Annotated in this window: 52 protein-coding genes, 2 tRNA genes, 1 other RNA gene and 2 pseudogenes (1 of these 57 only partly in view); 38 read left to right on the top strand and 19 right to left on the bottom strand. The window is 32.5% G+C overall.

Going from position 1 to position 57,671, the window contains the following annotated elements:
* Positions 1–213 precede the first annotated feature (213 nt).
* The 7 genes from AAGD20_RS00565 (at position 214) to AAGD20_RS00535 (ending at position 9,532) form a co-directional block, all read left to right on the top strand.
* Positions 214–540, top strand: coding sequence for a DUF167 family protein (locus AAGD20_RS00565; RefSeq protein ID WP_341749012.1), 327 nt, complete (start codon positions 214–216; stop codon positions 538–540).
* 17 nt (positions 541–557) lie between these two features.
* A complete protein-coding gene (gene htpG, locus AAGD20_RS00560; RefSeq protein WP_341749011.1) occupies positions 558–2,417 on the top strand; it encodes a molecular chaperone HtpG in 1,860 nt (619 codons plus the stop codon).
* Between the two features lie 303 nt (positions 2,418–2,720).
* Entirely contained in the window at positions 2,721–5,006 is a 2,286-nt protein-coding gene (locus tag AAGD20_RS00555) for a tetratricopeptide repeat protein (protein WP_341749010.1), read from the top strand.
* On the top strand, positions 4,988–7,387 hold the full coding sequence (locus AAGD20_RS00550) for a tetratricopeptide repeat protein (RefSeq protein ID WP_341749009.1): 2,400 nt from the start codon (positions 4,988–4,990) through the stop codon (positions 7,385–7,387). The genes AAGD20_RS00555 and AAGD20_RS00550 overlap by 19 nt, the downstream gene beginning before the upstream one ends.
* Before the next feature lie 429 nt (positions 7,388–7,816).
* Positions 7,817–8,140, top strand: coding sequence for a helix-turn-helix transcriptional regulator (locus tag AAGD20_RS00545; protein ID WP_341749008.1), 324 nt, complete (start codon positions 7,817–7,819; stop codon positions 8,138–8,140).
* Positions 8,106–8,360, top strand: coding sequence for a hypothetical protein (locus AAGD20_RS00540; RefSeq protein ID WP_341749007.1), 255 nt, complete (start codon positions 8,106–8,108; stop codon positions 8,358–8,360). Before AAGD20_RS00545 ends, AAGD20_RS00540 begins: the two co-directional genes overlap by 35 nt.
* A 263-nt stretch (positions 8,361–8,623) precedes the next feature.
* Entirely contained in the window at positions 8,624–9,532 is a 909-nt protein-coding gene (locus tag AAGD20_RS00535) for an Rpn family recombination-promoting nuclease/putative transposase (RefSeq protein ID WP_341749006.1), read from the top strand.
* Positions 9,533–9,571: 39 nt separating this feature from the next.
* Here the strand turns inward: AAGD20_RS00535 and AAGD20_RS00530 are convergent, their stop codons facing one another.
* Together AAGD20_RS00530 and AAGD20_RS00525 are read right to left on the bottom strand one after the other, a co-directional pair.
* The gene (locus AAGD20_RS00530; protein ID WP_341749005.1) at positions 9,572–9,823 is read right to left on the bottom strand and encodes a hypothetical protein; all 252 of its coding nucleotides are present in this window, start codon (positions 9,821–9,823) and stop codon (positions 9,572–9,574) included.
* A gap of 76 nt (positions 9,824–9,899) precedes the next feature.
* Complete coding sequence (locus AAGD20_RS00525; protein WP_341748631.1) at positions 9,900–11,591, bottom strand: IS1634 family transposase; 1,692 nt, start codon at positions 11,589–11,591, stop codon at positions 9,900–9,902.
* 412 nt (positions 11,592–12,003) lie between these two features.
* Between AAGD20_RS00525 and AAGD20_RS00520 the strand changes: the two genes are divergently transcribed.
* From AAGD20_RS00520 to AAGD20_RS00510, 3 genes are all read left to right on the top strand, one after another.
* Positions 12,004–12,879 carry a tyrosine-type recombinase/integrase gene (locus AAGD20_RS00520; RefSeq protein ID WP_341749004.1) on the top strand — a complete coding sequence of 292 codons (876 nt, stop codon included), beginning with the start codon at positions 12,004–12,006 and terminating at the stop codon, positions 12,877–12,879.
* Positions 12,879–15,923, top strand: a complete 3,045-nt coding sequence (locus tag AAGD20_RS00515; RefSeq protein WP_341749003.1) for a Tn3 family transposase — start codon at positions 12,879–12,881, stop codon at positions 15,921–15,923. The genes AAGD20_RS00520 and AAGD20_RS00515 overlap by 1 nt, the downstream gene beginning before the upstream one ends.
* Before the next feature lie 150 nt (positions 15,924–16,073).
* Positions 16,074–17,126 carry a ComEC/Rec2 family competence protein gene (locus tag AAGD20_RS00510; protein ID WP_341749002.1) on the top strand — a complete coding sequence of 351 codons (1,053 nt, stop codon included), beginning with the start codon at positions 16,074–16,076 and terminating at the stop codon, positions 17,124–17,126.
* A 184-nt stretch (positions 17,127–17,310) separates the two neighbouring features.
* Here the strand turns inward: AAGD20_RS00510 and AAGD20_RS00505 are convergent, their stop codons facing one another.
* Positions 17,311–17,439, bottom strand: coding sequence for a palindromic element RPE2 domain-containing protein (locus tag AAGD20_RS00505; protein ID WP_341749001.1), 129 nt, complete (start codon positions 17,437–17,439; stop codon positions 17,311–17,313).
* Positions 17,440–17,456: 17 nt separating this feature from the next.
* Between AAGD20_RS00505 and AAGD20_RS00500 the strand changes: the two genes are divergently transcribed.
* Positions 17,457–18,314 (top strand): hypothetical protein, encoded by an 858-nt coding sequence (locus tag AAGD20_RS00500; RefSeq protein WP_341749000.1) that lies wholly within the window; start codon positions 17,457–17,459, stop codon positions 18,312–18,314.
* A gap of 45 nt (positions 18,315–18,359) precedes the next feature.
* Here AAGD20_RS00500 and dnaE read toward each other — a convergent pair whose 3' ends face one another.
* The gene (gene dnaE / locus AAGD20_RS00495; RefSeq protein ID WP_341748999.1) at positions 18,360–21,842 is read right to left on the bottom strand and encodes a DNA polymerase III subunit alpha; all 3,483 of its coding nucleotides are present in this window, start codon (positions 21,840–21,842) and stop codon (positions 18,360–18,362) included.
* Positions 21,832–23,136, bottom strand: a complete 1,305-nt coding sequence (locus tag AAGD20_RS00490) for a UDP-glucose dehydrogenase family protein (RefSeq protein ID WP_410520909.1) — start codon at positions 23,134–23,136, stop codon at positions 21,832–21,834. Before AAGD20_RS00490 ends, dnaE begins: the two co-directional genes overlap by 11 nt.
* 337 nt (positions 23,137–23,473) lie before the next feature.
* Here AAGD20_RS00490 and AAGD20_RS00485 point away from each other — a divergent pair, with 337 nt between their 5' ends.
* A complete protein-coding gene (locus AAGD20_RS00485) occupies positions 23,474–26,143 on the top strand; it encodes a palindromic element RPE1 domain-containing protein (protein ID WP_341748997.1) in 2,670 nt (889 codons plus the stop codon).
* Between the two features lie 425 nt (positions 26,144–26,568).
* Here the strand turns inward: AAGD20_RS00485 and AAGD20_RS00480 are convergent, their stop codons facing one another.
* Genes AAGD20_RS00480 through AAGD20_RS00470 form a run of 3 tightly spaced genes read right to left on the bottom strand, consistent with a single transcriptional unit; the run spans position 26,569 to position 27,844 of the window.
* Positions 26,569–26,718, bottom strand: coding sequence for a hypothetical protein (locus AAGD20_RS00480; RefSeq protein WP_157905647.1), 150 nt, complete (start codon positions 26,716–26,718; stop codon positions 26,569–26,571).
* A gap of 3 nt (positions 26,719–26,721) precedes the next feature.
* Positions 26,722–27,576: an Rpn family recombination-promoting nuclease/putative transposase gene (locus tag AAGD20_RS00475; RefSeq protein ID WP_341748996.1), complete on the bottom strand. Its 855-nt coding sequence runs from the start codon at positions 27,574–27,576 to the stop codon at positions 26,722–26,724.
* Position 27,577: 1 nt separating this feature from the next.
* On the bottom strand, positions 27,578–27,844 hold the full coding sequence (locus tag AAGD20_RS00470; RefSeq protein ID WP_094648952.1) for a hypothetical protein: 267 nt from the start codon (positions 27,842–27,844) through the stop codon (positions 27,578–27,580).
* Between the two features lie 410 nt (positions 27,845–28,254).
* On the opposite strand from AAGD20_RS00470, the gene recA reads away from it, so the two are divergent.
* The 16 genes and pseudogenes from recA (at position 28,255) to AAGD20_RS00390 (ending at position 39,228) form a co-directional block, all read left to right on the top strand.
* Entirely contained in the window at positions 28,255–29,289 is a 1,035-nt protein-coding gene (gene recA, locus AAGD20_RS00465) for a recombinase RecA (protein ID WP_341748995.1), read from the top strand.
* A gap of 65 nt (positions 29,290–29,354) precedes the next feature.
* A complete protein-coding gene (gene fabG, locus AAGD20_RS00460; RefSeq protein ID WP_094648950.1) occupies positions 29,355–30,080 on the top strand; it encodes a 3-oxoacyl-ACP reductase FabG in 726 nt (241 codons plus the stop codon).
* Between the two features lie 490 nt (positions 30,081–30,570).
* Positions 30,571–30,798 (top strand): CopG family transcriptional regulator, encoded by a 228-nt coding sequence (locus AAGD20_RS00455; protein ID WP_341748994.1) that lies wholly within the window; start codon positions 30,571–30,573, stop codon positions 30,796–30,798.
* Positions 30,795–31,157 (top strand): type II toxin-antitoxin system VapC family toxin, encoded by a 363-nt coding sequence (locus tag AAGD20_RS00450; RefSeq protein ID WP_094648949.1) that lies wholly within the window; start codon positions 30,795–30,797, stop codon positions 31,155–31,157. The genes AAGD20_RS00455 and AAGD20_RS00450 overlap by 4 nt, the downstream gene beginning before the upstream one ends.
* Before the next feature lie 84 nt (positions 31,158–31,241).
* On the top strand, positions 31,242–31,955 hold the full coding sequence (locus AAGD20_RS00445; RefSeq protein WP_410520902.1) for an SURF1 family protein: 714 nt from the start codon (positions 31,242–31,244) through the stop codon (positions 31,953–31,955).
* Between the two features lie 49 nt (positions 31,956–32,004).
* Complete coding sequence (gene bcp / locus AAGD20_RS00440; protein WP_094648947.1) at positions 32,005–32,472, top strand: thioredoxin-dependent thiol peroxidase; 468 nt, start codon at positions 32,005–32,007, stop codon at positions 32,470–32,472.
* A gap of 157 nt (positions 32,473–32,629) precedes the next feature.
* Positions 32,630–33,229, top strand: a complete 600-nt coding sequence (locus AAGD20_RS00435; protein ID WP_341749406.1) for an outer-membrane lipoprotein carrier protein LolA — start codon at positions 32,630–32,632, stop codon at positions 33,227–33,229.
* 37 nt (positions 33,230–33,266) lie between these two features.
* Positions 33,267–33,360: signal recognition particle sRNA small type (gene ffs, locus AAGD20_RS00430), an RNA gene on the top strand.
* A 151-nt stretch (positions 33,361–33,511) separates the two neighbouring features.
* Positions 33,512–33,955, top strand: a complete 444-nt coding sequence (locus AAGD20_RS00425; RefSeq protein ID WP_341748993.1) for an NUDIX domain-containing protein — start codon at positions 33,512–33,514, stop codon at positions 33,953–33,955.
* Between the two features lie 307 nt (positions 33,956–34,262).
* Positions 34,263–35,192 (top strand): annotated as a pseudogene (locus AAGD20_RS00420) (Rpn family recombination-promoting nuclease/putative transposase).
* Between the two features lie 299 nt (positions 35,193–35,491).
* Complete coding sequence (gene dnaX / locus AAGD20_RS00415) at positions 35,492–37,033, top strand: DNA polymerase III subunit gamma/tau (protein WP_341748992.1); 1,542 nt, start codon at positions 35,492–35,494, stop codon at positions 37,031–37,033.
* An 11-nt stretch (positions 37,034–37,044) separates the two neighbouring features.
* Positions 37,045–37,368 (top strand): YbaB/EbfC family nucleoid-associated protein, encoded by a 324-nt coding sequence (locus AAGD20_RS00410; protein ID WP_094648943.1) that lies wholly within the window; start codon positions 37,045–37,047, stop codon positions 37,366–37,368.
* Positions 37,369–37,456: 88 nt separating this feature from the next.
* Positions 37,457–37,660, top strand: coding sequence for a hypothetical protein (locus AAGD20_RS00405; protein ID WP_094648942.1), 204 nt, complete (start codon positions 37,457–37,459; stop codon positions 37,658–37,660).
* 84 nt (positions 37,661–37,744) lie between these two features.
* A tRNA-Ala gene (locus AAGD20_RS00400) sits at positions 37,745–37,819 on the top strand.
* A gap of 124 nt (positions 37,820–37,943) precedes the next feature.
* A complete protein-coding gene (locus AAGD20_RS00395) occupies positions 37,944–38,105 on the top strand; it encodes a hypothetical protein (RefSeq protein ID WP_341748991.1) in 162 nt (53 codons plus the stop codon).
* A gap of 16 nt (positions 38,106–38,121) precedes the next feature.
* The gene (locus tag AAGD20_RS00390; RefSeq protein ID WP_341748990.1) at positions 38,122–39,228 is read left to right on the top strand and encodes an IS256 family transposase; all 1,107 of its coding nucleotides are present in this window, start codon (positions 38,122–38,124) and stop codon (positions 39,226–39,228) included.
* Between the two features lie 73 nt (positions 39,229–39,301).
* Here the strand turns inward: AAGD20_RS00390 and AAGD20_RS00385 are convergent, their stop codons facing one another.
* Both AAGD20_RS00385 and AAGD20_RS00380 read right to left on the bottom strand, forming a co-directional pair.
* Positions 39,302–40,357 carry an IS256 family transposase gene (locus AAGD20_RS00385; protein ID WP_341748989.1) on the bottom strand — a complete coding sequence of 352 codons (1,056 nt, stop codon included), beginning with the start codon at positions 40,355–40,357 and terminating at the stop codon, positions 39,302–39,304.
* 38 nt (positions 40,358–40,395) lie between these two features.
* The gene (locus AAGD20_RS00380) at positions 40,396–43,101 is read right to left on the bottom strand and encodes a hypothetical protein (protein ID WP_341748988.1); all 2,706 of its coding nucleotides are present in this window, start codon (positions 43,099–43,101) and stop codon (positions 40,396–40,398) included.
* Between the two features lie 315 nt (positions 43,102–43,416).
* Here AAGD20_RS00380 and AAGD20_RS07060 point away from each other — a divergent pair, with 315 nt between their 5' ends.
* The gene (locus AAGD20_RS07060; protein WP_410520921.1) at positions 43,417–43,815 is read left to right on the top strand and encodes an ATP-binding protein; all 399 of its coding nucleotides are present in this window, start codon (positions 43,417–43,419) and stop codon (positions 43,813–43,815) included.
* Here the strand turns inward: AAGD20_RS07060 and AAGD20_RS00375 are convergent.
* The 3 genes and pseudogenes from AAGD20_RS00375 to AAGD20_RS00365 form a co-directional block, all read right to left on the bottom strand.
* Positions 43,745–44,134, bottom strand: a pseudogene (locus AAGD20_RS00375) (IS5 family transposase); the annotation flags it as partial. The gene AAGD20_RS07060 and the pseudogene AAGD20_RS00375 overlap by 71 nt on opposite strands.
* Positions 44,135–44,222: 88 nt before the next feature.
* Positions 44,223–44,537, bottom strand: coding sequence for a PIN domain-containing protein (locus tag AAGD20_RS00370; RefSeq protein ID WP_341748987.1), 315 nt, complete (start codon positions 44,535–44,537; stop codon positions 44,223–44,225).
* Positions 44,534–44,800: a type II toxin-antitoxin system prevent-host-death family antitoxin gene (locus AAGD20_RS00365; RefSeq protein ID WP_094649825.1), complete on the bottom strand. Its 267-nt coding sequence runs from the start codon at positions 44,798–44,800 to the stop codon at positions 44,534–44,536. The genes AAGD20_RS00370 and AAGD20_RS00365 overlap by 4 nt, the downstream gene beginning before the upstream one ends.
* Before the next feature lie 213 nt (positions 44,801–45,013).
* Between AAGD20_RS00365 and AAGD20_RS00360 the strand changes: the two genes are divergently transcribed.
* The 3 genes from AAGD20_RS00360 to AAGD20_RS00350 all read left to right on the top strand — a co-directional run bounded on the left by AAGD20_RS00360 (position 45,014) and on the right by AAGD20_RS00350 (position 47,294).
* Positions 45,014–45,517, top strand: a complete 504-nt coding sequence (locus AAGD20_RS00360; RefSeq protein ID WP_341748510.1) for a helix-turn-helix domain-containing protein — start codon at positions 45,014–45,016, stop codon at positions 45,515–45,517.
* Positions 45,518–45,582: 65 nt separating this feature from the next.
* On the top strand, positions 45,583–46,071 hold the full coding sequence (locus AAGD20_RS00355) for an IS630 family transposase (protein WP_341749487.1): 489 nt from the start codon (positions 45,583–45,585) through the stop codon (positions 46,069–46,071).
* A gap of 59 nt (positions 46,072–46,130) precedes the next feature.
* Complete coding sequence (locus tag AAGD20_RS00350; RefSeq protein ID WP_341748986.1) at positions 46,131–47,294, top strand: recombinase family protein; 1,164 nt, start codon at positions 46,131–46,133, stop codon at positions 47,292–47,294.
* Here AAGD20_RS00350 and AAGD20_RS00345 read toward each other — a convergent pair.
* Positions 47,265–47,341, bottom strand: a tRNA-Arg gene (locus AAGD20_RS00345). The two genes, AAGD20_RS00350 and AAGD20_RS00345, sit on opposite strands and share 30 nt — an antisense overlap.
* A 243-nt stretch (positions 47,342–47,584) precedes the next feature.
* On the bottom strand, positions 47,585–49,981 hold the full coding sequence (locus AAGD20_RS00340) for a Sca4 family protein (protein WP_341748985.1): 2,397 nt from the start codon (positions 49,979–49,981) through the stop codon (positions 47,585–47,587).
* A 220-nt stretch (positions 49,982–50,201) separates the two neighbouring features.
* Here AAGD20_RS00340 and AAGD20_RS00335 point away from each other — a divergent pair, with 220 nt between their 5' ends.
* The 4 genes from AAGD20_RS00335 (at position 50,202) to AAGD20_RS07055 (ending at position 51,194) form a co-directional block, all read left to right on the top strand.
* Positions 50,202–50,474: a hypothetical protein gene (locus AAGD20_RS00335; RefSeq protein ID WP_341748984.1), complete on the top strand. Its 273-nt coding sequence runs from the start codon at positions 50,202–50,204 to the stop codon at positions 50,472–50,474.
* A 101-nt stretch (positions 50,475–50,575) separates the two neighbouring features.
* On the top strand, positions 50,576–50,815 hold the full coding sequence (locus AAGD20_RS00330; protein ID WP_094648777.1) for a type II toxin-antitoxin system Phd/YefM family antitoxin: 240 nt from the start codon (positions 50,576–50,578) through the stop codon (positions 50,813–50,815).
* A gap of 2 nt (positions 50,816–50,817) precedes the next feature.
* On the top strand, positions 50,818–50,958 hold the full coding sequence (locus AAGD20_RS00325) for a hypothetical protein (protein ID WP_341748983.1): 141 nt from the start codon (positions 50,818–50,820) through the stop codon (positions 50,956–50,958).
* Entirely contained in the window at positions 50,955–51,194 is a 240-nt protein-coding gene (locus tag AAGD20_RS07055; RefSeq protein WP_410520920.1) for a type II toxin-antitoxin system VapC family toxin, read from the top strand. The genes AAGD20_RS00325 and AAGD20_RS07055 overlap by 4 nt, the downstream gene beginning before the upstream one ends.
* 197 nt (positions 51,195–51,391) lie before the next feature.
* Here AAGD20_RS07055 and AAGD20_RS00320 read toward each other — a convergent pair whose 3' ends face one another.
* The 3 genes from AAGD20_RS00320 to AAGD20_RS00310 all read right to left on the bottom strand — a co-directional run bounded on the left by AAGD20_RS00320 (position 51,392) and on the right by AAGD20_RS00310 (position 54,741).
* On the bottom strand, positions 51,392–52,198 hold the full coding sequence (locus AAGD20_RS00320) for a division plane positioning ATPase MipZ (RefSeq protein ID WP_094648779.1): 807 nt from the start codon (positions 52,196–52,198) through the stop codon (positions 51,392–51,394).
* On the bottom strand, positions 52,188–53,699 hold the full coding sequence (locus AAGD20_RS00315) for a leucyl aminopeptidase (RefSeq protein WP_341748982.1): 1,512 nt from the start codon (positions 53,697–53,699) through the stop codon (positions 52,188–52,190). Before AAGD20_RS00315 ends, AAGD20_RS00320 begins: the two co-directional genes overlap by 11 nt.
* Positions 53,700–54,192: 493 nt before the next feature.
* On the bottom strand, positions 54,193–54,741 hold the full coding sequence (locus AAGD20_RS00310; RefSeq protein WP_094648781.1) for a disulfide bond formation protein B: 549 nt from the start codon (positions 54,739–54,741) through the stop codon (positions 54,193–54,195).
* A gap of 134 nt (positions 54,742–54,875) precedes the next feature.
* Between AAGD20_RS00310 and AAGD20_RS00305 the strand changes: the two genes are divergently transcribed.
* Together AAGD20_RS00305 and AAGD20_RS00300 are read left to right on the top strand one after the other, a co-directional pair.
* The gene (locus tag AAGD20_RS00305) at positions 54,876–56,456 is read left to right on the top strand and encodes a lysine--tRNA ligase (RefSeq protein WP_341748981.1); all 1,581 of its coding nucleotides are present in this window, start codon (positions 54,876–54,878) and stop codon (positions 56,454–56,456) included.
* Positions 56,437–57,204 carry a TlyA family RNA methyltransferase gene (locus tag AAGD20_RS00300; protein WP_094648782.1) on the top strand — a complete coding sequence of 256 codons (768 nt, stop codon included), beginning with the start codon at positions 56,437–56,439 and terminating at the stop codon, positions 57,202–57,204. The genes AAGD20_RS00305 and AAGD20_RS00300 overlap by 20 nt, the downstream gene beginning before the upstream one ends.
* A 186-nt stretch (positions 57,205–57,390) precedes the next feature.
* On the opposite strand, the gene AAGD20_RS00290 is transcribed toward AAGD20_RS00300, so the two are convergent.
* A protein-coding gene (locus AAGD20_RS00290) for a uracil-DNA glycosylase family protein (protein ID WP_341748980.1) crosses the window boundary here: on the bottom strand, positions 57,391–57,671 show its end. The gene runs 568 nt beyond the window's last position; the window shows 281 of its 849 coding nt (coding positions 569–849); its start codon lies beyond the right edge, outside the window — the gene reads right to left on this strand; the stop codon is at positions 57,391–57,393.

Raw genomic sequence — 57,671 nt, 5'->3', positions numbered from 1 at the left:
GTGAGCGTGGCAATCCATGAAGTCATATATTGCTTCGTTGACTTACGGTCTTCCTCGCAAATAGACGTTGACCACATACAACTTTTAAACTGCCATGATTACCTCTAAAAGCTCTTCCAACGAAGTATGTAAAAAATACCTGAATAAAAATATTTTTTATAAAACACTTAGTGTACATTATAATTAGTATATACTCAAATCATTAGAGTAAACATGACCCAATTTTTTAACTATAACCCAGATAATAAGGTAGCCGTTCTTGCTCTTAAGGTTAAAGCTAATGCAAAGGCAGATAAGATAGGTGAGTTTATGATAATTAATGATAAACATTATCTAAAATTATTTATAAAATCAGTTCCAGAGGATGGTAAGGCTAACCATTCTATTATCAATTTTCTATCTAAAAAATGGAAAATTAATAAAAATAATTTTGAGATAATATTAGGTTGGACTAATAGCTTAAAATTATTAGCAATAAAAAATATTGAATTAGACTATTTAAATTTGTATTTAAAACACTATATTAATAACATTAAATAGTATTATAGGACTTGACTATGACCCAAGAAAAAAAGAAGTTTGACGCTGAAGTTGGTAAGATTTTGAACTTAATGATCCATTCTCTTTATACTAATAAAGAGATTTTTATGCGTGAGTTAATATCGAATGCTTCTGATGCTTGTGATAAATTAAGGTATTTAGCACAAAGTGACGCAAAACTTATTGCAGATGATCCTACCTTTAAAATTACTGTGAGAATTGATAAAGATAAAAAGCAGATTATTATTAGAGATAATGGTATTGGTATGAACCGAGAAGATTTGATCGATAATCTAGGAACTATTGCAAAATCTGGTACAGGAAATTTCTTAAACAACATGTCTGGAGATGCTAAAAAAGATAGTATGTTGATAGGGCAATTTGGCGTTGGGTTTTATTCAGCTTTTATGGTTGCTGATAATATTACTGTTACCTCAAGAAAAGCAGGAGAAGAGAAATCTTATGTTTGGCAGTCAGATGGTCTTGGAGAATATATGGTTGATGATTTTGACCATGATTTTACCAGGGGAACTGAGGTGGTTATTCACGTTAAGCCAGAAGAAGATAGTTACATTGATCACTTTAGATTGAAGCATATAGTTAAAAGCTATTCTGATCATATAGCCATACCTATCAATTTTATTGATGAATCTACTAATAATGAAATACAACTTAACTCAGCTTCAGCATTATGGACAAGACCTAAATCTGATTTGACTTTTGAGCAATATAAAGAATTTTATAAAGCTTTGTCTTATTCGATGGATGATCCTTGGTTAACTATTCATAATAAAAATGAAGGTACGGTTGAATTTACTAATTTGTTATTTATTCCATCAACTAAGACTTTCGATTTATTTCACCCTGATCGTAAGAGGAGAGTGAAATTATACATCAAGAGAGTTTTTATTTCTGATGAGAATGTAGATTTAATACCTTCTTACCTAAGATTCCTAAGAGGGGTAGTAGATTCAGAGGATTTACCTCTTAATATTAGTCGTGAATCTTTGCAGCATAATAGTACTTTAGAGAAGATTAAGTCAGCAATAACCAAAAGAGTTTTAGGTGAACTCAAAAAGAAAAAAGATGAGTCTATAGAGGAATATAGCAATTTTTGGAGCAATTTTGGTGCTGCTTTAAAAGAAGGATTGTGTGAGGCAACTAGTGATCATGATAAATTGCTTGAGACCTGTATATTTAAAAGTAGTCTTTTAAGTAAAATGATTAGCCTTGACGATTATATTAGTAACTTTAAAGAAGGACAGAATACTATATATTATCTTAGCGGCGATGATTCAGCAAAATTACTTTCTAGCCCCCAAATAGAAGGATTTTTAAGTAAAAATATAGATGTACTTCTGTTTACTGATACAGTTGATGATTTTTGGGTTAATGTTAATAGTAGCTATAAGGGTTATGCAATTAAATCAGTTACTAGGAGTGATATTGATTTAGAAAAATCTGAGCAAAAAACTGAAGAGACAAAAGAAGACCAGGATGAGTACACTAAATTAACAGAATATTTTAAAGAAATATTAGGTAATTTAGTAAAAGATGTAAGGATTTCTAAAAAACTTACTCTAAGCCCTGCTTGTCTGGTAGTTGGTGATGGAGCTATGGATATTCGTATGGAAAGATTTTTAATTGAGCAAAAACAGTTAATGGCATCATCGGCTAAAATACTTGAGTTAAATCCTAAGCATAAAATTATTGAGAAAATTAACGCTGGTATAATCTCAAATAGTAGAGACTATGCTAACGAGGAGTTGGTGAAATTAATGTATGATCAAGCATGTATTCTAGAAGGTGAGCCAGTCAATGATACTGGTGAATTTGCAAAAAGACTCAATGATATTGTACAAAAAGCTATATTATAAACCACCTTATGCACGGCATTTAAAAGTCATATAGAAAATAGCTTGGCGTCATTGCGAGAAGCTACTTTAGTAGCGACGAAGCAATCTAATGAATGTGGATTGCCACGACCACTACGTGGTCTCGCAACGACGTCTTGTACTTTTTTGGAATTTTTAAATTGTTATGGGGTTTATGCGTAAGGTAAGTTATAAACTATGCGGAGGCTTTTCTATTTTTAATAGTAATAATTTTGATTGTAATCTAGGTAATGAATATGTTAATATTAATTAAATTTTCCTGAAACCTTTTATTAGCAAAATATAATGAATAAATATTTGATACTATTAATATTATTAATAATGCCTCTTAATTCATTTGCCCAGAATCAAATAGCTAACCAGCTATCTAATTTTGTTGCACCAGTTACTTACTTTGTTAATCATGTCAAACAATTAAATCTACTTAAGAATAATTTAATTAAATATCGACAAGCAAGTATTATAGGCACCAGCGGCATGGGAAAAACCCAACTTGCTAGAATGTATTGTTATGAAAATCAAAATAACTATAAACTTATTTGGTTTATTGACTGTAATTTAGATATTAATCAAGAACTACTAAAGCTAGCAAAAGCTATTAATAGTACGGCTAATAACTCTACTAAATCTAATCTAATATCAGAAGATGTAATATTAGTCCGGAAAGAACTAATGAATTATTTATCAAATCAAGATAAATGGTTATTGATATTTGATAATCTAAAGGTAGGTCAAAATAAGAAAGTTCAAGAGTTTGTTGAGTGGGAAAATAATGGACATGTTATATTTTGTTCCCAAGATAGTGAAATATTACCGAATATAGTCCAAATGACTGCCTTTACAAAAAGTGACGTTAGTATTCTGGTTAACAATATTTTAGAACATAACGATCCCCAATCAGCAGAATTTTTGAGCAAAGAATTTGCTGGTTATCCTATCATGATAGTACAAGGGGTACAATTATTAAATAATGTAAAAGGTTTAGATAAAGCCGAATATAAGAAAAAAATTCAACTATCAACAGATAGAATTAAATTGAACATTATATTAACTATCAATGAATTAAAACCAAATGCTAGAAAATTATTAAATAAAATAGCTTTAATAAATAATCAAAGTTTTTCAAAAGACTTATTAAGTTTTATTACGGATGATAAGAGTACCATAAATGATGATATTTATCAATTGTCTAAATTTGCCTTAATATCTAATATTGATCCACAGGAAACTAACCCGATCTTTGAAATGCACGATGTTGTTGCTCAAAAAATAACTGAAATTAATGGTAATCAGAATAATAAAATTTATTTAGAGGATATCGTTACTAAATTAGTCGGATCTGTGCCAAAAAGGAACTCGGTAAAAGCTCAGCTTTTTAGAAAAGCGAGAACTATACTTGAAAATTTTGAAATTCTTACTAGGAATGCGGTAAAATATAATTCAAGTATATATAAACTTCTGCAATTGAATGCACAGCTAATGATGCAATATGTGAATTCTGTCGATTACCTTAATGTAGAAAAAGTAATGAATTGGTTCAATGAGAATGATCAAAATGGGGCTGGTAAATTTAATTTATGGTCGATGAATGATGATGAAAAATATGCATATGCATTGTGTTTACAAGTAATAGCATGGCAATATGCTGTTAATTGGTCTAATTATAGGGTAGCAATAAATTATTGTACAAGAGCAAAAGAAATATTAGACACTATAAAAGGTTATGAATCTTTATGGAGTTTATATTATTCTTTAGCAATGTATAATATCCCATTAGGACAGGTTGAAGAAGCAGAAAAAAACATTCAAATTATAGAACAAATGCTTAATCAAGGTTTAATGGATAAATATGATATATCTTATATACATAGCGTTAAAACAGAGTTATTATTGCTACAAGGGAAGTATAATGAAGCATTAGAGCAAAATAATAAAACTATAGAACTAGACACTAAAAGTGGATTAAGTCTTGAAGACCTATTTCTTATAGAGCTTTATGTACGAAAAGTAGAGATATTAAATCATCTTAAAGAATACCAAGAAGCATATACTCAAGTTAAACAACTATATGATTTGTGTCAATCCACCGAGAAAGATGTTCATGAAATATTAGGTCGTATTTATAGTCAAATGGCAAAAAGTGAATTAGGGCTGGGTAAACTAGACCAAGCCTTAGAGCATGTTAACCAATCTATCCCCATATTTTTAGCTGATGAACGTAGGAATCCCAAAGATGCAGATTATTCAGAAGATCCAAATTTAGCTGCTAGTTATGTAATACAAGGTGATATTTTATTTGCTCAAGATAACATAAAAGAAGCAATAGAGTCCTATAATAAAGCTTATACCATATATTATTACTTATATAGGGATAATCGTAAAAATGTAGCTCAGGTTAGTTATTTATATAGCCAAGGAGCTAAAGCTGCATGTAAAGCAAAAAATTTATTTAGTTATAAATTTTTTGGTAAACCGCAAGTCAAGGAGTTTGGCATAAATCATCCTAATACTGTATCTATGTTTGAGTATTGTAAACAATATGATATGGATTTATGGGCAAAAGGAAACTAGATTTTATATCTATAGTCAATTCAGGAGAATTTGGGGCTAGGAGAGATGGAGCGACGCCTATAATTAATAGGCGAGCATTGATCGACAACGTCCCCAATTTCTCATCAATTGACTATAGATATTTAATAATATTAATATTATTAATAATGCCTCTTAATTCATTTGCCCAGAATCAAATAGCTAACCAGCTATCTAATTTTGTTGCACCAGTTACTTATTTTGTCGATCATGTCAAACAACTAGCTTTGCTTACAAACAACTTAACTAAATATCGACAAGCAAGTATTATAGGCACCAGCGGCATGGGAAAAACCCAACTTGCTAGAATGTATTGTTATGAAAATCAAAATAACTATAAACTTATTTGGTTTATTGATTGTAATTTAGATATTAATCAAGAACTACTAAAGCTAGCCAAAGCTATTAATAGTACAGTTAATAACTCTACTAAATCTACTCTAATACCAGAAGATATTGTATTAGTACGAAAAGAAATAATGAACTATTTATCGAGTCAAGATAAATGGTTAATAATATTTGATAATCTGAAGGTAAGTGAAAATAAGAAAGTTCAGGAATTTGTTGATTGGGAAAATAATGGGCATGTTATATTTTGTTCCCAAGATAGTGAAATATTACCGAATATAGTCAAAATGACTGTCCTTGCAAAAAACGACGTCAGTATTCTTGCTAACAATATTTTAGAAAATAATGATCCAAAGGTAGTAGAATTCTTGAGCGAAGAATTTGCTGGTTATCCTATCATGACAGTACAAGGGATACAATTATTAAATAATGTAAAAGGTTTAGATAAAGCCGAATATAAGAAAAAAATTCAACAATCAACAGATAGAATTAAATCGAACATTATATTAACTATCAATCAATTAAAACCAAGTGCTAGAAATTTACTAAATAAAATCGCCTTAATAAATAATCAAGGTTTTTCAAAAGACTTACTAAGTTTTATTACTGATGATCAACGTACATTGAATAATGATATTTATGAATTGTCTAAATTTGCCTTAATATCTAATATTGACCCACAGGAAGCTAATCCGATCTTTGAAACGCATGATATTATAGTCCAAAAAATAGCAGAGATTAATGGTAGCAGGAATAATAAATCTTATTTAGAGGATATTATTACCAAATTAATGAATTATATACCAAAGAATGCAGTAAAAGCTCGTATTTTTAGAAATGCTAAAACTATACAAGAAAATTTTGAAATAATTTTAAGAAATTCAGAAAAGTATAATATAAATATATATAAAATTATGGCTCTTAATTTGCAAATAATGGTTCAACATCATAATTCTCTTAATTATTCTATTGTAGCAAAGAAGGCTATTTGGTTTAATAAAGCCGATCAGGAAGGAAAATTTAAATTATGGTTAATGAATAATGATGAAAAATATGCATATATAAGGTATATGCAGACAATAGGTCTTTATCATATAAGTTATTCTAATTATAGGGCGGCAAGAGAATGTTTTATAAGAGGACAAGAAATATTTGAGAATGTTGCAGGTTATGAATCTTACAAATGGACTTTATTCTATAATTTAGCAATATGTAATATTATTTTAGGGCAGGTTCAAGAAGCCGAAAAAAACATTCAAATTATGGAAAAAATGTCTAATCAAGGTTTAATGGATCAAAGTGAACTAAGCTATATACATATACTTAAAGCACAGTTATTATTTATACAAGGAAAGTATACTGAGTCATTAGAACAAAATAGTAAAACTATAGAAAATTTCATTAAAAATGGTCTAAGTCCTGATGATCTATTTTTTATACCTCTTTATACACTTAAAATAGAAATATTAAATTATCTTGGAAAATACCAAGAAGCATATGAGCAAGCTAAGAAATTGTATAATTTATGTAAACATTGCAAAGATACTGAAGCACTTGGTTGTATTTATAGTGTAATGGCAAGAAGTGAATTAGGATTAGGCATGCTAAATCAAGCCTCAGAACATGTTAACAAGGCTATCTCGATATTTTTAGTCGATGAGCGTAGAAACCCCAAAAATGCAGATTATTTGGAAGATCCAGATTTAGCTGCTATGTATGTAGTGCAAGGTGATATTCTATTTACCCAAGATAATATAAAATCAGCAATAGAATCCTATAATAAAGCTTATACTATATATTATTACTTATATAGAGATAATCGTAAAAATATGGCATATGTTAGTTATTTATATAGTCAAGGAGCAAAAGCTGCATGTAAAGCAAAAAACTTATTTAGTTATAAATTTTTTGGTAAACCGCAAGTCAAGGAGTTTGGCATAAATCATCCTAATACTGTATCTATGTTTGAGTATTGTAAACAATATGATATGGATTTATGGGCAAAAAGAAACTAAGAGGTTGACTGCGATAACTAATTAAACCTGCAAAGAAATAATGGGGTTTGACTAGTTGAAAAAATTGGTATATGCTGATAGTTAACACCTCAATAAAGGTTGCAATTTAATAGCAATACTGTTGAATTAATTGCTCTAGTAAGTACTTTCGAGTTCGGAAAATTTCTAAGTACTTACTAGTTTATAACTCCAAATGTGACATTCAAGCTCTAGCCTGATTAATAAGCTCGATACTTAAGTGTTACACTGGCTTTTTTAGTATGAGATTTACCAAAATGTCTTTTTGGTTTTAAAAAATTAGTCAGTAAGTACTGATTTCTTTTTATAATTTCATTCTATTTTTGTAGTTTAATATAGTTTTTTTGAGGTGTCAAGAAAAAACTACCTGTTTTTTGGGTATTTTGTTAAAATAATTTATTATGAGAATACATGGCTCTTGTTCACCAAATACAAGGATTTTTAAAGAAAAAATTAGAAGAAACGAAGTTAAAAAGAAAAGATTTAGCATATAAAACTGACATTCCGTATTCTACTATATCTAAGATTATTAATGCTGTAAGAGATAATCCAGAGTTAATAAATATATTAAAAATTGCAAATTATTTTAAATGCTCTATGGATGAAATTGTAGGAAGGGATGATTATGCATTATCTCATCAAGAAACACAAGAATTTCTCAACGTATCTCCTAAGGATGTTAGTACCAACTTAAGGGAATTTGTCAAAAAAAAAATTGGAGCAGCAAAAACTTAACCTATATGTCTTATCTAAGAATATTGGGTCTAGTGAAGAAACTCTACCTCAATTTATGAAAGATAATGGTAAACAAAAAACTTTAGGTAGTGCAGTTACCGTAGCCCTAGCAGATTATTTTCAAGTGTCATTGGATGAAATTGTAGGCAGAATTAACCCTAATTCTTGTAATGATCAATCTTCTCAACAAAACTCCAATTGTGATGTTGAACCAAGATAATGATATACTAAAAACCTAAAGCGTCATTATAAATTAACAAGATTTAAGGGGGCATTATTAAAAATTACCTTTGTGTTCCAGCTACTCCTTCCATAACAGAACTTTCACCTGTAAGATTAATACCTCTATGGGTAATGGCAATCTACAAATCAGGGAATAAAAAAATATCGCAAAAATAATGAAAACAGCTATTAGTGGAGCATAAAAATCTGCTATATTTATAGATATAACCATTTGTAAAAAATAAATATAGAGTTAGATTTATGTCAAATATTAGTCCTAGGGTTGATATTGCCTTTAAAAAAATCTTCGGAGTTGAAGAGAATAAGGATTTGCTTATTTCGCTGATCAATTCGATTGTATCTAGAGAAGACCAAGTAACAGAAGTACAACTTCTCAATCCATATAATCCAAAAAATTTCAAGAGCGATAAATTGTCAATTTTAGATATTAAAGCTCAAGGAAAAGATGGCAAAAGATTTAATATCGAAATGCAAATTACTGATGCGGATGATTATGACAAAAGAGCTCTGTATTATTGGGCAAAGTTATATACTGAGCAATTAAAGAATGCAGAGGATTATGCTACTTTATCGAAAGCCATTGGTATTCATATATTAAACTTTACCTCTATTTTACATGAAAATAAATATCATAATGTGTTTCATATAGTAGAAAAAGATAGTGGTTTGTTATATTTTAAAGATTTAGAATTGCATACTATTGAGCTAAATAAGTTTACTAATAATCCGAAGGAGCAGTTGACGGACATAGTAAAAAAGGTAAAAACCTCTCTTGATAGATGGAGTACTTTTTTAACGAGACATGATTTGCTGAACAAAGATAATTTACCTAAAGAATTAAATGATGCTAGCCTAAAAAAAGCCCTGACAGTTCTAGATGTGATGAATTTCACTGAAGAAGAACGTGATTCATATGAAGAACACCTGAAATGGTTACGTATTGAAGCTAACACTCTCAAGAAAGCACGGAGGGAAGGTAGAGAAGAAGGTAGAGTAGAAGGTAGAGAAGAAGGTAAAGCTGAATTAATAAAAATGATGATAGAAAATGGCAGTTCTATTGAGGAAGTAGCGAAAATAACCAAACTATCTGTCGCTAAGATCACTGAACTACTGAAAACCCTAAATGGCGGATTATCAGATAAGTTATGATTACTAATTAAAATAAATTCAATTGACTATACTGTTTCCTCAGTGGATATTTCCCCAATACGACTTAAAAATCGTATGATTCCATAATTTTGTTAAAAATTCTTCTATTGGCAATATGTTAATTTGTTGATTACCCCAAATTATCTTCCTAGAAGTATCTTCTAAACAAACTAAATAACCTTTATCTATTTGATGTTCTTCCATAAAAGATTTTATACCTTTCCCGACTTCAGTGTTGTTGTGCCAAAAAGTGGCTGACAGCTCAGGAAATGATAAAATTTCCAGGCACAACAAATTATTTGTTCGAATATAAAAATTTCAAAATAATCCTATAATAATTATTACCTTTACTACTTGATTATTTCTTTTACTCTCCTGATGATATTAAATAAGGAATAGTGCTAATCGGTAAATTCATTGCCTTATAAATAATCTTTGCCTCATCTGATACCGGGGATGGAATGCCAAATACTCTTTTATCTTTAATGTGTACTACACTGGTAATTTCCACCCCAATTAGTGCTTTACGTAATCGTTCCGGTGATAGTTTAATTGACTGTAAATTTACCCGATATTCTAAATGCCTGATACATACTAACGCCATAAAACATAAAGCAATATGTGCCTTGATTCTACTAGGACTCCAATGATAAATTGGTCTAATCTTAATATCGTGTTTACTAACTCTAAATGTTTCTTCAATTTGCCACAATCCTTTATAACGAGACAATATATACGCTATATCAACATTTTCTAGGTTACTAATAACTCCATGCAAACCGTCCCATTTGCTATCTTCCTCTATCTTTTGCTCGTTTACTGCAAACTTATCATTATTATTAATTATTAAATATTTTTTATAACCACTAGCAGAAATTAACGACTTAACTCCTTTACTTCTGTTCATTTTTTTCATTAATTTCTTCAATGCTTGCTCTCTATCTTGAGCATCTTTATAAGCCCTTTTGCTACTATAGCTCATAATCAGTTTGCGACCCTTTTCAGCTAGTTCAATTATTTTTCCCTTATATTCTTCTGCATCAACGGTTAATGGCTGATAATCATCACTATTTAAGATTTTAGCTGTAATATCCTTAGTCATATTCTTAATTTTGGCACCTACTATATATTGATAGCCAGCTTGTTCTAATAGAGCTAAATTTTCATTATTCAACATACCGCTGTCTGCTACAAACACTACTTTATCAATAGCAAACCTGCCTTTCAAGCTATCTAAAGCTTTCAATAAAGTATGACCTTCATAGGTCGCTCCAGGAAATATCTCATAACCGATTGGAATACCATTATTAGTAACAAAAATGCTCAGCATTACCTGTACTTCATTGAATTTATGATCTTTACTAAACCCCTTACTCTTCAACTCATCTTCAGTAAATGATTCAAAATAAAGAGTAGTTGCATCATAAAATAGTACATCGATTTTTTCTTTAAACAACTTTTGACTGCTAAGTAAAGCACACTGCTCGATTTTCTCAACCACCTTATCATCTATTTTATCCATAGTTTTGTATACCGAATCAAGCTTTAAATCTACTCCATAATTATTGACCAATAAATTGACTGTTTCACGCTTACTAGTTGGGTTAGCAATACGAGCTAAAACAACATTGCGTATTATGTTTATGCTCGACACTTCCCTGGCAGGATTGGGTAAGATTTTATTAAAACCAAGTTGGTCATAAATTTTTCCATACACCTCATGAATGCCAATGATAGTGCTTCCTTGACTACGTAAATTGCTGATATCATCAATAGGTTGTGGTTGTATTTGTTCTTTCTCGCACCGCTGTCTAGATGACATCGCCATCGATACTATATCCTTGTCTGGGATAAGATTAGGTTGAGTGCTACTAGTGATTTCAACCTTAATGAATTCAGCAAGCTCTATTAATTTAGTTATTTCTTCTTGGTCTGATGCACTGCCAATATGTCGAACAACCCGTTGTTTTACTTTATTAGTTATGGGATCGCGTATCCCTTCTACTAGTTGAACAGCGTTAACATTACGGGTAGCAGATTTTTTGACTCTAACGAACATATCAGTAGCATATTTAAAACTAATTGTTGGTTAGTATATCTACTAAAATATTGTATGTCAATAATAAAAATATATGGAGGCACAACAAACGCCCTCTAATTAACAAAACCTTTTTTCTCCTGCTTTTTCTATACACTTATCTTTAACTATTTTCCGAAGTCAGGAAACGGGGCAAAAGCGAACTAGGAGTCGGAATTGCTGTTAATTTCTTCTCTGTTATAGAAAAATATCCTGCAATAATTTATCTTACTCAAATGCCTTATCCCTGCAGGATGATCATGTTTTACGCATTTATATTTTGGTATATCTAATCGTATAATAAGCATTATACGTTGCAAACAACCTTAAGTCATCGTATAATAGCATTATTTGTAATAGGTTATCCTATCAAAATCTAATCGCATAATTATTTATGACTAAAATTACTCAAATTAAGCAATATATTGCTTATCAAAAATCGACAGATAAATCACCTGCAACATTGGTAAGCTATCGCAGCGATCTGATTCAGTTTGCCATTTGGTTTGAAAAGGTTAATAATACCGATATGGATTTGCTTCATATTACTCCAACTGATGTTCGTCAATATAAACAATGTTTGATTGATTCCAATTTTAGACCGCAAACGATAAATCGTCGATTATTATCATTAAAATATTTTTTAGAATGGGGGTGGGATAGTAAAAAGATCAAGTATCGTTTTCCATTACCTCAGACTGTTAAGCAATCACAGCCGATACCCAAGTGGTTGAGTAGAATTGAGCAAAATCAGCTATTACGTTGTGTGGAGCGTTGCGGTAAAGTTAGGGATATTGCTATTGTAAGGGTTTTAATGAACACGGGATTACGAGTTAGTGAATTATGTAATCTCAAATGGATACATGTTGTAATGAGTGATCGTAAGGGCAGGTTATTGGTAAATGCCGGAAAAGGTTCTAAATATCGTGAAGTCCCCTTAAATAAAGATGCAAGACAGTCTTTTTTTGATTTGGGATATAAAGATTATGCTGGTAATGATTCTTTCATATTTATTGGTCAACGTGGAACTTTGTCTCCTCGCGGCATTCAGCTTATGTTAAAAAGCTTGAATCTTCCAGGTGAACTTGCGATAATATCACCGCATCAACTTAGACACACTTTTTGTAAGAATTTGGTGGATGCAGGAGTTAATTTGGAAAAGGTTGCAGTACTTGCAGGACACGAACGATTAGATACCACCAAGTTATATTGTCATCCATCTTTTACGGATCTTAGTGATGCTGTGGAACGAATAGGGGAATTTGACTGATGCGTTTGATAGAGATACTGCCCTCTTATGAGATTAGATTATTTGATAATCCATCAATATTATCAACAGACGATCAGAAATACTATTTCAAAGTAGATGAGACGGTAATGAGCTTGCTAAAAGGCATTAAGGAAAATCATAACAAAGTTGGCTTGTTATTGCAGTATGGATATTTTAAAGCTAGTGGTAAATTTTACACGCAAAGCCTATTTAAATCCGGTGATATTAAATTTGTTGAGAAAGTTATCGGTGTTAGTGTCTCCAAAGATTTTAGTAACCGATACATCGATAGAACACGTCAAAAACACAGATTATTAATTCTTGAAACTTGTGGTTACATAGAATTTACCGGTGCTGAAACGTTATTTTCACAAAGGGTAGAAAATTTAGTTGCACAACAAATGCATCCACGCAAATTATTCTACTTGCTGATAGAAGAATTGCGTAACAAACGAATTGAAATACCAAGTTACGATAAGGTTACCAGAATTGTCACAGAAAAATTTGGTGTTTTTGAAAAATCAGTTTTGCAAGCAATAGTAGATATAATCACATCAACACAGCGTGAAGCACTTGATCAACTTGTTTGTACTACAGGAGAATATTATCAACGTCCATTACTTACTCGACTCAAAAGCATTAATCAGTCATTAAGACCTGGGCAAATTAGACATGGGATACACAATTTTCTTATAATTAAGAAATTATTTCAGGAATTGCAGTCAGTGATAAAAAAACTAGATTTATCAGTAGATGCGACCAAATATTATGCTGGGTGGATAGTTAAAGCAAAAGTAACACAAATCACCGATATTGTAGAGCCAAATAAGAGGTATTTGTATCTTGTTGCATTTATTGATCATTATTACAAAATTTGGCAAGATACGCTTGTTGATATGTTACTAAGAAATGTGCAACAGCAGTTAAATAATGCCGACAGGAAACTAAACAATGTAGTAAAAGAAAAAATTCCCGATAAAAATAAATTGACCTACTCTGTTTTGTTGGGCTTTGATAATACCAAATCAACGGTTGATTTGGTAAGAAAAATACTACACGATAATGCTCTTACTAATGATCAAAAAGTCGAGAAACTATGTCAAGTTGTGCCTTTGGAAAATACTAATACAGACTTAAAACATGCTATATCAGATGCTAAAAAACTAGAGGATCAGCTTAATAATGAGAAGGCACAAAGTGATAAATTGGATATTTTGTCTACTCTTTCCAGAAAGTTACAAAATCGTGTTGCTGATATTATAAAACATCTGCAGTTTGAAGTTTGTAAAGATAATAATGTGCTTTATTCAGCCTTAATTTATTATCAGTCGGAGAAGAATATTACCGCCGCTGCTCCTGATAAATTCCTAGAAGATCATGAGTATAAAGCAGTTTACAGAAATGGTGAATTTAATGTGTCGCTATATAAAGCTATTCTTTTTTGTAAGGTAGCCAACGCAATCAAGGCAGGTCAAATTAGTCTTTTGTACTCTTATCGCTATTTATCAATCGATGAATATTTAATTGATGAAAATTATTGGACAAAAAATAAACATACTATTATACCAAATCTTGATTTACCCGAGAATATTGATCGTTTACTAACAACACTTCGTGGCTCTTTAGATAAACAATATATCGATGTTAATCAACGAATTATCAATAAAGAAAATAAACATGTCTCTGTTAAAAAGGACGGAACATACTCTATACACACACCGGCTATCGATAAACTGGACTACGACTCCATTTCAATGATTATCGGTAAAGAAAAATATATACCCATTTTACAAATGATGGCTGAAATGAATAACTTGTCTAATTTTACCGCCAATTTTAAACACCATAAAATAAAGGGGGCAAAAACAAAACCAAACAATGAAATATTTTTTGCCGGAATATTTGCTTTAGGTAGTAACATAGGCTTACATAAGCTTGCAAGCACCGCAATAGGAGTTAATTACAACACTTTGTCCAATGCCGTTAATTGGTACTTTTCATTGGAAAATTTATATATGGTAAACCAAACCTTAATAGACATAATGACAAAATTGTGGTTACCAAGCAAATTTAAACGTGAGAAAAGACTATTACATACATCAAGCGACGGTCAAAAACAATGCGTATCAGTAGAATCATTGAATGCCAATTACTCATATAAATATCACGGTAATAGCAAAGGTGTTAATGTCTATCGATTTATTGATGAACGGGGAATCCTATTTTACACCGATGTATTTAGCAGTTCTGAAAGAGATGCGGCTTATGTGATTGACGGTTTGCTACACAATGAAATCATTAAGAGTGACCTACACTCGACAGATACTCACGGCTATACCGAGATGATTTTTGCCGTATCACATCTAATCGGTGTAACATTTGCACCTCGCATAAAAGATGTTACTTCACTAAATTTAGTAAGTTTTGATAAGATTAAATCTAAATTGGCTAATGACAATTATCCTGTTAGACCTGCATATTATGTCAAGGAAGATAAAATAATAAGAAACTGGGACGATATATTACGACTGGTTGCAACCATTATGCTTAGAAAACACCGAGCGTCAGTAATATTAAAAAGATTAAGTAACTATGCTAACCAACATCCTCTCCAAGAAGCACTAAAAGAATTTGGTAGGATTATTAAATCTATCTTTGTACTAAAATATATCGATGATATTACTTGGCGACAAACCATTGAGAAACAACTAAACAAAGGCGAGTTAGCTAACAAATTTGCTACTGCTGTTTCATTTGCAGGCGAAGAAATCACTGCAGCCTATCGAGAAGATCAGGAAATATCGGCTATGTGTAAAACCATTATTCAGAATATAATTATTTTATGGAATTATATAGCACTTACAAAAATAATTATGCGATCAGATAGCATCACCAGACAAACCTTATTAGAGAATATTCCTAATGCTTCAATATTAAGCTGGAGACACGTCAACCTACATGGAATTTACGATTTTAGCAATTTATTAGCAACAAATGATCAAGATTATTCTTTTAATGAAGTGGTTAATTTTAAAGCGGCATAATGCTTATTATACGATTAGATATACCAAAATATAAATGCGTAAAACATGATCATCCTGCAGGGATAAGGCATTTGAGTAAGATAAATTATTGCAGGATATTTTTCTATAACAGAGAAGAAATTAACAGCAATTCCGACTCCTAGTTCGCTTTTGCCCCGTTTCTGTAATTTAACCCTATTATCACTAACTGCTGGTTATGAATTTTACATAAGGAATCAATGGATATTAGGTGAAAGCAAGGGCATATTTTCTTCAATCAAATTTTATATTGCCTCTAATATTTATTCAAGCTTCCTTGCCGGTATAGTTACTGCTCCCGTTGTAATAAACCAATTTTATACATTTCCTACTTATTCTATTCCGATGAACCTTATTGCTATACCAATAATGTCTTTCTTTTTGATGCCATTATCTATTATCTCGGTATTTTTAATGATCTTCGGTATAGACCAGTACTGTCTAAAATTAATAGGTTTTTTCATTAATATAATTATTGAAGCGGTGAAATTTACTAACACGTTACCATTATCAGTATGGTATTTTGGCTATATAAGCCAAGTTAGCTTAATTACTTTCTTATTTGGCTTTTTATGGCTTTGTTTGTGGAGAACTAAATGGCATTTTCTTGGGCTAATTATAATTATTATATCAGTAATTTTAATGCTGAACTCTCCTAAACCTAATGTCATATTTGATATAAATTTAAACGCTATTGGTATAAAAAATAGCAATGGTGAACTTGACATTTATGCTATAGTCAATTCAGGAGAATTTGGGGCTAGGAGCGATGGAGCGACGCCTATAAGTAATAGGCGAGCGACGAGTGACACCGTCCCCAATTTCTCATCAATTGACTATAATGAAATGCCAGAATTTAAACGTATATATTGGGCTAACTGGTTTGGTCAAAAGGATGCTAAAATATTTCCCTTAAAATTTCCCTTAGAAAAAAATATTTTTACTTCCCATGGGTACACAATTTTGATAGATTCTAGTTTGATAGATTTGAAACAAGTTACTCCGAATGAAATATGTAAAAATGTCGATATATATATTAATCTGCTAGGTAACAACCAATGTAAAGGCAATAAGATTACTGTTAGTAGAGAATTTTTAAAAGAATTTGAAGTAATAATGATATTTTGTAATCAGCATCAATGTACCATTAAAACCAATAGTAACAAAAGATTTAGTTTTAGGTAAAAATATATAGTACCCTACATAAGAGTCATTGCGGTATCATGTAAGTAGGTCGTGCAATCTATTGTTTTTGGATTGCTTAGGAGGCTTACGCCTTCTCGCAATGACGCTTGAATTGCATTCCTGTCATTGCGAGGATTACACAAACCTCAGGCGTCATTGCGAGACCATGTAATGGTCGAAGCAATCAATTACTCAAGCTGTAGTCAATTGATGAGAAGTTGGGGGCGTTGTCACTCGTCGCTTGCCTATTACTTATAGGCGTCGCTCCATCGCTCCTAGCCCCAAATTCTCCTGAATTGACTATAAATAACATTAATTAAAGATATTTTTATGCCATTAGAAAAATTTAAATCAGATATAGCTGATATTGTTGGTGAATCAAAGGAAGGATTTGTAGAGGAAGTAAATCGCTTAAAAAGTCTGCTCAATTTTAGCTTTGATTCGCGATATGGTTCTGAACTTGCCAAAGCTGTAAAAAAGATGGGCATAGAACAAGAAACAGTAATACAGGTATCTTTGGATGATGATACCACAAATGTACTGTCACCAACTGAAAAAGATATTGGACAAAATTTTGGTGAGTTTAAAGGCAATATTGGTACCACTCTCAATTCTCATGGAGAACTTGCTAAAGGATATGCTGCTGAATATGATCAAGGACAACCTCACTTAGATAAATTCGGTCAGCAAGCTAAAAAAATGAATGTGTTAATAGATGAATTACCACATAATTCTTTGCAGGAAGCAACTGAACAAATTGAAACCATTGCCACTATTGAGGCTGGTACAAACAAAATATATTCGAAATTACAATCTTCTCCAAATGATCTAAAGCATACTATCCATCCAGAACATATTGTAACTATCAATAAGTTAGGGGCAGGACTTAGGAAATATATTGAATCATTTGTTAAATCGCCTGAAGAACAAAAAGAAGCTTTTATGCAAAATGGGGTTGAGACGATTCAAGCTATTGATAAAGCTAATAAAACTGATGGATTGCAAAATAGTAAGACTGCATTAGAGAAAATATTAAGCAAATTTCATAGCACAGAAACAGTGGGTTCTAAACTATATCACCGTCTAATAAAAGTTCTAAAGAAAGATGATATATCTGTATGCAACACTATTAAACCCGATACTACCCCTTATAACACAAAACACTCTAATAAAGATAAGGGGCGGTAGAGTTTTGGCAATGGAATCATACTGTTTGGCAAAGATCTCCTTAAATTAATTTGCAGAACATGACGTAAATTGATTGAGAAATTCAAAATCTTCAGTTTCTAGAGACAAAATCTCTGGTAAACATATTTTAGCTGTAAAGTTATTATCTATACTAACCTTAAGCAATAAAATTATTCTGATATTATTACGTTCAGGGTTAATACGCTTTTTCAGCAAATCGACTATTTGACATAATTCAGAATGATTTTGTGGGTACAGTTTTATCTCTAATCGTTCTTCATTTATTATATCATCAATAGTTGCGAAACTTTTAGCAATTAGTCTTATTCCTCCAGCGTCTTTAAACAAATCACAACTCACTACTACTAAACTTTGAACATCGAGTAAATGAACGAAATTCTTTAATATTTCTTCACTATAAATAGTTAGTTCAAAAATGCCAAATTGATCAGATAGTTGTAAAATGACAAACCTGCCGCGAGATGACATACGTGAATCCTTTTTTTGTATTACACCAGCTATCTTTATCTGACTTGAACCATCTAGAAAGTCATTTTGTAGATTAATTGAAGTCGAAATATTAAGCCGGGATAGCAAATCTTGATGTTTTGATAATGGATGTAATGTAATAAACAGCCCTAATACCTCAAATTCATAGCAAGATGCAGTATTATTATCCAGTGGTTCTGCGTCAATTAAAATTTGCTGATTTATGGAACTTACCTTAATCAGACTAAATTGATCAGAAATTTTTTCGGCATGATAGGAAGAAGCATAAGCTAGAAGTTTAGAGATACTTAATAATAACTGATTACGATTAGAATGTAGTGTATCAAAACATCCAGCTTTAATAAGATTTTCTAATAATTTTCGATTAATTGATTTAAGCGGTAGCCTTTCAATAACATCTATAATATTTTTAAATTTACCATTTTTAACTCGTTCTTCTACTAATATTCTACCAAAATCAACCGTAACGCTTTTAATAGCAGCTAGGGCATAAATTATCGATTTAGGTTTTTTGTCATACTCTTCAGCTTCTTGTGATGTAGCTATAGTACTAAAATAACCAGAGGAAAGATTGATATTAGGAGGGATAATAGCAATGTTATTATTTTTGGCTTCTTGAATGAATAGATTGATTTTATCATGGTTATTTAGTTCAAGATTTAAGCACACTACCAAGAATTCAGCTGGGAAATTAGCTTTCAGATAGGCTGTTTGATAAGATATTACTCCATAAGCTGATGCGTGGGCTTTATTAAAACCATAGCTAGCAAATTTAGCGACCGTTGCAAAAATGGATTGGGCTTGCTGACGTGAGATACCTTTGGCTATTGCCCCTTTCACAAAACTTTCTTCTTGTTCTGCCATTTCGGATTTTATTTTTTTTCCCATAGCTTTACGAAGTATATCTGCTCCACCTAAACTATAGCCTGCCATTTCTTTGGCAATTTCTAAGACCTGTTCTTGATAGATAATAACTCCATAAGTTTCTTCTAGAATTGGTTTAAGCATCTCATGCAGGTAATCCGGTTGTTGCAAACCATGTTTACAAGCAATATAAGTTGGGATGTTCTCCATCGGACCAGGACGGTATAACGCTCCTAACGCTATTATATCTTGAATGGAGTCAGGTTTAAGACGCCTTAAACTATCCTGCATTCCGTTGCTTTCAAATTGGAATACCCCAATAGTTCGACCACTACATAGCATTTCATAAGTTTTTTGATCATCAAATAGCATATTAGTAAAATCAATATTTATGTTCTGCTCTTTTAGCAGTTCTAAACATTTAGTAATGACAGTTAGAGTTTGCAGTCCTAAAAAATCAAATTTAATTAAACCAGCAATCTCAGCATATTTCATCGAATATTGTACTACCAACATTTCCGAGTTTAGGTCTTTATAAACCGGTAATATTTCTACTAAATCTTTGCCAGCTATCACAATTCCTGCTGCATGAGTAGAAGCATGTCTATTAAGCCCCTCAAGTACTAAAGATGTGTCCAGAACTTGTTTGATCAGCTCCTCTTGCCCATCTAAATTATACAAACCTTCACCACGTGCTGCTATGCTTAACTCCTTTATTTCCTTAATAGCCTGATTTAGTGTAACAGGAGAAACAGCATTAAATGGTACAAGATCAGTTAAATATTCAGCATATTTATAAGGTAAACCAAGAACTCGTGAGACATCTTTGATCACAGCTTTTGCTTGCATCTTACCAAAAGTGATGATTTGTCCAACTTTGTTATCCCCATATTTAGAACATACGTAATTTATAACTTCCCCTCGTCGCTCTTGACAAAAGTCAATATCAAAATCTGGCATTGATATACGTTCTGGGTTAAGAAAACGCTCAAATAATAGACCGAACTTAAGAGGATCAAGATCAGTGATTAAAAGACTCCACGCAACTACTGATCCTACCCCAGAACCTCTACCAGAACCTACCATAATACCTTGTTGCTTGCTCCATTTTATAAAATCAGAAACTATCAGGAAATAGCCAGAAAAATCCATTCGACAAATAATATCTAGTTCATAATTAAGACGAGTTAAATATTGCTGTTTAACATCTTCCTGCTCATCTATGGCAATATTTTCTCGTTTAAATTTTGTAGCAAGTCTTAATAGTAATCCGGCTGTCGATTCTTTTTTAATTATGTCTACTTCATTAATATTTAGACTAGAGAAATTTGGTAACATTGGTGGATTAGCATGTGCCATAAAATAGCATCTTTGGGCTAAATGTACCGTATTCTGTACAGCATTAGGTAAATCACTAAAAAGTTCTAGCATTTCTTTTGGTGATTTAAAATAACATTCGTTACTTACCTTTTTACGATCCTCCACTTCTTTGCTAACCCCAGTAGATATACATAATAATACGTCATGGGCATCATGCATATTAACATCACTAAACAATACTTTATTGGTAGCAACTAGTGGAATACCAAGATTACTGGCTATTTTTATATAACTTTCTTCTATAGATTGTTCTACTGCTAGATTATGTCGCATAATCTCAAAATAGAAACGATCAGCAAAAATGCTTTGTAGCTTAGTTGCCCAAAAAATGGCTAATTCCTCATCCTTGGCAATAAGACTTTTACCAATTATACCATCAGTATAACCGGATAAAATAATCAGCCCTTCCTGGTACTTAACTAAATCATCAAAAGTAATATGATTGCAAATTTTACGATCATTTTTAGTAAAACTATCACTAACCGCCTTTAGCAGATTCTTGTAACCAATTTCATCCTTGGCAATAAGCATAATTTCACAAAAACTATTCTCGGTAAAAGCAATATTTACAATTGCCGCATTTATAGGTTGTATTCCTGCTTTACAGCTAGCTAGAGCAAATTCTAACGAGCCAAATAAATTCCCCCTATCGGCTAAACAAATTGCTGGTATTTTATGCAATTTAGCTAATTCCACTATACGATCAATTGTTAAAGCACTCTCAAGAAATGAATATGAACTTTGTACTCTTAAGTGAATGAAATCAAACTGCATCTTTTATACCAATAAGATAATATTTAAATCCAAGAGCCTTTAGCATATCTCCATCAAGAATATGCCTGAGATCAAGAATTATAGGAGATTTAACTTGATGGCGAATAAGCGACCAATCTAAATCTTTAAACTCCGACCATTCGGTAGCCACTATAATTATATCACTATTTTTGCATGCACTAAGTGCTGAATCAGCAAAAAATACATTTTTTACTTCTTTTTTAGCATTATTCATACCTACCGGATCGAAGACTCTAATATTTGCTCCTTTATCAACTAAGATTTTGACGATCTTAATAGCTGGACTCTCTCTAACATCATCCGTACCAGCTTTAAAAGTCAGGCCCAATACACTAATAACTCTATTATGTAAATCGTTGCCTATGATATCATGAATTTTATCTACCATATCATATGGTCTCTGATAATTACTATTTATAACAGAATTAACTATTTGAAAATTACATTGATAATGTTTAGCTATTTGTCCAAGTGCTAACATATCCTTAGGAAAACATGAGCCACCAAATCCGGGTCCAACATTTAAAAATTCTTTACCTATTCTCTTATCTAGTCCAACCCCACAAGACAGATCCTTAGTATTTGCCCCCATTTTCTCGCATAAATTTGCCATCTCATTAATAAAAGCAATTTTGGTCGCTAAGAAAGCGTTTGAGACATATTTAGTAAGTTCTGCAGTAACCAAATCAGTACTTACCATAGGTATATTCTTGGTAATCAAAGGTCGATATATCTCTTTTAGTAAATCTTCTGCCTGTTTATTATTGGTGCCAATTAATATTCTATCAGGGTTTAAAAAATCCTCTATAGCAGTACCTTCTCTAAGAAATTCAGGATTTGAAGCAACGGAAAATTTAAAATTCTTGTTATTTAAATAATCAATAATTTGGTTACATGTTGTTGGAGGTACAGTCGATTTTATAATAATCAAACAATCATCTTTAATCCATGGGCATAAATTATCGATAGCAGTAAATATATATTGTAAATCAGCTTTTCCTGAAGGTAGAGACGGTGTTCCTACCGTAATAAATACCGCTTGTGAATTTTGTAATTCAGCCGAATAGCTAGCTGTAAATCGTAACTTACCAGATTTTACTAATGGCGGTAAATATTCAGCTAGTTTTGGTTCATAAATTGGTAAAATATTTTTTTTTAATTGGTCGATCTTAGAAATATCACTATCTAAACAAGTAACGTCGTGTCCTAGGTAACTCATCATTACGCCAGATACTAGCCCAACGTAACCAGTACCTATAACATGAAGTTTAATATTCATTAATTATCCTTATATACTTAGTGCAACAACTTTGTTATGCTATAATGCTATATTTAGGAGGTTGCCTCCTAACCCGATGTCATTGCGAGCGAACGTATGTGAGCGTGGCAATCCATGAAGTTTGTCATATGGATTGCTTCGTTGCCGCAAGGCGGCTCCTCGCAATGACGTTTGGGTAATTAGTATACGTCATTGCGAGAGGGCATAAGCCTCCGAAGCAATCCATTTCTGATCACTTTTTTGGGTTGTTTTATCACTACTAAAGTAGCTCTTCGCAATGACGTTTGGCTAAAAGTATACATTAATTGACCAAATACTAAATAATAAAATGATGCTCATTAAAAGATTTTTCATCAGCCTAAGCGTAATAGTTTGTATAGTTGTAGTAACTTTAAGTTTATTAATATTAAGCGGGAGTAAAGGGTATTTAGATAAGCCTATTAAGAGGGCAATAGAATTTTACCTCGATAAAAAAAATACCAAAATACGAATTGGTAATTTACAGATAAGAAATAACATTTTGTCAATCGATAAAATCTTTATGGATTTAGCACATAACACCAAAAGTGAGATTAACGATTTCAAAATCAGTTTTTTTATTGATGATATAAGAAGCAAACCATTGCTTGTTAGTATTGTTGATATAGATAGTTTTTCCTTAATTTCTAAAGATAATCAACCTATAATAGATACTAAAATATCTGCTAAGTATATTGTAGATTTTTTTGAAAATAAGATTGAAACACAGTTAAACCTAAGTCCTATAAAAAATATTACTTTGCTCGATAGTTATGGTAAGAAATTACCGAAGGGGGAAGGGCTTTGTTCTTATGAAAGTAAAATTTCTACAGCTTCGAAGAAGTTAATCAATTGCAAATTAACATTTGGTGAACAAGCATATCTATCATTCAATAGTATCTTGGATGGTAGCATAATTCAAGCTAATGGTAATGTTGAAAATATTCCTATAATGATTTATCAAATTGCTGAGAAAATTATCCCTGATAATCAAGTAATTTTATTTTTACAGGAATATATTAAAGATGGTTATATTAGAAATGGAGAATTTGATATTAATTTTGATAAAAATTCTTTAGAAAACAATAGACCTCTTGCAAAACTCGCTTATGCTGAGGAATTTGAAGGAGACGCGGAACGCAGAACCGCAGCGTACTCTAGTGTACGTGAGGATTCGAGTACCGCATCGACGTCCAAATTACCAGCAGAAGTAGAGTTAGGCAAGAGGTCTAATATTGCTCTAGTAAAAGCCAAGCTGCATGTCGTAGATCTTGAATATAAATACGATGCAGATTTTCCATCTTTAAGAAAAGTTGATACAGATATTACTATATCTGGAACCTCGGTTAAGTTTATACTGAATCGTGCATATAGCGGTAACAGCCTTATTTCCAATGGAGTAATAACCTTTGATTGGCAAGGGATGGATAAATCTAATTTTGTTATCAGTGCCATAGCTAAGGGACCGGGTATCGACCTAATTGATTTTATGTCAAATGAGGATTATAACCAAGTAAAAAAACAAGGAATTGACCTTAGAAAAATTACTGGCACCGCTAATTCAAAAATTGGCATAATAATACCGATTAGTCCAGTTATAAAAAATACCTATGACATCTCTACGATAATAACTGGAGTAAATGCTAAAGCATTTAGTGACAATATCATACTAAAGAATGCAAAAATAACCGGAACATTTAATGGTGATAAGCTAAACTTAATAGGTACAGGTAAAATTAATGACTATGACAGTAATTTTACCTATCAATATAATATCGATAATAATAACCATGATGATTACCAGCATCTATTAAAAGTAAAAACTACTATTGTCGGTAATAACCAGAAATTTGGTATATTCAAGTTAATTTCAGGTAGTAGTATCCTAGATTTTGAATATAAAGAGCAACGAAATAACAGAGGTCAATCTAATACCGGCTTCATTAAAGCTAATGCTAATCTCAAAAATTTGGAATTTTATATTGATAAAATATCTATACATAAAAAGCTTTCTGATGAAGCTAAACTTGTGTTAACTGGTAAGTTATATGATGGTCTAAAAGGTGATATTAATTTTGACCTTTCAGGAGCAAATAACTTAAAAATAGTTGGCAAGGCTAAAGTGCAAGATATTAAGTATGATGTTACTTTACCGATTATTGCTTATGGTACAACTGATCTAGTAGGAAAATTACTTGTAGGTAAAGATAGCTTAAATGCTGAAATTCAGGGGAAACGACTAGATCTGTCTGGGTCTAATATGATGCAATTTTTAGAAAAAGAAGGGGAACCACAAAATATTCATCTAAGAGTTGATATAGATAGGGTAAGGTTAAAAAATAATATAATGCTTGATAAGCTTAATTTACAAATTGATTGTGATAAAATAAAATGCTTTTCTGGTTCTTTAAATTCAAAAATTGGCACTAGATCTTTTAAAATGCTACTTACAGAAAAAAAAGATATGGAACAATGGATAGTTACCTGTGATAATGCTGGAGCTCTATTTAGAGGTATTGGCATGTATAATAACATGAAGTCTGGTATTATAAATCTAACACTTGATACAAAAAGACATGAGGTTAAGAAGGGCGAAATAATACCAATCTTAGATGGGACATTTGACATAAAACGTTTTGTTGTTACTGATATGTCTTTTCTAACTAGAATAGTATCATTTGTTTCGTTTCCAGGTTTTATGAGTTTTATATTAAATAATAAGGATATCTTGTTTAATAATATGACAGGTAGCTTTAGTTATATAGGTAATACCGTAAGTATTGCTAAGACATCAGCTACTGGACCATTTTTTGATTTTACCATGAAAGGTACAATTGATACTAATAAACACCAAATAAAGCTTAAAGGTAATGTAATACCTTCTTTCTTTTTTGCTAGTACCATTATCACTAAAATACCAATAATTGGTAAAGTATTTTCAAAGGTTGCTCCTTATTCTGTAGAGTTAAAATATAAGGACTAATAAAAATCGTATAGGATCAACGTCTATTAGCGAGGAACATAGGGTGAAAATTGCATTTTTGCAATGCTACTATCCCAGTTATTGGGTTGTGTTCTTAAAACTTTAGTACTCCATTAGTAACTCACCTTACTCATGATTTTCTTCCCAATTCAAGCTATGATAGTCAAAGTATATATTGGCTGTTAGACATGCTGAAAGTTTTGTGGTACTTACTAGTACTACAGTTGTAGATTGAATGTGAGTGTTCACGGAAAAAAGGTTAAAGTATAAGATGTCATTGCGAGGAGGTTGCCAGACCGACGAAGCAATCCAGGAAAGTGATTAGAAATGGATTGCTTCGTTGACCTTACGGTCTCCATAAATCAATTAAAGCTGGTGAGTAATTGGAACCTTCAATTAATTCAGCCAATTCTTTACTACCAAACTTAGACAAGGCTGCCTGCATCACTTGATACATCTTTGAATTTACCCAGTGACTCAGATTTACGTATTTCCTCAGGCATGTTAACTAGCCAGTCATTACCAGAGGAAGTATTGTTAGCTTCATAGTTATTAGCAATTACTTCTTTACTCATAGGTTATTCTTCTTTTAACTTCTCTATTTCTTCAAGGGTTAGTTTTGTATATTTAACTATTTTTTCTATTGGTTCATTATCAATTAACATTTCTTTTGCTACAATTATAGCTTTTCTTTCTTCGCCTCTAGCTTCCCCTCTAGCTTCGCCTTCCTGGAAACTTTCTGCTAAAGCAATGTCTTCTGCATCTTCCTGCAATTTACACCTTATATATAAGTCATATTCTTCTGGCGTTAGTCCATACATATCGATAACTTGGTAAGCCTCTAATACCTTACTACTCTTAATTCCCTTAGGTGGACTATCCTCTTCTGTCGCGTGTTTGAATAGGTGTAACCACTCATCGGCTACAGTCAATAATTCGGTCTTATTAAATTTTCCAAGCTCTATAAAAACATACGATATATCAAAAAAATGTTGTGTATTGGTAGTTGTCTCAATAATTTTATGAGAACTTATATAAGGTATGTCTTCACCAGCTTTACCAAATATTTTGTTTTTTATTAATGAAACCACTAATATTGGTAACAAATTATTATGGGTCATTCCTTGTTTAAGTTGTTGTACATATGAATGAGCAGAATAATATTGTACTCTTTTTAAATAATCAGTTTCATTTTTTTTCTGCATCTCAATAATGTACTGGTTGCCTGATTCATCTTCAACTTTCAAATCAAATGCACTCCTCTTACCTTTATTAATTTTAGGTAATTGCTCTGATGGAATAAATTTGATTTTCTTAATTAAGTATTTTCCATGTAAATCAAGAACACTGTTAAGAAATTCTTTTAGCCTCTCTAGATCACTAAAGATTTTCTTAAATAGACTATCATTTGTTGGGTCTAAATATTTTTGCATATCAACTACTCCCTTCTATGTTATTAACTCCATCATCTTCTGAAGCCTGTGAGCATATATATAGGAACAATGCTCGATGCCCTTCAAGAAAGGCAGTGTACTCACTTTCCTGCCGAACGAAATTGCTACGATGTATGCCGCTCATTTGAGCTAAATCCTCTAATATTATTTTACCATCTTCTCCACTAAAAAGCTTGCAATAAATTGATTTTAATTGCTCTTTTTTTAATAAAGGTGATGGGGATGAGGAGTTAATTGATAGTTTCATTTGATCATTGCCCTTGTATCTGTTGCTGTTGTAACTGTTGCATTTGCATCATCTTACGTTGTTGCCTTATTTGTAGTACTTCTTGCTCGTTCTTGAGGATTGAGCCTGCGGGCTAACTATGTGCAATATTTCTACTATTTCATCAGCTAATTCCATATAAGGCAGGCATCTAGAGATTCCCGCCTACGCGGAATGACAATAGTGGGTGGAAATGGCAACTTAACTTATATTTCTATTTTCAGTTGCGATTTATAAATCGTCGTGATACTATAGTTAATTTAGGAGAATTTAGGGCTAGGAGCGACGAGTAACAACATCCCCAATTTTTCATCAATTGACTATATTTTACTGGATTTCTCTCGTATGTTACTTTATAAATTTAACTTGATTTTATTTAGCAGATTCTAAAAATGAATGTTATAGACAAAGAAAAAGCACTACTTGCTGCACTTAGCCAAATTGAAAAAAGTTATGGCAAAGGTTCGGTTATGAAACTTGGGCAACGTCGAGCTGTAGATGTTGAGGCAATACCAACAGGATCGCTAGGACTTGACCTAGCACTTGGTATAGGCGGTCTCCCTAAGGGAAGGATTATTGAAATTTTTGGACCAGAGAGTTCGGGAAAAACTACCTTAACTTTACATGTAATTGCTGAAGCACAGAAGAAAGGTGGCACTTGTGCTTTTATTGACGCAGAACATGCTTTAGACCCAGCATATGCCAAAAAATTAGGAGTAAATATTGACGAGCTTATTATTTCTCAACCAGATACTGGTGAACAGGCTCTTGAAATAACTGATACTCTAGTACGCTCTGGAGCTATTGATATGGTCGTTGTTGATAGTGTTGCTGCCCTTGTGCCTAAAGCAGAAATTGAAGGAGAAATGGGTGACTCCCATATGGGGTTACAAGCTAGATTAATGAGCCAAGCACTTAGGAAACTCACCGCATCAATTTCCAGAACTAATTGTGTAATTATTTTCATTAATCAAATTAGAATGAAAATAGGCGTCATGTTTGGCAGTCCAGAAACTACCACAGGTGGCAATGCTTTAAAATTTTATGCCTCAGTAAGGCTAGATATCAGAAGAATTTCATCAATCAAGGATAAAGATGAAGTAGTAGGTAGTCAAACTAAGGTCAAGGTTGTTAAGAATAAAGTCTCACCACCATTCAAAACTGCAGAATTTGATATAATGTATGGTAGTGGTATTTCTAAAGAAAGCGAGATAATAGACCTTGGCGTTAAATTGGAAATAATAGAAAAGTCTGGTTCTTGGTTTTCCTATAAAGACATTCGTATAGGACAAGGTAGAGAAAATGTTAAACATTACCTGAAAGAACACCCTGCTATCTGCTGTGAAATAGAACAGCTAATTCGTCAAAAATCTTCTCATAATATTAGCTTTGATAGTGAAACAGTAATTATGGAAGAGGATGAATAACAAATATCTGCTAAGTGCTATTCTGGTTAACTAATATACTTAAATAACTACAAATTGGAGCTAAAATGATAAACTTGACTGATAAAAAATCTCTAATTACTGGAGCATCTGGAGCAATTGGTGGTAGCATTGCTAAGCTATTACACTCTCTTGGTAGCCATGTAATAATTAGTGGTAGCAACCAAGAAAAACTACAAGAATTGGGTAATAACTTAAAAAATAATTATACGATAGCACCATGCAATTTAGCCAATAGCGAGGAATGTAATAACTTGGTAGCTAATCTTGAACAAATAGATATTTTAGTTTGTAATGCTGGAATTACTAACGATATGCTAGCAATAAGAATGTCCGATGAGATATTTGAGCAAGTTATAAATATAAACTTAAAAGCTAGTTTTATTCTAAATCGTGAAGCGATAAAAAAAATGATGAAAACTCGTTATGGTAGAATAATTAATATAGCCTCTGTGGTTGCAGTTTCTGGTAATCCAGGGCAAGCAAATTATTGTGCTTCCAAAGCTGGGATGATAGGTATGACAAAGTCTCTAGCCCTTGAGGTGGCAAGTAGAGGGATCACAGTTAATGCAGTTGCTCCTGGTTTTATTAAATCAAATATGACCGATAAATTAAATGAAACTCAAAAAGAAGCGATAATGCAAAAAATCCCTCTAAAAACTTTGGGAAACCCCGAAGATGTTGCAAATGTAGTAGCTTTTTTAGCAAGTGACAAAGCTTCTTATATCACTGGTCAAACTATCCATGTTAATGGTGGATTGGTGCTGGTATAGTCAATTACCCTGAATTAGTGCCGAAAAACATCCATCGTGCTGTTTATTACTTGATAATCAAGTTTTTTGCAGAGCTTATAAATAGTAGGTTATTTGAAGGAAATTTGAATATATCAGAGTTACAACATCTATCTTTAAACGCAGAATCTGTCATTCCCGCTTCGGTGCGGAATCTATAATACCTCAGGGCATTTTTAGATACCTCACTGAAGCAAAGATGACAACCATTGTCCTATATTTTATTCAAATCTGCAAAAAAACTTGATTATCGAGTATAAGTAATAGGCGAGCGACGAGTGACGACGTCACCAAATTCCCCTGAATTGACTATAACGAAGAAATTATGATGTCCAAGACTTTAAAATGTTATTTTGTTTTAAAACTAATATTTTTGAATTTATAATTGTTGCCCGAATAACAGCAGTCTTGAAAAAATTAATAAAGTACATTATTATATATCAGATAATGATAACTAATATAGTAGCATAGTATGAGAACTATTATTGATATACCTGACATGCAAGTAAAAATTTTGAATCAACTATCAAAGAAAAAAAAAGTGTCGAGGGCAGAAATTATAAGACAAGCTTTGGCTGACTACATAACCAATTATACTAAAAGTAAAAAAGGCTATAAATCAGCATTTGGTATATGGAAAGATCAAAAATTGGATGGCTTATTATATCAACAAAAATTACGTGGTGAGTGGGGTGAATGAAAGTATTATTTGATACTAATATATTGATAGATTATTTGTTAGGACATACAGTGGCTAGTAAAGAACTTGAGCAATATAAAGATTGTCAAATTAGTATAATAACTAAAATGGAAATATTAGTTGGAGCGTCAGAGGATAACGACGAAACCACCAGAGAGTTCTTAGATAATTTTACCATAATTGACTTAAATAAAGAAATAGCTGAAATTGCCATCTCTATTAGAAAAGAGCATAAAATCAAACTACCTGATGCAATAATATGGGCAACAGCTAAATATTGCAATGGTTTGTTAATAACTAGAAATACCAAAGATTTTCCTATCCATGCCTCTGACATAAAAGTTCCGTACAATATATAATTGATAGAATGGGAATACTATGAGATTATTTGGTTGTACATGAGTATCAACTTTCCAGTAATCGACCTCAGTTTAATAGGAATTATGATGTCCAAGACTTTAAAAATCGGTAAGTGTCAAGTACAGTTACTACCTTTATTGCTTACTATATTAGCATTTGTCATCCTCTTATCACTGGGGTTTTGGCAAATTGCTAGATTACAGGAAAAAGAACTATTTTTAAGTTCAATAAAAAATAACCTTAATAATTCTCCTCTTGATATAAAAACACTTAGTGTAGATAAATTATATGCTAAAGTAAAAATGAAGGGGCATTTTTTGGTTGGTAAGAATTTGCATCTTTATGGACGTAAATCAATGGCCACGGAAAAAGATGGTTATTATTTAGTCAGACCTTTTCAAACTGATGATAACAAGATAATCTTAGTTGCCCTAGGGTGGTTTGCTGCGAGGTATAAGAAAGATATTGATAATATAACAGATGATTCGACGGAAATTACTGGTGTGATTCTCCCTGGGGAGAAAACCAAGCTGTTTGTCTTAGATAATGATGTTAAAAATAATGTTTGGTTTACTTTAGACTTAACTCAAGCATCTGATATTCTTGGTTTAACATTAGAGAATTTTTATTTAATTATGGAAGGTAAAGGTAATCACTCTGATGTTCTTAAAGCTCTATCGATTAAAAATTTGCTGAATGTCAGAAATGATCATTCAGAATATGCCATTACTTGGTTTGCCTTGGCAATTTCATTAATAGTGATTTTTGTAATTTATCATTTGCCTAAAAAAAATTAGAGTGTAAACTGGACTATGAGACGCAAAAAAGTACAAAAAAGGAGTGGTTATGATATTAAAAGTAGGCGATATTGCACCAAATTTTACTATGCCAATAGGCGAAGATAGTAAAATCAATTTATCAGATTTATCAGGTAAGTTTGTTGTATTATATTTTTATCCGAAAGATGATACACCAGGCTGTACTATTGAAGCAGGTGATTTTAATAGGCTAAAGCCAGAATTTAAAAAAATGAATACCGTAATTGTTGGTGTATCAAAGGACAGTTTAGATTCTCATGATAAATTCAAGAAAAAATATTGTTTGGATTTTGATCTTGCGTCAGATTCTAACTCTGATACTTGTGAAAAATATGGAGTTTGGGTAGAAAAATCGATGTTTGGTAAAAAATATATGGGGGTCGAGAGAACTACCTTTTTAATAGACAAAAAAGGTACGATAGCTCACATTTGGTCAAAAGTGCAAGTGGCTAAACATGCTGAAGATGTGTTGAACCAGCTGCGGAAAATAAATTGAAATAATAATATCTTCATGTAGTATACAAAACAAATGTAACTTTATGTAGGTATAAATGACTAACTGGTTTTGTAAAGGTATTATTGTTGTTTATTTTCTTCTAACTATAACCCATGCAGCCCATGCTGGAAGTCTTGAAATCTATTCGGTTGTTAAAATGTTAAAGGCTATCGAGGAACGAAAACAACAGGCTATTGACCAGCTCAAAATATATTTACGGGAAATAAAATCTATTGCTGTGGATTTTACCCAAGAAGATTCGGCGGGAAATCAGACTGAAGGGAAGCTGTTAATTAATAAACCTGCGAAAAAATTTCGCTGTAATTATTATCTACCATTTCCTTTGGTGGTTATTGGTAATGCTAACTATGTGTCGGTATATGACTATGATATGAAACATGTAAGTCGTATTAAGGCAGAGGAGAACGTATTTAATTTTTTGTTAGAAGACAGCATAGATTTTGATAAATATTTTAAAATTGAGTCGACGATAGATCGAGATAATATGTTTGAAATTACTATTTATCATACTTTATCAGAGCGACGTAGTCAAATTACCTTTGACAAAGAGACTAAACAGATGAAAATGTTAAAAATACTTGAGGATGACAATGTTATTACCATAAAATTTAATCATATTGCAAAAGTACAGAATTTTGATGATGATTTGTTCAAGCTCAAACATCCAGACATATTTGGAGTACCAAAGAGACTGAACAAAAGCGATATAGAAAAAAAATATAATTTAGCTAGTTAAATAGCTTGCCTATAGATGAAAAAAGCACTATTTTATCACATGCTAGTAGTGGGCATTGGCTCTGTTCAGTTGGTCAGGTTCGAAAGGAAGCAGCCAAAATAGTCTCTGGTGGGTCATTACTAGCATATATATATTAGACCTCTTGCATAACCTAAAGATAATTGAGGAATTTTTAGGAAAAACGAAGTCGAGTACCGCAGCATACTAAGATGTACGTGAGGAACGGAGACGAGTTTTGACAACAAAATTACCAATTAGATTAGGTTATGCAAGAGGTCTATTATGAAAATAAACAAAATTCATGCTATTGCACGGGCTTATATAAGAGATGAAGATTCTGTGTTAGTTGCTGACAATGGAAAAAATCTATTTTTGCCTGGTGGTCACATAAAGTATCAAGAGCCAATTTATACCGCATTATCAAGAGAACTAAGAGAAGAAATTGGTCTAATTAATTTTGAATTAGGCAACTTTGTTGGCATGATAGAAAATATATGGGATTATAATGGCAAAGCTGTTCATGAGCATTGCATAATTTTTAAAGTTATTTCAAAAGATTTATCTATAAATAGAGAAGTTAAATCAAAGGAAGATCACTTAAAATTCCATTGGATAAAATTTAATGAACTGATAAATCTTAACTTTTTACCTGATGGTTTACATAATTTATTATCTAGATACGAAAAAGATGGTTTATCTCACTTTAAATCATTAATTAACCAATAAATGTGGATTGCCACGACCACTACGTGGTCTCGCAATGACAGATAACGTCATTGCGAGAAGGCGTAAGCCGACGAAGCAATCCAATAAATGTGGGTTGCCACACCACTACCTGTTCTTGCTAATGCACTAGTTATGGAATAATAAAATAAGCAATATCGCAAAAATAATGAAAACAGCTATTAGTGGAGCAAAAATATCTGCTATATTATAGATATAACAGATTTTGCCATAACTTAGTATACAAAATATTAAAGGAAGAACGGCACAAGTTTGGCTAAATGACAAATTAATCAGTTAAGTTAGTCAAATGACAAAAAAGTTAAAGCATGATTCATTAGTCAAAACAATAATGGCTTATCCTGTAGCAGCTCAAGAATTTTTGGAATATTATTTGCCGAATGATTTTAAGAGTTTAGTAGATTTATCAAAAATAACAGTAGAAAAAGAAAGCTACATAGAAGAATCTTTAAACAAAAAATATAGTGATATAGTATATGGAGTTGCTAGCAAGAATCAGGGTAAGGCTTTTGTGTATGTGTTGATTGAGGCTCAGTCGAGCGTTGATTATTGGACAGCTCTACGATTATGGAAATACACATTATTATTGTGTGAAAGGCATAAAAAAGGAAGAAAGAAATTACCATTAGTATATAATTTAGTAATTTATAATGGTAAAGAAGTTTATACTGCTCCTAGGAATTTATGGAGTTTATTTACCGATGCAGTTATAGCCAAGAAAGTGATGACAGAAGATTATCAATTGGTCGATTTACAAAGCATGTCTGATGATGAAATAATGAAGAAGAAGCATGTTGGGATGTTAGAATATATGCTAAAACACATCCATCAACGAGATATGATAAAGCTTTGGGAAGAATTTCTACAAAGGTTTAAATTAGAGATATTAGTAGATAAGGAAAAAGGCTATATTTACATAAAATCGCTTTTATGGTACACTGACGCTAAGCTTCCTTAGGAAAAGCAATCAGAATTGGAGGAAGTACTAACCAAATATTTATCAGAAGAAGAACAAGGTGTTATTATGAGAACTATTGCACAAAAATATATCGAAGAAGGCGAAGCTAGAGGTGAAGCTAGAGGTATCTATATAGGTAAAGTTGAGGGTAAAGCTGAATTGGTAAAGTTGTTGTTAAAGAATGGCAATTCCGTGGGGTCAATTGCTAAGATGACAGGTATGTCTATTAGTAAAATTAATGAATTGCTGAAAATACAATAATTGGGTGTTTCAAATATTTTTAAAATTTAGATTGCTGTAGTTGTGGCTGTGGAATTGTGGAGAACTTCGTTAGAAGTTACCCCTAAATCTACAGCCCGCTAAGCTCGCTACCCTCAAAAACTAGCTCGTTTTAGCAGCACTAATGTTATACCAATTCAGGAGAAGTAGATAGCAGGAACGATGGAGCGACGCCTATAAGTAATAGGCGAGCATTGAGTAACAATGTCTCCAATTTCTCATCAATTGACTATAAAACTCAATAGGACAAGAAAATTAGTAAGAAACAAACTTGGGGTACCGTGACCAAAACAACAGATCAGTATATTACTTTCGCTAGAAAATATCGTCCTACTAATTTCTCTGAGCTATACGGGCAAGAAGTTTTAACAAAGATTCTAAATTATACTATTCAAAAAGATCGTATATCTCAAGGTTATCTTCTTACTGGTATTAGAGGAGTTGGTAAAACTACGGCAGCACGTATTGTTGCTAAAACTATTAATTGTACCAGTCCAATAGTTAAAGGTGAGTATATTGAGCCTTGTGAGAATTGTCAGAATTGTAATAGTTTTAACAAAAATAATCATCCTGATATAATTGAAATGGATGCTGCCAGTAAGACAAGTGTTGATGATATTCGTAAAATAATAGAAAGCAGTGATTATAAGCCGCTAATTGGTAGGTATAGTATCTTTATAATTGATGAAGTTCATATGCTGTCTAAAGGGGCATTTAATGCGTTACTTAAAATTCTTGAAGAACCACCAGCCCATGTAATATTTATATTTGCTACTACTGAACCACAAAAAATTCCATTAACCGTAATTTCTAGATGTCAACGCTATGATTTAAAAAGATTAACATTTGATGATATTTTCCAATTAATTCAAGAAATTGCCAAAAAAGAACAGTTAAAAATTGAAATAGAGGCTCTTAAAATAATTGCATCTAGATCTGATGGGTCGGCTAGAGATGCAGTCTCAGTACTAGATCAAGCAACAAGTTTGGGGGCAGGGGAGGTTATTACCCCTGAAATCGTTTATCAAATACTTGGTTTAGTTGATACAGCTAGTATCATCAAATTCTTTGAGTATATTATTCAAAAAGATGCGGCTAAGTCGATTGATTTAGTAAACCAACTTTATATCTCTTCAGCAAATTTAGAAATTTTTGTAGGCTTAGTTGCTGATTTTAGTGCCTATCTTAATAAGGCAAAGATATTACCTGATTATCAAAATCCTATATATTTACCTTTTAATGATCAGGTTACAGCTATTTTAACAAAAGTTACCCTTTCTCAATTGTCTATTATCTGGCAAATATATAGTAAAGGGATTCTAGAAATGAAAACTTCCCATAATCAGTTAATAGAAGCTGAAATGTTGGTGATAAAATCCATCTACTCACAAATGTTGCCATCATTAGAGGAATTAGTGGATATACATAATGAATGGGGGCAATTAGAGCAATCAGTATTACAACAATCAACTCAAAATCATCAAATTACCGCTTCTCTTGTGACTGATTTTCTGGAGTTTTTACATTTGCATAATGAAATGGAAATTTATTACAGATTGCTAAACCAAGTGGAATTAAAATCTTTTGCACTTCAGACTATGGAAATCGCTGGAAATGATCTGAATAATAAAATAAGAGAGCAAATTGCTAGCTTGTTATTTGCTTGGTCAGGTAAAAATTGGAATGTTATCATTACCAAGCAATCCCAAATAATCACTCTTAAAGAACAATTGATGAATAAAGTAAAATTAAGTAAAGATTGGGAAATTTTAACAAAACACTTTCCAAATGTCACGATTTCGGATATCCTATTAAAGAATTAAAGAGATGTAACATGGTAAATTTTAATCAGTTTTTAAAACAAGCTCAGTCAATGCAGAAAAAAATGCAGGAAATGCAAGAGCAAATGGCAAGTACTGAATATTTTGGGAAAGCTGGTGGTGGGTTGGTAAATATTACCGTTAGTGGTCGAGGAGAGGTTCGTAAGGTCTCTATTGATGCCTCTTTGCTTAAAGAGACCGAGAAAGAGTTGCTGGAAGATTTAATTGTTGCAGCTTTCAGTGATGCAAAAAGCAAAGTTGATGAGGATTCACAAAATTCTATGCATAATGCTTTTGGTAATATTGGTTTACCACCTGGGCTAAAAATGCCATTTTAAACCCTTCTTTTCCTTGACAAATATTAAAGGTGAGATATTTTGTCATTAGATTATATATATAGAAAAATATTTGAGGTAATTGCATAATATGTCAAAAGCTAAAACAGCGTCTAAAAATAACCCAACCTCTAGAGAGCAGGCTAAGGAGTATTTTTATAATGGACAAAAAATTAAACCAGTAAAATTTATATCTGGTAAATCTTCCTTTTTGGCAGCAGAATACGATGTCTCAGGAGATTTAGTAGTTGGTTCTGATGGTAAAGCATTACCTTGGGGTAGAGCAAAAATTTAACTTGAGATAAAATTTTGCAATAAGGTTGTTGACCTTACGTATAAAAAGGTATATAAACTACCTGTTCGTTAAAGGTTATGGTTTGGGGATGTAGCTCAGGGGTAGAGCATCTGCTTTGCACGCAGAGGGTCGGGGGTTCGATTCCCTTCGTCTCCACCACTCTCCTATTTCGTTACATTTTATGAACATGTCGAACGGTGGACGCAAGGTATAGCCTAGCTTACAACCATTCAGTTCTAGGTGAGTCAACCGTCAAATTAGGAAAATCATCAAAAATAAGGGGGTGTTTCCAGATGATAAATCAATTCAGAAAATAATATTTTTAGCTCTGCAAAATGCATCTAAAAAATGGACTATGCCCATAAAAGATTGGTCATTAGCTTTGAATCAATTTGAAATACTTTGTGGTAATTTTAAATATGATTTATTGGAATGTAAAAAATAGAACTTACACAAAATAAATGATTGACTCTGAATTAGGTTATTCAAAGCATAGTAAAATGCCGAAAGTAGATAATAATCGTCGTAATGGTAGCTATGAAAAGACAATAATTGATGATGATGGTAGGAAGGTTACTCTGGAAGTACCAAGAGATCGAGAAGGAGAGTTTGTTCCGAAATTAATACCTAAAGGGCTGAGAAGATTCAGTGGATTTGACGATAAAGTTATCTCACTTTATGGTCGAGGAATGACAGTCAGTGAAATTCGAGGTCATTTGGAAGAAATATATCAAACTGAGGTTTCCGGTGATTTAATATCGACAATAACCGATGGAGTAATAGACGAAGTAACTAGGTGGCAAAATCGAGGTTTAGATAAGGTTTATCCAATATTATACTTAGACTGTATTCATGTTAAGTCTAGGGATAACCAGGTAGTGATAAATAAAGCAGTATATTTAGCGATTGCTGTTAATATAGAAGGAAAGAAGGAGTTGCTGGGTATTTGGGTAGGAAAAAATGAAGGTGCTAAATTCTGGATGCAAGTAGTTACTGAGTTAAAAAATCGAGGAGTAGAACAAATTTATGTTGCTTGTGTTGATGGTCTAAAAGGTTTTCCGGAAGCGATAAGTAGCATATTTCCTGCGACTATAGTACAGTTATGTATAGTTCATATGGTTCGCAATTCAGTGAAGTATGTCTCATATAAGGATTTAAAGGAGGTGACCACAGATTTGAAGCAAATTTATACAGCAAATAATGAAGAAATGGCAAGTCTAAAACTTCAACAATTTAGTTCAAAATGGGACAAAAAATATCCAGTAATTTCTGATATTTGGCAACGTAATTGGTGTGGGATAATCCCATTTTTTGCTTTTCCTGAGGAAATAAGAAAGGTAATTTATACAACAAATACCATTGAATCTGTCAACCGTCAAATTAGAAAAATCATCAAAAATAAGGGGGTGTTTCCAGATGATAAATCAATTCAGAAAATAATATTTTTAGCTCTGCAAAATGCATCTAAAAAATGGACTATGCCCATAAAAGATTGGTCATTAGCTTTGAATCAATTTGAAATACTTTGTGGTGATTTTAAATATGATTTATTGGAATGTAAAAAATAGAACTTACACAAAATAAATGATTGACTCAACAAATAATTTGTTGTGCCTGGAAATTTTATCATTTCCTGAGCTGTCAGCCACTTTTTGGCACAACAACACTGAAGTCGGGAGCAAAAAATGGGATTATCCCACACCAATTACGTTGCCAAATATCAGAAATTACTGGATATTTTTTGTCCCATTTTGAACTAAATTGTTGAAGTTTTAGACTTGCCATTTCTTCATTATTTGCTGTATAAATTTGCTTCAAATCTGTGGTCACCTCCTTTAAATCCTTATATGAGACATACTTCACTGAATTGCGAACCATATGAACTATACATAACTGTACTATAGTCGCAGGAAATATGCTACTTATCGCTTCCGGAAAACCTTTTAGACCATCAACACAAGCAACATAAATTTGTTCTACTCCTCGATTTTTTAACTCAGTAACTACTTGCATCCAGAATTTAGCACCTTCATTTTTTCCTACCCAAATACCCAGCAACTCCTTCTTTCCTTCTATATTAACAGCAATCGCTAAATATACTGCTTTATTTATCACTACCTGGTTATCCCTAGACTTAACATGAATACAGTCTAAGTATAATATTGGATAAACCTTATCTAAACCTCGATTTTGCCACCTAGTTACTTCGTCTATTACTCCATCGGTTATTGTCGATATTAAATCACCGGAAACCTCAGTTTGATATATTTCTTCCAAATGACCTCGAATTTCACTGACTGTCATTCCTCGACCATAAAGTGAGATAACTTTATCGTCAAATCCACTGAATCTTCTCAGCCCTTTAGGTATTAATTTCGGAACAAACTCTCCTTCTCGATCTCTTGGTACTTCCAGAGTAACCTTCCTACCATCATCATCAATTATTGTCTTTTCATAGCTACCATTACGACGATTATTATCTACTTTCGGCATTTTACTATGCTTTGAATAACCTAATTCATGCTCTAGTTCACTTTCTAATATTTTTTCAACTATTTGCTTTTTTAGTTGTTGAAATAATCCTTCTTTGCCAAACAACTTAGATGGATCGGCTTTTGATAATAATTCTTCTACTAAATTATTACTTATATTATTATCTTTTAGTTCTAATATCTTCTTTTTTATTTTTTCTGACATATTTTACCTTTTTATAAGTTGTTTTCTTACAGTACTTCTTACTGCTTACTTTTGCAACTTACACAAAGTATATTATAGACTCTATTATTCTGATTTTGGAATTTAAAATCAGAACATATATGACTATATGCAATACCAAATAAGTCCCCTACCTCTTTCTTTGTTCCAACATCAAACCCAATAACAATACCTCTGCTATTACTCTTATAACCTGTAATATTTGGGGACATATTCTGCTTACTTATGCTATACAAACCTCTAATCCACAAACCTTTTGATATGTTACTAAAAGATTCTTCTTCATCACCTGCTCCAATGCTTTTAAATATTACGGGCATTCTATTAAAAAGTATATTGCTATTTGCCGACATTATTCTTGGCATTAGAGGAGCTATCCCAGTAATGGTTGATATTTCTTCTACTGCTTTTGGTATAGAAACCTCTGCTAGTTGTCGTGATGTTTCAAGTTCTTGTTCTTTTCTCTGTTTTTCATCGCTTATTTGTTGTACAAGCTCTTGTTTACTTTGTTGTTCTTTCTCTAGCTGCTCTTGTATATTTTTTAATTGCGTCCTGTTTTTATCCCTCATTTGCTGGGCAAGTTCTAGTTCGTTGTTTTGTGCAGTCTTGAGTTCCCTTTTTGTTCTCTTCAATTGTTGCTCAAGTTCTAGCTCCTTGTTTTGTACTGTATCGAGCTGTCCTTGTATATTTTTTAGTTGCGTGTCTAGATTAGCAATCTTATTAATAGCTTCTTGTTTTTCCTGAGCCAATTGCTGTCTAGTTTGTTGTTCTGTATCGAGCTGTCCTTGTATATTTTTTAGTTGCGTGTCTAGATTAGCAATCTTATTAATAGCCTCTTGTTTTTCCTGAGCCAATTGTTGTCTAGTTTGTTGCTCTGTATCGAGCTGTCCTTGTATATTTTTTAGTTGCGTGTCTAGATTAGCAATCTTATTAATAGCCTCTTGTTTTTCCTGAGCCAATTGTTGTCTAGTTTGTTGCTCTGTATCGAGCTGTCCTTGTATATTTTTTAGTTGCGTGTCTAGATTAGCAGTCTTATTAATAGCCTCTTGTTTTTCCTGAGCCAATTGTTGTCTAGTTTGTTGCTCTGTATCAAGCTGTCCTTGTATATTTTTTAGTTGCGTGTCTAGATTAGCAATCTTATTAATAGCCTCTTGTTTTTCCTGAGCCAATTGTTGTCTAGTTTGTTGCTCTGTATCGAGCTGTCCTTGTATATTTTTTAGTTGTGTGTCTAGACGAGCAGTCTTATTAATAGCCTCTTGTTTTTCCTGAGCCAATTGTTGTCTAGTTTGTTGCTCTGTATCGAGCTGTCCTTGTATATTTTTTAGTTGTGTGTCTAGACGAGCAGTCTTATTAATAGCCTCTTGTTTTTCCTGAGCCAATTGTTGTCTAGTTTGTTGCTCTGTATCGAGCTGTCCTTGTATATTTTTTAGTTGTGTGTCTAGATAAGCAGTCTTATTAATAGCCTCTTGTTTTTCCTGAGCCAATTGTTGTCTAGTTTGTTGCTCTGTATCGAGCTGTCCTTGTATGTTTTTTAGTTGTGTGTCTAGATAAGCAGTCTTATTAATAGCCTCTTGTTTTTCCTGAGCCAATTGTTGTCTAGTTTGTTGCTCTGTATCGAGCTGTCCTTGTATATTTTTTAGTTGTGTGTCTAGATAAGCAGTCTTATTAATAGCCTCTTGTTTTTCCTGAGCCAATTGTTGTCTAGTTTGTTGCTCTGTATCGAGCTGTCCTTGTATGTTTTTTAGTTGTGTGTCTAGATAAGCAGTCTTATTAATAGCCTCTTGTTTTTCCTGAGCCAATTGTTGTCTAGTTTGTTGCTCTGTATCGAGCTGTCCTTGTATATTTTCTATTTTTTGCTTAAACTGAACAGTTTCGTTATTCAATTGTTGTACAAGTTCTTGTTTAGTTTGTTGCTCTGTATTGAGCTGCCCTTGCATATTTTTTATTTTTTGCTTAAACTGAACAGTTTCGTTATTCAATTGTTGTTCAAGTTTTTGTTTAGTTTTTTGCTCTGTATTGAGCTGCCCTTGCATATTTTTTATTTTTTGCTTAAACTGAGCAGTTTTGTTATTCAATTGTTGTTCAAGTTTTTGTTTAGTTTTTTGCTCTATATCGAGCCGTCCTTGTATATCTTTTATTCTTTTCTCAAATTGAGTAGTATTAGTAACTGCACTCTGTTTTACATCCTTTAATTGTTGTTCAAAATTACTTTTTTTTGCCTCAATATCTTCTATTCTTTTCTTAAACTGAGTAGCTTCGTTAGTCAATTGCTGTTTAAGTTCTTGCTCCTGGCTTTGAGCCGTCGCCAGCTGTCCTTGTATTGTTTCTTTTTGTTGTTCAAGACTAGTAAGCTTCTTATTTGCTTCTTGTATTTTCGTATTCAATTGTTGTTCAAGTTTTTGCCTAGTTTGTTGCTCTATATCAAGCTGTCCTTGTATATCTTTTATTCTTTTCTCAAACTGAGCAATATTAGTAACTGCATTCTGTTTTGCATCCTTTAATTGTTGTAAAAGTTTTTGTCCTCTTTCTTGCTCCTTCTTAAGATCCTTTTCTAACATGAATTTATCTAAACGCATTTCTTCTGCTTCAAGTTCACATCCTCCCATTTCTGCTAAATGTTCATTAATATCGCTATCAAGACTCTTACCAGGTAGTGGCATTGCTATAATATCAACATTTGTTACAAGTAGCAGTGCCATAAATACAATATTATTTTTTGATATCATAATCTATCTCCAATCATTTTGTACATTTAGTTAGCAGAAAATATCGAGTTTTCCTGTTAATTACATGAGTAACTAATGTCTACTCGAATGATTCCAAGAATTAGATTTGAAAATGAATAGTGAGTACCTGAATCTATGATATTTTTACAAAACAATTCTTGGAAGCATAAAAGCATAACAAACATAAACGACATTGAATAGTAAAAAGATACAAATAATGGCTAATGTTAAAGATTTAAATTTTAAACATCTAAATTAATTACATTCAAGGCATTTGCTTGAATAAATTGTCTTCTAGGTTCAACAATATCTCCCATTAATGTTGAAAAAATTACTTCAGCACTATCTTGTTCATGTACTAGAACACTCAGAGCTATTCAAAGTAGAATTCGAGCTGCAAAGTTTCCAGAGAAGAAAGATATAGATAATTTTATTTTTACTGATACCCCAATAAGCCAAGAGCAAATTATGCATTTATATAGTTGTGAGTTTGTTAATAGTTCTAGAAATATAGTGTTAATTGGAGGGACTGGTACCGGCAAAACGCACCTTGCTATAGCCATTAGTGCAAGGGCAGTAAGAAAGGGTTATAAATCAAAGTTCTTTAACCTTGTAGATTTAGCAAACCAACTAGGGTGTGTCGTCACGAGATTTGAGCCCACATTAGTAAAGCCCTTAAACAAAGACCCGCCATGTATGATTTTGTATTTTTAGCATATCTTGTTGCTATACCACGCCATTCTTTAAATTTTTGAAATGTATTTTCAATAATGTGCCTTAGCTTATATAGATATTTATCTATCTCTCTTTGAATCTTCCTGTTTCTTTTTGATGGTATTACAGGAATTATGTTTGCATTCACAGCCGATTCTATTATGGCGTTTGTATCGTAAGCTTTATCAGCCATAAGATGTTGTGCCTCCATATTCTGGATTAACTCACAAGCTTGAGTACAATCATTTCTGGAACCTTCTGTAACAATAATTCTGACCGGCATACCATACGCATCCACGGCCATATGTACCTTTGTATTGAGTCCCCTTTTGTGCGACTAACCGTTTGATTCCCGCCTTTCGCTCCAAGTCCTGCTTTGTGAGTTTTTACAAATGTAGAATCTATCATTAACCATTCAAAACCTGATTTGTAGCATCAATAGCAAGTAATTCTCTCCAACATTTACATACATCTATACTATCTATACCAATGGTTCTAGCGGTATAATTTTTAATTAAAATATCTTGCCACCTTTCTAAACTTAATGATGCTACTAAATCTGTCTGTTTCTTTTTAGCAATCCCTTTTTGAATCTCACCGATTGTTAAGTAACTTATATATAATGATTCTATAGCTACTTGATATAACCAAGATATTACTTGGCTATTTGGACTTTTCTTACGGAACTCTGACAATATATTAGTATCAAGTAAATATCTCATATATCAATATCTTCCCTAGCTTTACTTGGTTTTCTTTCAAATAAATCCTCATCATCATCGTTATCAACTTTTGGTATGGATAATAAAAATTCTTTAAATGACATAGGGGGTTTTATTTTATCACCTATATAATCTTCCGCTGAGATAATATAGACAGCTTTATGCCTCTTCTTATCATTTACTAATTGAGGTTGCCCGTTTTCAGCGAGTTCAATAATTTCTTCAAAATGTTCCTTTGCCTCTTGTAACTGCCATTTTTGCATAATTTACCTCTAATTTTATTAATTTAGTTATAATACCATTTTAACATTATTAGACCTAGCTCAAACTTTAGGTTAAATAGTTTCATAGTGCATTATAACTGTTTTTTTGCACCCACTAATCGATTTCTACTTCTCTTATTCTTAATAATACCAATTGAAATAGTTAAGGAGGTATATTATAATATGGGAATATAAACTTGAGCAGGTAGTAAAATGGCAAGAACATTAATATTACCAAAAGGTTTTCATGAGCATGATTTCATATGCCTAATGAAAAACGAGTCGCACGGAAGAAATCGCATACGCTTATTAGCAATGCATCACCTGCAATCAGGCAAGTCATTGAAAACTGTATCGATAATAGTTGGATCGCACTGGAAAACAGTACAATCTTGGCTTAGAAGATTTAGAAACTCTAGCTTTGATGGATTATTTGAATCGCATAGGAGTGGTGCGTTTAGAAAATTCAATAGCTTACAAGAATCTTTTTTGTCTGATAAAATAAATATGTTGAGTGAAAGTAAGACAGGTGGTTATATAACAGGAAAGGAATTACATAATATGTTATTTGAAACATATGGTATTAAATGTAGTTTAAAAACAGTTTATAACACTATACATCGACTTGGTTTTAGCTGGATTACTTCTCGTTCAGTACACCCAAAATCTAATCAAGCAACTCAAAATACATATAAAAAAACTTCGCCAATATGCTAAAAGTATTATTACCAAAAGATATTGATTGGAGTAAGGTTGACATTTGGTCACAGGATGAAACTTGAATTGGGCAGCAAGGTAGTTTAAGTCGCATATGGGCTAAACGTGGCAGCAGACCTAGGAAAGTAAGGCAACAACAATTTATCTCAACATACATCTATGGAGCTGCTTGCCATGATACGGGCGAATCTTTTGCGTTAATTTTACCATATACCAATACTGATTCAATGAATAAGTTCTTAGATGAATTTTCTTTGACTATTGATTCTGGTAGGCATGTTGCATTATTAACAGATAATGCCGGGTGGTATGCAGCGAAAAAATTAATTATTCCAAGTAACATTACCTTGGTACCGCTTCCGCCATACGCACCGGAATTAAATGCGATGGAACAAATTTGGCAGTGGATCAAAAATCACTTCCTATCTAATCAATGTTACGGTGTATACGAAGATATCGTTGCTAATGCTTGCTATGCCTGGAATCAACTTAGTAAAAATGTAACTTTAGTAAAATCAATTATGTATAGAGAGTGGATTAATATACCGCGTTAATTATTTCAATTGGTATTATTCATAAATATTCCACTTCGCAAGAAAAAATGGTGTGGAATATGTTTGTCATGATAGCTCAATCTTACGTAGATAACCTTAGAGATAACGTAAATCGTAGTATTGCTCAAAAGCTCCGTCAAGGAGAGTGGATAAGTACAGCCCCTATAGGCTATTTGCATATAAAAAGCAATAATAGCAGAGATAGAGGCAAAGGTAAAATAATAGTTGACCCAGATCGTGCTCCTTTGATAAAAAAAGTATTTGAAACATATGCTACAGGTACTCATACTCTATCTGAGATGCTAGAGAAGACAAAAGAATGGGGATTACGTAATGCTAGAGGTAATCAAGGTCAGTTATGTCAATCGCATATTTATTCGATTATTACCAATCCATTTTACTATGGAGTAATGAGAATATTAAAAACTAAAAAAGAATACCCACATATCTACCCGCCTATTATTACCAAGGAGGTATTTGATGCTTGCCAGGCAGTGAGACTTGGTTGGAACAAAAAACCATTTAAATATGGAGAAAAAGAGTATATATTTAGAGGATTAATAAAATGTGCTGCCACTGGTCGAATAGTTACTGCTGCTACCAAAAAGAAAACTTACGGTAATGGTGAGGTTGGTGAGTGGACATATTTACGAGCATGGGATCCAGATAACAATAATAGGGCAATATACGTGAAAGAAGAAATAATATTAAAAGAAGTAGAAAAGGTTTTTGAAACGCTAAGATTAGAGCCTGAGTTACTGAAAGAAGTAATATCTTATATAAAAAGCTCAGCTAGTATCGAACAAGGTTATCATAAGGGGCGTATATCTGAGTTACAATCTGAACACACAAAGATAAAAACTCGCATGGATAAGCTAACAGATTTATTTTTGGATGGTGATATTACAAAAGCAGAACATGAAGAGAAACGTGAACAGTTAATACAAAAACGTGAAGATATTGCCAGAGAAATAGCAAGTCACGACAATGCCGATGATAAATTTTCAGAATGCCTAATCAACTTAGTAGAACTGGCTTCCGGAGCAGCAGAAGCCTTCAAAGGTTCCACTGCCGAAGGAAAACGTAAATTGATAAATTTAGTATTTGTTAACCTGGAATTGAAAGACGGGAAGCTAGACTTTAAGCTACGTCCACCGTTTGACATGTTCGTAAAATGTACCAAAATCGAAGAATGGCGCACCCTAAGGGATTCGAACCTTTGACCTACGGATTAGAAATCCGTTGCTCTATCCAGCTGAGCTAAGGGTGCGTATATTCGCAAGCTTTCAAGAATTGCTTTTTACAAATATCATGGTCAGTTCTTTGTCATTAATTTTTATAATTCTTTAAATCTCAAAAGCAATATATTTTCAAAAAATAATTCTTCAAAGCATTTGACTATAGATACAAAGCTGTTTGTTTTATATCAGCTAAGATTATCTTTTTCAAGTGTAAAAAATAATAATTTTTTAACATAACCATGATTGATTGAAGAAAATTAACTGTATTATTTTCAAGTTCTATTACGAATTTGCTGTTGAGATGATGTCTTGGGCATTGATGATATTATCTTAGTTGGTGTATTGGTTATATGACGTTTTAAGTTACTCTGAATTTGCTTTAATTCACTATTATGTATTAGCAAGTCACTTGCCTCAGAGGGAATAGTTTGCGATATATTGATATTACATCCTTGATTCTTTGCTACTTCTTGTAGCATTGCTTCATATTGACCCTTGGTCACCGGGATAGTGTAAATATGCTTCCCTCTTTGTATATATCCCATAGCATTTTTATCATCACTGGTAAACTTTAATGATAATGGATTGGTTATTTCTACTAGTTTTCCTTGCTCGTTATAGTGAGTAGTAAAATAAAGTGCCTTTGAGACCTCAATATTTTCACCTTTCTCATTTTGCACTGGAAATGAAAGATGCACTGCTGTACCAGATGGTTTGATGGCTAATGGCAAATTAATATTGCGATAATTGCTAATCTCTGTTTCCGTTACTCCATCTTCTAAAATTACTTTAGTAGAGGTTTTAACCTTAGTTTCTGTTAATTTAAATAATTCTTCATCTTTGACTTTAATAACCCTTGACCTGGTATCAGTGGTATTGTCTATTGGTGTTTGATTGCTCCAAGTTAACGGTTTGAAATTATTAGCCTGGTGGATTTTTGCATAGCTTTGCACTTCATCATTCATTGCTTGAGTCACAGTACTCTTTGTAATAGAGCTAGCCCAGGTTTTTTGTATTAATTCGTTGTTATTTTCTACAAATTCTTTAAATTGCTGAGAATTAATAGCAAGATTAGCCACTGAGATTGCTGTAATATTTGCTTCAGCAAGGATGTTTTTTAATGTTGTTTGTTGTTTAGCAATAATTTCTTGCCTAAAAGCCAATGTTACCAAATCTACTTTAATCGGGGCTACTTCAATCGGGGCTACTTTGCTCTCGGCTATTATGGCTGGTACTATTTCAGATGGAGCTACTTTGTAGGGTGCAGTCTGTTCAGTAGCTTGAGTTTCAGTAGTTGTTGTTATCGCATCACTAATATGCATAACATCTAGTGCTTTTTTATAGTCAATTGATGAGAAATTGGGAACGTCGTCACTCGTCGCTTGCCTATTACTTATAGGCGTCGCTCCATCGCCCCTAGCACCAAATCCTCCTGAATTGACTATAGATATTGGTACAGATAGATCAGTTATTTCTAGAGTAGGGTTTGTTAGTGCTGTTTTTTGTTCTTTTACTATTTGAGCTATTTCTTTAATTAACAATACTTCTCGAGTTTTATTACCTAAAATATAATCTATATATTTTTCTTTAGTTCTTTTTCTTAGTCTTAGTTTTTTGCTTTGATCAATTATATTACTAAAATAATCAAAGTGTTCATTGATTAATTTTTTTAATTCTGGCTTATTAATTTTTCCCCTTGTTACTAAAAGACCGAGCTTAATTTGTAGCCCGTATTCTTTTAATGATTGTTGTCTCTTTTGCATAGTTTCTTTAAGAGCATCTTTAATATCAGCAATCTTTATATTTTCTGGAGATATATTGTTAAATTTTTGGCTCATTGCCATTTTTGCCCAATTTGCTAGGGCTTTATCACTATAATATTTTGATAATTCAACGAAGCTATTGTCAATAGTATTGTTTAAATCAACTTGTGCAGTATCAAGTAAACCTTTTACAAATAAATCATTATACTTTATGGTACTTGGAAATTCTCTAAAATGATTAGTTGGACCTAGTAAGGGTAGATGTCTAGACCAAGAATGTGGACGTATCTCATCATCTAATTGGTCAAAACTTCCAGCAAAATCTAACCTAACTAGTCTAGGAGGGATAGTAGAATTGTTAGGATCTCTTACAACTCCTATATTACCTGTATGAATATCAAAATCGCCTATTAATAAGCTAGTTGGAGCTATTTTATCAAAATCACTATAATGAAGTTCTTTAAAAGCTTTAGTTAAAGTTTTTGACAATAACTCTCTTGTTCCCATAAAAAATGGTCTTCCTTCTTTTGTTCGCAACCAACAGCTTGGCTTAGTTTTTGTAGACATACGGTTATCCATGTCAACATACATGTCTCCACTGTAATTCTTAAAAAATTCAGATTGCACATATATTTCAGAACCATCATTTTGCAGACCTCCTGCTTGATCTACTTTCGTGGTAAGATGAGTAGGTACAATGAGCGAAACTTTGGCTCCATGCTCTGGATTTGTTGCTTGAAAAATTTGGGAACCCAAAAACTCTGATATATTTTTTTCAGGCTTATTCTCCTTTTTAACCATAGACAGAATATCATTTTGGCTACTATATATTCCACCTAATTCTCCAGCTTCATTAGCTCCAGCTTCCTTTTTTTTGTAATATTGCAAATTGGTAAATTCTGACATTTATTATCCCTACTTAGTTAACCTGAATTTGATATAACCTATTGCAAATTCGGTTATATCTATAAATATAACAGATTTTTATGCTCCACTAATAGCTATTTTCATTATTTTTGCGATATTGCTTATTTTTTTCGTTCGGCAGATCAAACAAATATGTAAAATTAGCCGAGAGCGAGATAAGAAAAATAAAACTAATAGCTATGAACAAGAGAATGTGTTTATGATAACAAGTCTCGGAAGCAAGTTTAATCCAAAGAGCTTGCTAAAGTTCAATAAGAATCATTGGTCATGTGAGAATAATTTGAATTGGGTCAAAGATACAGTTTTTGGGGAAGATAAGTCAACTATAAGTATAGGAAAGGCTCCCTTGGTAATGTCATTACTCCGGGCAATAACTATTTCTGTAATAACTTTATTTTCAAACAAAATTACTGAAACCAGAGAAAATTTTAATAATTATAGATACAAACTATTTAAAGTTATGGCAACTTAAAGTTGCGACTTTTAAATCGCCCTGCTGGATTGCTTAATTATAGTTGCTAAACATGTTTAATTGAACTAATATTAATCTTAGTAAACAGTAGATCAAACTTTATGTATCCAGTAAACATTACTTCTGCAAAAGCTCACTTGTCATCTCTACTAAAAGAAGTAGAAGACAAAAATGAAGAGGTTATTATTGAAAGAGCAGGGAAACCAATTGCTAAAATCATTAAATATAATCCTATGAAATCTATTAATAGGCTTGGGATATTTAAAGATAAAATTAAAATAACTAAAGATTTTGACAAATGGTCTGAAGAAATGGCAACAAGGTTAGGGATAAAGGACTAGTTGTGAAATTATTACTTGATACTCATACCTTAATATGGGCATTGTCTGAACCAGAAAAATTACCCCCTAAAATTACTAAATTACTTACCGATGTTAATAACATTATTTTTCTAGTGTTGTTTCTTTATGGGAATTACAAATAAAAAAATCACTAGGAAAAATTATCTTACCGGATGAATTTGCACTTCAGTTACAAGGATGCGGGTATGAATTACTAAATGTTACTCCGGAACATATCTTGAAATTAGAAAATATTCCACTTTTACACAGAGATCCTTTTGACAGAATGCTTATTGCACAAAGTTTATTTGAAAAGATGCCTTTAGTTACAAAGGATTCCGAAATACTGAGATATGATTTAGAGTTTATAAAATTTTAAGTCATCAAACCTCTAATATTTTGGTGGTTAATAACATATACGCCATTGCGAACCCATGTAATGGTCGAAGCAATCCATATGACAATTTATGGATTGCCACGCTCACATATGTTCGCTCGCAATGACGTTGACCACATACGATTTTTAAACTATCCGGTCTAAAACCGCTTCCTCTTCTAACTTTCAACAGTTGTGCCTCATATACCAAGAAAGTTTAAAAAATCTCGCAATTCTTGACGAGCAGCTACATGAGATATACTAAGTGTTTTACCATGATTAGCTGTTGTTAAGTCAAGTAATGTTAGCCCTTGTAAAAATAATTCCCGAAAAATTACTCTTTCACTAAAGCCTGGAGCAATCTTAAAGCTAATTCTTTTTGCTAATTGTTCAAGAGCAGCCCCCACTTTTCTTTTATTTAATGCATCCAAGTTGCTTAATCGATTACGCATAACAATCCAGTTAATTGTCTCGCCATTACGATTAGCTTTCTGCATCTTTTGCTCCCAAATCATTTGACTATAGATTGATGGGGCAATAATTGACAAATTGTCAGCGTTAACTTTGGCTAATACATCAAAATCAAGAAAACTGTCGTTAATTGGAGTAATTACCGTATCAGCATAAGAATGAGCTAATCTAGATAAGAAAGAGTAGCTTCCTGGCGTATCGATTACTAGATAATCAGCATTTTTTGTCTGTTCAATTATCTGTTCAAACCTAGTTCTTTCGTCCTCTTCTTTAAGTGCAACGACTTGTTCTTGACTTTCAGTCAAATGAAAATGCTGAGAAGTTTTAACCGTATTGTCCGGGTTTTTTAAATTGTAATCATCTCTGTTCTTTAAATAATTTGTTAAAGACCCCTGACGTGAATCAGTATCAATACTAGCCACCGTATAACCATTATACAATAAACCGGTAATTAGATGCATGGAGCAGGTACTTTTACCAGCTCCACCTTTTTCAGCCCCAAGTACAAAAATACGATTTGTTTGATTATTTTTCATAGTGATCTTGAATAAATTGATTAAGAAGTCTTACACCATAACCTACTGCTCCTATAGGACCAAGGGGATTGCCTTTTTTATTATAGGCAACACCGGCAATATCAAGATGTGCCCAAACCATACCTTCTTTAATAAAATTCCCTATAAACTGAGCTGCTGTACAACTACCAGCGGCTCCAGGGATGTTACCAATATTAGCAAGATCAGCAATGTCTGACTTTATCATCTCATCAAAATCTTTATGTAGAGGCATACGCCATAATTTTTCATTAACTTTATTGCCAACATCTATTAGCTTACCAGCTAATTCATCATTATTGGTAAAGCACCCAGCATAAGTTTTACCAAGAGCGACAACAATAGCTCCAGTAAGGGTAGCCAGATCGATTACACATTGAGGCTTAAACTTTTCTTGAGTATACCAAATTGCATCAGCCAAGACTAACCGACCTTCTGCATCAGTATTATCCACCACCACTGTTTTTTTGGACATAGTGGTTACCACATCTCCTGGTCGTTGAGCATTGCCTGAAGGCATATTTTCTACCAGACCAACAACCCCGACCACATTAACTTGTGCATTACGACTAGCCAAAGCCATGATTGCTCCAACTACTGCAGCTGAACCGGCCATATCATATTTCATATCTCCCATATTGGCTGCTGGTTTAATAGAAATCCCACCACTATCAAAAGTAACCCCTTTACCAACAAAAGCGACAGGTGGGGTATCATCATCCAAGCCATTATATTGCATTACTACAAGTTTGGATTCATTTTGTGAACCTTGTCCAACACCAAGTAAAGCTCCCATACCAAGATTTTTCATTTCTCTTTCACCGATAATGATAATTTCAACTCCTAGCGGTTCAAGAAGTTCTAATATTTTTTCAGAGTAAGATTGAGGAGTTTTTATATTGGCTGGTTCATTTATCATATCTCTGGCAAAAAATACTGCCTCAGCTAATGATCTTTTATCATTAAACAATTCCTCTGCTTTAGACTGATCATCTATAGAAATCTCAAGAGAGTCTACAACAAATTTTTCTCCTTCACTTTGAGTAGTTTTGTATTTATCAAATCTATATGAAGCAAGCAAACAGCCGCTAGCTATAAGAGAAGCAACAATAGCTGGTTGATGTTGTCCGATATTATGAGAAATTTTTATGCCAATAGTACTAATTTTACTGCAAGTACTACAGGATAAGATTCTTCCTCCAAGCTCTTCAATGCAAGAGGTTGTTAATTTTGTTTCATCACCGGTGCCAACCATAATTAAATATTTTATTTCTCCATCCTTAGCGATAGAATTAACAATTTTAATTTGTCCAAATTTTCCAGTAAATAGTAATTTATTTTGAATAGTTTTAGAAATTAAACCATGATGTTGTTGATCAAGTAGTAATAAATTACTGTCTAATTTCAGTTGTTCACTAATAAACACTATAGTTGCTTGATTATTTGATAATTCCTTACTGATAAAGTTAATGTTATTGAGCATAAATTCCTCTTATAATTTAATGGTCTAATTCTATTGATGTATGTTTACTTTGCAAGTATAAAAAATCCTATATAGTCAATATAAGTGATTATTTGAGTATACTATAAAATTTTCTTCCACTAAGTGGAAAAGTGATTAATTTTATATAGTAGGTTGTTTGAAGGAAATTTGAATATATCCGAGTCACGATATCTATCTTTAAACGCAAAATCTGTCATTCCCGCTTCGGTGCGGAATCTAGTAAAGTCGTCATTGCGAGCCACCATAGGTGGCGTGGCAATCCATTTTTAATCACTTTTCTGGATTGCTTCGTCGACCTACGGTCTCCTCGCAATGACGGTTTCCCAATTATTGTTTTCTTGAACTGACGCTTATGCAATCTTCCTCGTAATGATGTTAGTTTACTATAACTAAAACCTTCTCGAGTTAGCTATATAAAATATTTAAAAAATTATTATATTTTTTTAAATTTATACTTAGTGCTAGTCAAATTTTATTCTATAATGATATTGTTTTCAGATATAGGAGGCTGCCTCTTAGGATAAAACCAAGTAAGGAGTACACCAAATAATAAAGAGAGATTTAGTAACAAATTCCATTCTGTCATCGATATGCCAAATAATTTAACTGTTGCTTTGGTACAACTCGTGATCGGTTGGCTATAAAATATCTCTTTAATATCTTGGATTGATAAGTGTTTAGGAATATGGATTAAAGTTGAACAAAGAACACTTGGATTAACTATTCCCCTTTCTACGGTACTATGATAGCCTGCTAATATGCAAGCACCTAATAAATTTAGAGTGATAAAAAATAAAGTATATTTGCTTATTTTTTTAATAATTAATGCTACAACTGAAATCTTGATGATAAATAAATATGGGAATCTTTGATAAATACATAAAGGACAAGGTATAAAATGTAATATATATTCAACAAAATAAGCTAAAGATAAGGCAAAGATGCATATGCAAATTAGGGTTATATGTAAAATTCTAAAGCTATCTTTACGAAAAAAATGTACAATAGAAGGAATAGTCATAAGTGAATAATAATTTTTAATCGGTTATTGTCTAAGAATATTGTAAAAAACTCAAGAGATATATTTATAAATTTACAAAAAACCATGTATATTTATAATCTTGGTAAATCGAATCAAACTTATGGATATTATAGATGTCAGAACTAGAAATTTTAGAAGATGCGGTTAAATCAAACGCTTGGACTTTTTTAGAAGCAAAAAGAATATTAGATCAATTGGGCGGCAAAACCCCAGCTAAAGGCTATGTATTATTTGAAACGGGCTATGGACCGTCAGGGTTACCGCATATTGGTACATTTGCAGAGGTTGCTAGATCTATAATGGTGCAAGAAGCGTTTAAACAGCTATCGAATATTCCAACTAAGATGTTCTGTTTTTCTGATGATATGGATGGTCTGCGTAAAGTTCCAAGTAATATCCCCAACCCTGATATGGTGGCATTGCATATTGGCAGACCTCTAACATATGTGCCAGATCCTTTTGGTAAGTGTGAAAGTTATGGGCATTACATGAACGCCAAACTTCGCTCATTCTTAGATAAATTTGGCTTTAAATATCAATTTGTTAGTAGTACAGAATGTTATAAATCCGGTTTATTTGATCAGATGATGCTAAAAGTCATAGACAAATATGAGGAGATAATGGCTCTAATGTTACCAACCTTTCGAGCCGAAAGAAAAGCAACCTATTCGCCTTTCATGCCAATTTGTCCCAAAACCGGTATTGTCCTGCAAGTACCTATTAGCAAGGTTGATCGTTTAAACGGCACTATTAGCTATCAAGATGAAGAAGGAAAATTGGTTGAAGTTCCTGTGACCAAGGGGCATTGCAAACTACAATGGAAACCTGATTTTGGTATGCGTTGGGCTTCGCTACAAGTTGACTATGAAATGTATGGCAAAGAGCATATGAATAATGCTAAATTATATTCAGAGATTTGTCGAATTTTGGGTGGCATTGAACCAGTACAATTTTTTTATGAATTATTTCTTAATGAAGATGGAGAGAAAATTTCTAAATCTACAGGCAACGGTATTACAGTTGATCAATGGCTACAATATGCCCCTATGGAAAGTATGGCATTATTTATGTACCAGAATCCAACAAGAGCCAAACGTTTACATTTTGATGTAATACCTAAAAATGTTGATGAATATATTACGTTTAATAAAAAATATCATTTAGAAACTGATCAAGTAAAGCGTTTTGCTAATCCAGTACACCATATTCATCATGGGAATGTGCCTATTATCGAAACTTTTGGCATTAGTTTTAGCCTATTGCTCAACCTAGCATCAGTTTGTAATCCGGAAGATAAATCGGTACTTTGGGGATTCATCAGTCAGTACGCTCCAGATGCAACACCGCAAAATGCTCCGTACCTTGATCATTTAACAGATTTTGCCATTGGTTATTATAATGACTTTATTAAAGCGAATAAGTGCTATTTAACGCCTAATATTCAGCAAAAAGTTATCTTACAAGAAATTAGCACTATGTTATCTTCTTTACCAGTAGATAGTACTTCCGAACAGATTCAGGAGAAAATTTATGATATAGGTAATAATCATGGTTATCATAATTTGCGAGATTATTTTAAAGAATTATATCAAATATTACTTGGTCAAACTGAAGGGCCAAGGCTTGGGTCTTTTGTTAAACTTTTTGGTATTCAAGATACTATAAATTTGATTGATGAAAAAAATAAGGCTTGACCAGCATTTAGTAGAATGCCAATTAGTTGATGATATTAACATCGCACGAAGCTTAATAATCCAAGGCAAAGTATATGTTAATCAGCAGCAAAATACTAAACCAGGTACGGGAGTATCAATTGATACTCGTGATATTATTATAAAACGCCCGATACATGATTATGTATCACGAGGGGCGTTAAAATTAATTGCTGCTCTAGACCATTTCAATATTGATCCACAAGGGCTGATTTGTCTAGATATAGGCTCTAGTACCGGTGGTTTTACTGAGGTTTTGCTTCGTAGAAAGGCTGAAAAGATTTTTGCGGTAGATGTCGGATATGGTGAACTACATCATAAACTGCGTAATAACCCTAGAATTTCAGTAATTGAAAGAACTAATGCCCGGTATTTAACAATTGAGCAAATTAGTTTGCCACCAGATATTATCGTTTGTGATGCCAGCTTCATTAGCCTTACTACCATATTACCCACTGCATTTGGTTTAGCAAAAGATAATTGCCGTCTAATTGCCTTAATTAAGCCGCAATTTGAAGTGGCAAAGAATGAGGTCGGGAATGGTGGTATTGTTAGAAGCCAACTCTTACATCAAAAAGTATGTGATAAAATTCAACAATGGCTAGAATCAAATTATAATTTTAACATATTTGGAGTAATACCCAGCCCTATTCTAGGAGCAAAAGGCAACCAGGAATTTTTAATTTATGGACAACGTAGCCCTGGTATTCCTATTACTATAGTCAATTGATGAGAAATTGGGGGCGTCGTCGCTCAATGCTCGCCTATTATTTATCATAGCAATTATCTTTACATGTAGATATAGTCAATTCAGGGGAATTGGGTAGCAGGAGCGATGGAGCGACGCCTATAAGTAATAGGCGAGCATTGAGCGACGACGCCACCAATTTCTCATCAATTGACTATAATTGGAGAATTAATGTGTAATTGTGATGTTTGCATTGATATATTCCTGGATTTTTATTAAATCATACCAGATGGTTTTTTTCTGCATTGGTTGTCTAAGAAGATAGGCAGGATGGAAGATAGCAGTGGTTTTAATTGGTTTGATAAGATACTGATTGGTATATAAATAATATTCTTGTCTGATTTTACTTATACCAGCATTTTTGCCAAGTAAGCTAGTTGCCGCAACATTTCCCACTAAAATAATTAATTTGGGATTGATTAAAGCGATATGTTTTTCCACAAAAGGTC

The sequence above is a fragment of the Candidatus Tisiphia endosymbiont of Sialis lutaria genome (assembly GCF_964026535.1).
Classification (GTDB): domain Bacteria; phylum Pseudomonadota; class Alphaproteobacteria; order Rickettsiales; family Rickettsiaceae; genus Tisiphia.
The sequence above is the reverse complement of the archived record's forward strand: the minus strand, read 5'-3'. Positions and strand labels throughout refer to the sequence as shown.

Coding starts and splice junctions, on each gene's coding strand:
- recA (WP_341748995.1), top strand. CDS start 28,255: ATGAATGTTATAGACAAAGAAAAAGCACTACTTGCTGCACTTAGCCAA.
- AAGD20_RS00300 (WP_094648782.1), top strand. CDS start 56,437: ATGAAAAAAATAAGGCTTGACCAGCATTTAGTAGAATGCCAATTAGTT.
- AAGD20_RS00455 (WP_341748994.1), top strand. CDS start 30,571: ATGAGAACTATTATTGATATACCTGACATGCAAGTAAAAATTTTGAAT.
- dnaE (WP_341748999.1), bottom strand. CDS start 21,842: ATGCAGTTTGATTTCATTCACTTAAGAGTACAAAGTTCATATTCATTT.
- AAGD20_RS00525 (WP_341748631.1), bottom strand. CDS start 11,591: ATGTTCGTTAGAGTCAAAAAATCTGCTACCCGTAATGTTAACGCTGTT.
- AAGD20_RS00475 (WP_341748996.1), bottom strand. CDS start 27,576: ATGCAAAAATATTTAGACCCAACAAATGATAGTCTATTTAAGAAAATC.
- AAGD20_RS00485 (WP_341748997.1), top strand. CDS start 23,474: ATGCTCATTAAAAGATTTTTCATCAGCCTAAGCGTAATAGTTTGTATA.
- AAGD20_RS00370 (WP_341748987.1), bottom strand. CDS start 44,537: ATGAGATATTTACTTGATACTAATATATTGTCAGAGTTCCGTAAGAAA.
- AAGD20_RS00405 (WP_094648942.1), top strand. CDS start 37,457: ATGTCAAAAGCTAAAACAGCGTCTAAAAATAACCCAACCTCTAGAGAG.
- AAGD20_RS00350 (WP_341748986.1), top strand. CDS start 46,131: ATGTTTGTCATGATAGCTCAATCTTACGTAGATAACCTTAGAGATAAC.
- AAGD20_RS00555 (WP_341749010.1), top strand. CDS start 2,721: ATGAATAAATATTTGATACTATTAATATTATTAATAATGCCTCTTAAT.
- AAGD20_RS00315 (WP_341748982.1), bottom strand. CDS start 53,699: ATGCTCAATAACATTAACTTTATCAGTAAGGAATTATCAAATAATCAA.
- AAGD20_RS00335 (WP_341748984.1), top strand. CDS start 50,202: ATGATAACAAGTCTCGGAAGCAAGTTTAATCCAAAGAGCTTGCTAAAG.
- AAGD20_RS00500 (WP_341749000.1), top strand. CDS start 17,457: ATGCCATTAGAAAAATTTAAATCAGATATAGCTGATATTGTTGGTGAA.
- AAGD20_RS00480 (WP_157905647.1), bottom strand. CDS start 26,718: ATGAGTAAAGAAGTAATTGCTAATAACTATGAAGCTAACAATACTTCC.
- AAGD20_RS00435 (WP_341749406.1), top strand. CDS start 32,630: ATGTTAAAGGCTATCGAGGAACGAAAACAACAGGCTATTGACCAGCTC.
- AAGD20_RS00340 (WP_341748985.1), bottom strand. CDS start 49,981: ATGTCAGAATTTACCAATTTGCAATATTACAAAAAAAAGGAAGCTGGA.
- AAGD20_RS00365 (WP_094649825.1), bottom strand. CDS start 44,800: ATGCAAAAATGGCAGTTACAAGAGGCAAAGGAACATTTTGAAGAAATT.
- AAGD20_RS00470 (WP_094648952.1), bottom strand. CDS start 27,844: ATGAAACTATCAATTAACTCCTCATCCCCATCACCTTTATTAAAAAAA.
- AAGD20_RS00550 (WP_341749009.1), top strand. CDS start 4,988: ATGGGCAAAAGGAAACTAGATTTTATATCTATAGTCAATTCAGGAGAA.
- AAGD20_RS00425 (WP_341748993.1), top strand. CDS start 33,512: ATGAAAATAAACAAAATTCATGCTATTGCACGGGCTTATATAAGAGAT.
- AAGD20_RS00305 (WP_341748981.1), top strand. CDS start 54,876: ATGTCAGAACTAGAAATTTTAGAAGATGCGGTTAAATCAAACGCTTGG.
- AAGD20_RS00390 (WP_341748990.1), top strand. CDS start 38,122: ATGATTGACTCTGAATTAGGTTATTCAAAGCATAGTAAAATGCCGAAA.
- AAGD20_RS00565 (WP_341749012.1), top strand. CDS start 214: ATGACCCAATTTTTTAACTATAACCCAGATAATAAGGTAGCCGTTCTT.
- AAGD20_RS00545 (WP_341749008.1), top strand. CDS start 7,817: ATGGCTCTTGTTCACCAAATACAAGGATTTTTAAAGAAAAAATTAGAA.
- fabG (WP_094648950.1), top strand. CDS start 29,355: ATGATAAACTTGACTGATAAAAAATCTCTAATTACTGGAGCATCTGGA.
- AAGD20_RS00360 (WP_341748510.1), top strand. CDS start 45,014: ATGGCAAGAACATTAATATTACCAAAAGGTTTTCATGAGCATGATTTC.
- AAGD20_RS00330 (WP_094648777.1), top strand. CDS start 50,576: ATGTATCCAGTAAACATTACTTCTGCAAAAGCTCACTTGTCATCTCTA.
- AAGD20_RS00450 (WP_094648949.1), top strand. CDS start 30,795: ATGAAAGTATTATTTGATACTAATATATTGATAGATTATTTGTTAGGA.
- AAGD20_RS00320 (WP_094648779.1), bottom strand. CDS start 52,198: ATGAAAAATAATCAAACAAATCGTATTTTTGTACTTGGGGCTGAAAAA.
- AAGD20_RS00380 (WP_341748988.1), bottom strand. CDS start 43,101: ATGATATCAAAAAATAATATTGTATTTATGGCACTGCTACTTGTAACA.
- AAGD20_RS00535 (WP_341749006.1), top strand. CDS start 8,624: ATGTCAAATATTAGTCCTAGGGTTGATATTGCCTTTAAAAAAATCTTC.
- AAGD20_RS00385 (WP_341748989.1), bottom strand. CDS start 40,357: ATGTCAGAAAAAATAAAAAAGAAGATATTAGAACTAAAAGATAATAAT.
- AAGD20_RS00505 (WP_341749001.1), bottom strand. CDS start 17,439: ATGTTATTTATAGTCAATTCAGGAGAATTTGGGGCTAGGAGCGATGGA.
- AAGD20_RS00515 (WP_341749003.1), top strand. CDS start 12,879: ATGCGTTTGATAGAGATACTGCCCTCTTATGAGATTAGATTATTTGAT.
- AAGD20_RS00310 (WP_094648781.1), bottom strand. CDS start 54,741: ATGACTATTCCTTCTATTGTACATTTTTTTCGTAAAGATAGCTTTAGA.
- bcp (WP_094648947.1), top strand. CDS start 32,005: ATGATATTAAAAGTAGGCGATATTGCACCAAATTTTACTATGCCAATA.
- AAGD20_RS00445 (WP_410520902.1), top strand. CDS start 31,242: ATGATGTCCAAGACTTTAAAAATCGGTAAGTGTCAAGTACAGTTACTA.
- AAGD20_RS00410 (WP_094648943.1), top strand. CDS start 37,045: ATGGTAAATTTTAATCAGTTTTTAAAACAAGCTCAGTCAATGCAGAAA.
- htpG (WP_341749011.1), top strand. CDS start 558: ATGACCCAAGAAAAAAAGAAGTTTGACGCTGAAGTTGGTAAGATTTTG.
- AAGD20_RS00520 (WP_341749004.1), top strand. CDS start 12,004: ATGACTAAAATTACTCAAATTAAGCAATATATTGCTTATCAAAAATCG.